43 protein-coding genes, 1 pseudogene and 1 riboswitch (1 of these 45 running past the window's edge) are annotated in these 45,273 nt (G+C 62.1%); of the genes and pseudogenes, 22 read left to right on the top strand and 22 right to left on the bottom strand.

Going from position 1 to position 45,273, the window contains the following annotated elements:
- The 3 genes in view from BM062_RS08020 to BM062_RS08030 are tightly spaced (each overlapping or abutting the next) and all read right to left on the bottom strand, a layout consistent with a single transcriptional unit that may run on beyond the window.
- On the bottom strand, positions 1-386 hold the start of the coding sequence (locus BM062_RS08020; protein ID WP_092395579.1) for an ATP-binding protein. The gene continues 3,235 nt to the left of window position 1, outside the view; 386 of the gene's 3,621 nt are visible here — the first part of the coding sequence; its start codon is at positions 384-386; its stop codon lies beyond the left edge, outside the window.
- On the bottom strand, positions 383-1,123 hold the full coding sequence (locus tag BM062_RS08025) for a DUF4194 domain-containing protein (RefSeq protein WP_092395581.1): 741 nt from the start codon (positions 1,121-1,123) through the stop codon (positions 383-385). The genes BM062_RS08020 and BM062_RS08025 overlap by 4 nt, the downstream gene beginning before the upstream one ends.
- Positions 1,110-2,555 (bottom strand): Wadjet anti-phage system protein JetA family protein, encoded by a 1,446-nt coding sequence (locus BM062_RS08030; protein ID WP_092395583.1) that lies wholly within the window; start codon positions 2,553-2,555, stop codon positions 1,110-1,112. Before BM062_RS08030 ends, BM062_RS08025 begins: the two co-directional genes overlap by 14 nt.
- 511 nt (positions 2,556-3,066) lie before the next feature.
- Between BM062_RS08030 and BM062_RS08035 the strand changes: the two genes are divergently transcribed.
- Positions 3,067-4,113: a DUF2804 domain-containing protein gene (locus tag BM062_RS08035; RefSeq protein WP_254784993.1), complete on the top strand. Its 1,047-nt coding sequence runs from the start codon at positions 3,067-3,069 to the stop codon at positions 4,111-4,113.
- A gap of 117 nt (positions 4,114-4,230) precedes the next feature.
- Positions 4,231-5,481 (top strand): Hsp70 family protein, encoded by a 1,251-nt coding sequence (locus tag BM062_RS08040; protein ID WP_092395585.1) that lies wholly within the window; start codon positions 4,231-4,233, stop codon positions 5,479-5,481.
- A gap of 35 nt (positions 5,482-5,516) precedes the next feature.
- On the opposite strand, the gene BM062_RS08045 is transcribed toward BM062_RS08040, so the two are convergent.
- Positions 5,517-6,830 carry a voltage-gated chloride channel family protein gene (locus BM062_RS08045; RefSeq protein WP_092395587.1) on the bottom strand — a complete coding sequence of 438 codons (1,314 nt, stop codon included), beginning with the start codon at positions 6,828-6,830 and terminating at the stop codon, positions 5,517-5,519.
- Between the two features lie 75 nt (positions 6,831-6,905).
- Positions 6,906-7,003: riboswitch (Fluoride riboswitch) on the bottom strand.
- Between the two features lie 44 nt (positions 7,004-7,047).
- Positions 7,048-7,959 (bottom strand): LysR family transcriptional regulator, encoded by a 912-nt coding sequence (locus BM062_RS08050; protein ID WP_092395589.1) that lies wholly within the window; start codon positions 7,957-7,959, stop codon positions 7,048-7,050.
- Between the two features lie 187 nt (positions 7,960-8,146).
- On the opposite strand from BM062_RS08050, the gene BM062_RS08055 reads away from it, so the two are divergent.
- The 3 genes from BM062_RS08055 (at position 8,147) to BM062_RS08065 (ending at position 10,140) form a co-directional block, all read left to right on the top strand.
- Positions 8,147-8,530, top strand: a complete 384-nt coding sequence (locus BM062_RS08055) for a DoxX family protein (protein ID WP_092395591.1) — start codon at positions 8,147-8,149, stop codon at positions 8,528-8,530.
- Positions 8,531-8,553: 23 nt separating this feature from the next.
- Positions 8,554-9,408 carry a pirin family protein gene (locus BM062_RS08060; RefSeq protein WP_092395593.1) on the top strand — a complete coding sequence of 285 codons (855 nt, stop codon included), beginning with the start codon at positions 8,554-8,556 and terminating at the stop codon, positions 9,406-9,408.
- A gap of 81 nt (positions 9,409-9,489) precedes the next feature.
- On the top strand, positions 9,490-10,140 hold the full coding sequence (locus tag BM062_RS08065; RefSeq protein ID WP_092395595.1) for an alanyl-tRNA editing protein: 651 nt from the start codon (positions 9,490-9,492) through the stop codon (positions 10,138-10,140).
- A 1-nt stretch (position 10,141) separates the two neighbouring features.
- Here BM062_RS08065 and BM062_RS08070 read toward each other — a convergent pair whose 3' ends face one another.
- Positions 10,142-11,530, bottom strand: a complete 1,389-nt coding sequence (locus BM062_RS08070; protein ID WP_139220011.1) for an amidohydrolase family protein — start codon at positions 11,528-11,530, stop codon at positions 10,142-10,144.
- A 63-nt stretch (positions 11,531-11,593) separates the two neighbouring features.
- The gene (locus BM062_RS08075) at positions 11,594-12,085 is read right to left on the bottom strand and encodes an Lrp/AsnC ligand binding domain-containing protein (RefSeq protein WP_092395599.1); all 492 of its coding nucleotides are present in this window, start codon (positions 12,083-12,085) and stop codon (positions 11,594-11,596) included.
- Between the two features lie 137 nt (positions 12,086-12,222).
- Here BM062_RS08075 and BM062_RS08080 point away from each other — a divergent pair, with 137 nt between their 5' ends.
- The 6 genes from BM062_RS08080 (at position 12,223) to ettA (ending at position 20,203) form a co-directional block, all read left to right on the top strand.
- Positions 12,223-13,509 (top strand): D-amino acid dehydrogenase, encoded by a 1,287-nt coding sequence (locus BM062_RS08080; RefSeq protein ID WP_092395601.1) that lies wholly within the window; start codon positions 12,223-12,225, stop codon positions 13,507-13,509.
- A gap of 58 nt (positions 13,510-13,567) precedes the next feature.
- Positions 13,568-14,674: an alanine racemase gene (gene alr, locus BM062_RS08085; RefSeq protein ID WP_092395603.1), complete on the top strand. Its 1,107-nt coding sequence runs from the start codon at positions 13,568-13,570 to the stop codon at positions 14,672-14,674.
- A gap of 44 nt (positions 14,675-14,718) precedes the next feature.
- The gene (locus tag BM062_RS08090; RefSeq protein WP_092395605.1) at positions 14,719-15,957 is read left to right on the top strand and encodes an ArgE/DapE family deacylase; all 1,239 of its coding nucleotides are present in this window, start codon (positions 14,719-14,721) and stop codon (positions 15,955-15,957) included.
- Positions 15,958-16,139: 182 nt separating this feature from the next.
- A complete protein-coding gene (locus tag BM062_RS08095; protein ID WP_092395607.1) occupies positions 16,140-17,378 on the top strand; it encodes a Bcr/CflA family multidrug efflux MFS transporter in 1,239 nt (412 codons plus the stop codon).
- 189 nt (positions 17,379-17,567) lie between these two features.
- Positions 17,568-18,458 (top strand): EamA family transporter RarD, encoded by an 891-nt coding sequence (rarD, locus tag BM062_RS08100; protein WP_092395609.1) that lies wholly within the window; start codon positions 17,568-17,570, stop codon positions 18,456-18,458.
- A gap of 77 nt (positions 18,459-18,535) precedes the next feature.
- The gene (gene ettA / locus BM062_RS08105; RefSeq protein ID WP_092395611.1) at positions 18,536-20,203 is read left to right on the top strand and encodes an energy-dependent translational throttle protein EttA; all 1,668 of its coding nucleotides are present in this window, start codon (positions 18,536-18,538) and stop codon (positions 20,201-20,203) included.
- A 61-nt stretch (positions 20,204-20,264) separates the two neighbouring features.
- Here ettA and BM062_RS08110 read toward each other — a convergent pair whose 3' ends face one another.
- The 8 genes from BM062_RS08110 to BM062_RS08145 form a co-directional block, all read right to left on the bottom strand.
- Entirely contained in the window at positions 20,265-20,483 is a 219-nt protein-coding gene (locus BM062_RS08110) for a DUF6500 family protein (RefSeq protein WP_092395613.1), read from the bottom strand.
- Positions 20,484-20,510: 27 nt separating this feature from the next.
- Entirely contained in the window at positions 20,511-21,089 is a 579-nt protein-coding gene (locus BM062_RS08115) for a DUF4337 domain-containing protein (RefSeq protein WP_092395701.1), read from the bottom strand.
- A 66-nt stretch (positions 21,090-21,155) separates the two neighbouring features.
- Entirely contained in the window at positions 21,156-23,315 is a 2,160-nt protein-coding gene (locus BM062_RS08120; RefSeq protein WP_092395615.1) for a DUF6311 domain-containing protein, read from the bottom strand.
- A complete protein-coding gene (locus BM062_RS08125) occupies positions 23,305-23,730 on the bottom strand; it encodes a GtrA family protein (RefSeq protein ID WP_175500927.1) in 426 nt (141 codons plus the stop codon). The genes BM062_RS08120 and BM062_RS08125 overlap by 11 nt, the downstream gene beginning before the upstream one ends.
- Positions 23,731-23,743: 13 nt before the next feature.
- Positions 23,744-24,715, bottom strand: a complete 972-nt coding sequence (locus BM062_RS08130; protein WP_092395619.1) for a glycosyltransferase family 2 protein — start codon at positions 24,713-24,715, stop codon at positions 23,744-23,746.
- Between the two features lie 211 nt (positions 24,716-24,926).
- Positions 24,927-25,979, bottom strand: coding sequence for a type II asparaginase (locus BM062_RS08135; RefSeq protein ID WP_144738392.1), 1,053 nt, complete (start codon positions 25,977-25,979; stop codon positions 24,927-24,929).
- 297 nt (positions 25,980-26,276) lie between these two features.
- Positions 26,277-27,128, bottom strand: coding sequence for a mechanosensitive ion channel family protein (locus tag BM062_RS08140; RefSeq protein ID WP_092395623.1), 852 nt, complete (start codon positions 27,126-27,128; stop codon positions 26,277-26,279).
- Positions 27,129-27,303: 175 nt separating this feature from the next.
- Entirely contained in the window at positions 27,304-27,924 is a 621-nt protein-coding gene (locus BM062_RS08145) for an OmpW/AlkL family protein (RefSeq protein WP_092395625.1), read from the bottom strand.
- A gap of 205 nt (positions 27,925-28,129) precedes the next feature.
- Here BM062_RS08145 and hisC point away from each other — a divergent pair, with 205 nt between their 5' ends.
- From hisC to BM062_RS08180, 7 genes are all read left to right on the top strand, one after another.
- Positions 28,130-29,218: a histidinol-phosphate transaminase gene (gene hisC, locus BM062_RS08150; protein WP_092395627.1), complete on the top strand. Its 1,089-nt coding sequence runs from the start codon at positions 28,130-28,132 to the stop codon at positions 29,216-29,218.
- 97 nt (positions 29,219-29,315) lie between these two features.
- Entirely contained in the window at positions 29,316-30,464 is a 1,149-nt protein-coding gene (locus BM062_RS08155; RefSeq protein WP_092395629.1) for an MFS transporter, read from the top strand.
- 59 nt (positions 30,465-30,523) lie between these two features.
- Positions 30,524-31,264: an META and DUF4377 domain-containing protein gene (locus tag BM062_RS08160; protein ID WP_175500928.1), complete on the top strand. Its 741-nt coding sequence runs from the start codon at positions 30,524-30,526 to the stop codon at positions 31,262-31,264.
- The gene (locus BM062_RS08165; protein ID WP_371326562.1) at positions 31,264-31,992 is read left to right on the top strand and encodes an alpha/beta fold hydrolase; all 729 of its coding nucleotides are present in this window, start codon (positions 31,264-31,266) and stop codon (positions 31,990-31,992) included. Before BM062_RS08160 ends, BM062_RS08165 begins: the two co-directional genes overlap by 1 nt.
- Before the next feature lie 176 nt (positions 31,993-32,168).
- Positions 32,169-33,119: a TAXI family TRAP transporter solute-binding subunit gene (locus tag BM062_RS08170; protein WP_092395633.1), complete on the top strand. Its 951-nt coding sequence runs from the start codon at positions 32,169-32,171 to the stop codon at positions 33,117-33,119.
- A gap of 117 nt (positions 33,120-33,236) precedes the next feature.
- Positions 33,237-35,273: a TRAP transporter permease gene (locus tag BM062_RS08175; protein WP_092395635.1), complete on the top strand. Its 2,037-nt coding sequence runs from the start codon at positions 33,237-33,239 to the stop codon at positions 35,271-35,273.
- Positions 35,274-35,276: 3 nt separating this feature from the next.
- A complete protein-coding gene (locus BM062_RS08180; RefSeq protein ID WP_217647569.1) occupies positions 35,277-35,654 on the top strand; it encodes a DUF1850 domain-containing protein in 378 nt (125 codons plus the stop codon).
- Here BM062_RS08180 and BM062_RS08185 read toward each other — a convergent pair whose 3' ends face one another.
- From BM062_RS08185 to BM062_RS08195, 3 genes are all read right to left on the bottom strand, one after another.
- A complete protein-coding gene (locus tag BM062_RS08185; RefSeq protein WP_092395639.1) occupies positions 35,655-36,614 on the bottom strand; it encodes an NAD(P)H-dependent flavin oxidoreductase in 960 nt (319 codons plus the stop codon).
- A gap of 133 nt (positions 36,615-36,747) precedes the next feature.
- Complete coding sequence (locus BM062_RS08190; protein WP_092395641.1) at positions 36,748-37,665, bottom strand: MBL fold metallo-hydrolase; 918 nt, start codon at positions 37,663-37,665, stop codon at positions 36,748-36,750.
- Positions 37,662-37,886 carry a DUF1289 domain-containing protein gene (locus tag BM062_RS08195; protein ID WP_371326563.1) on the bottom strand — a complete coding sequence of 75 codons (225 nt, stop codon included), beginning with the start codon at positions 37,884-37,886 and terminating at the stop codon, positions 37,662-37,664. The genes BM062_RS08190 and BM062_RS08195 overlap by 4 nt, the downstream gene beginning before the upstream one ends.
- An 82-nt stretch (positions 37,887-37,968) precedes the next feature.
- On the opposite strand from BM062_RS08195, the gene creB reads away from it, so the two are divergent.
- From creB to creD, 3 genes are all read left to right on the top strand, one after another.
- Complete coding sequence (creB, locus tag BM062_RS08200; RefSeq protein WP_254784994.1) at positions 37,969-38,685, top strand: two-component system response regulator CreB; 717 nt, start codon at positions 37,969-37,971, stop codon at positions 38,683-38,685.
- Positions 38,682-40,121: a two-component system sensor histidine kinase CreC gene (gene creC / locus BM062_RS08205; protein WP_092395647.1), complete on the top strand. Its 1,440-nt coding sequence runs from the start codon at positions 38,682-38,684 to the stop codon at positions 40,119-40,121. Before creB ends, creC begins: the two co-directional genes overlap by 4 nt.
- Positions 40,122-40,250: 129 nt before the next feature.
- Positions 40,251-41,582: a cell envelope integrity protein CreD gene (gene creD, locus BM062_RS08210; protein ID WP_254784995.1), complete on the top strand. Its 1,332-nt coding sequence runs from the start codon at positions 40,251-40,253 to the stop codon at positions 41,580-41,582.
- Positions 41,583-41,602: 20 nt separating this feature from the next.
- Here the strand turns inward: creD and BM062_RS08215 are convergent, their stop codons facing one another.
- Genes BM062_RS08215 through BM062_RS08230 form a run of 4 tightly spaced genes read right to left on the bottom strand, consistent with a single transcriptional unit; the run spans position 41,603 to position 44,835 of the window.
- Positions 41,603-42,085 carry a YbaK/EbsC family protein gene (locus tag BM062_RS08215; RefSeq protein ID WP_092395651.1) on the bottom strand — a complete coding sequence of 161 codons (483 nt, stop codon included), beginning with the start codon at positions 42,083-42,085 and terminating at the stop codon, positions 41,603-41,605.
- A 52-nt stretch (positions 42,086-42,137) separates the two neighbouring features.
- Complete coding sequence (locus tag BM062_RS08220) at positions 42,138-42,935, bottom strand: basic amino acid ABC transporter substrate-binding protein (RefSeq protein WP_092395653.1); 798 nt, start codon at positions 42,933-42,935, stop codon at positions 42,138-42,140.
- Between the two features lie 38 nt (positions 42,936-42,973).
- Positions 42,974-43,882, bottom strand: coding sequence for a hydroxymethylglutaryl-CoA lyase (locus BM062_RS08225; RefSeq protein WP_092395655.1), 909 nt, complete (start codon positions 43,880-43,882; stop codon positions 42,974-42,976).
- A gap of 11 nt (positions 43,883-43,893) precedes the next feature.
- Positions 43,894-44,835 carry a 2-hydroxyacid dehydrogenase gene (locus tag BM062_RS08230; RefSeq protein ID WP_254784997.1) on the bottom strand — a complete coding sequence of 314 codons (942 nt, stop codon included), beginning with the start codon at positions 44,833-44,835 and terminating at the stop codon, positions 43,894-43,896.
- Positions 44,836-45,037: 202 nt separating this feature from the next.
- Here BM062_RS08230 and BM062_RS25775 point away from each other — a divergent pair.
- Positions 45,038-45,273, top strand: a pseudogene (locus tag BM062_RS25775) (IS110 family transposase); the annotation flags it as partial.

Genomic DNA, 45,273 nt, shown 5'->3' on the forward strand with positions numbered 1-45,273 from the left:
CGCTCGCCGGCGCCGTCGACACGGGCGGAAGCCGCCACCAGCGCGGTGAATTCGCGCCCTTCCTCGCCCTCGCTCGGCTTGAACACCGCGGCGATGTAGCCGTGCGCGCCGTTGGGACGGGCGAACAGGTTATCCTCGGCCCCGACGATGTAAGACCACAGGGTACGCTTGGTCTTGCCGTTGCGCGCGCCCTGGGTAGTCTCGTCCTGGCCCGGGTTGTAGCTGAAAATATTCTGGTAGACAGCCGTCATCACGGTTTGCAAGGCGTCCAGCATGGTCGATTTGCCGGAGCCGGTGGGGCCGGTCAGCAAAGTCATGTTGCCCATCGGGTATTCCTGCGAGCGCAGGGCGCCCCAGTTAACCAGGATCAGTTTATCCAGCTTCATTCCACGTTTCCTTCTATGCCTTGCGCTGTAAATTCGTCTTCCGCTTCGGCTTCGACTTGCAGGCTCACAGGTTCTGCCTCGCTGCCGGCGCCGGCCGGCAGCGGCTCCGATTCCAGCGCGGCTTCCAGCATGTCGTCGCTGATGATGCCGAGGATGGTCGGCCGGATCGCCAGCAAGGCGTCCTCATCGTCCATCGAAAAATTCGGCGCCAGCCGGATCAGGCGATGGCGCTTGAGATCGTTGAGCAGGCGTTGGCGCTCGATGCTGGTGGGCGGCAGCGCGCGCTTCAATTGCGTCTGCAGGGTCGCCGACAATTCCTCGAAGCGCGTCAGCACCTCGCCGGAATCCGTCAGGCGGTTGCCGCCTTCCGACAAACCCTGCTGGTACTGGAAGCGCAGCGCCAGCGCCGCCGCGACAAAATCCGGCGACAGCCGGGCGCGCAAACCGGGCACCGCTTCCAGTCCGTCTTCCGGCAAACCCGGCACTTCGGCGCCGGGCGCATACAGGCGAAAGAATTCGCCTTTCAGGTTGTGCTCAAGACGGAAGCCGCCGAGCTGGAAATAATCGCCCAGGCAGGTTTCGATGCGGCGCGCATCGTCGTACAAGCGCTGCTCGACGCCGTCTTCCTCGCGCAGCACGATGCCGGCGGCGAACAGGCGTCCGACGATTTCGCGGAAACGCTCCAGCGACAGGTTGTGCAGCGCCAGCTGCTGGTGCAGTGTTTCATTCAGGGTCATGTTTCATCTCGATCTGGTAATCGTCGCCGGCATAAAACTCGTTCCAGAGCTTGCTCGGCAATTTCTGCACGGTGAGCCGGCCGTCGCGCGCGCCGCGCACGGCTTCCACCACCTGCATGTTGTTGAGGACGTCGGTGGTGGTCGCCACCGGCAAGGTCGACAGCCGGATCGGCCGGTCGCGCAAACGCAGCTCAGCGCGGATCCGGTGCACGATGTCGTCGTTGGAGAGGGCGAAGGCGTCGGCCTCGGCGCGGTACATGGCCGCCGCCAGCCGGGCGTCGCGCGTCACTTTCGGCTGTGCCGTCACGGTCAGCGCCTTGCGCCGCTGCGAAGCGCTGCGCAGCTTGAAGCCGGCCGGATCGAGCAGGCGGATTTCGGCCGGCGCGATGGCGGCGCCGATCCGTTCCAGCAAGGCGTCCTGCGCCGCGCCGCTGAGCTTGGCGGTCTTGCTGATAGCCACGCTGTAGGCTTGCCGGGTCTGGCCGCCGCGCAGCATCAGCGCCTGCTGCACGATGCTGGCGGCGCGCTGCATGTAGACGCTCATGGCCTTGATCAGTTCAGGATGCTTGGTGGTGCAAGCCGCTTCCACCATTTCTTCGATGCGGTCCAGCATCCATTCCAGCGTTGACGGCCCTTGCCGTTCCTGGCTGGCCCAGCGCGCGATATCGTTGAGCTGGTCTTCCAGCGCCTGCGACTTGTCATGCTCCAGGCTGTGCAAACGGGCGATCACGTCGCGGATCGCTTGTCGATGGCGTTCGATGCTGTCGGCCGTGAGCTGCTTCTTGAATTCCTTTTCGAAGCGGTCGAGGAATTCCATGAAACCGTCCCATGGCGTTTGCGATGCTTCCAGCATCAGGCGCCGCACCAGCTCCTGGAAATAATCGACGCCTTCCGACAAGTCGCTGATCACTTTTTCGGCGTAGTCGTAGGCGTCGATCAGGTCGTAGGCGTCGACATTGCGCAACGCGGCGTTGAGCGCATTGCGGCAGCTGCGCACGTTACGCTGGCGGGTACGCGCGCTGCGCCGGTCTATGGCCCAGAACGCTTCGGCAAACAGCTTGCCGGCGCGCGTGAAGCGGTAGGCGGTGACCAGGCCGGCGCGGTCGCCGAAGGTCTCCAGCCAGCCGTCCCTGAGCAGGGTGCGCAGCAATGCGCTGCTGCTTTGCTGGTCGTCGGCGCCGGCGGGAATCAGATCGTCGTCGGCCAGCCCTGCATCCGCCGCTGCCTCTTCCTGCGCCAGCATGACCTGGCGCGACTCCTGCACCACCGGCAGCAGCAGGTCGCGCAAGCCGTCGCGCGTCAGGTTCTGGCCATAATCGGCGCTGGGACCGTGCAGCCGCTCATACAGCGCACGCACGCAAGCCACCACCACGCCGCGGTGCTTGCCGGCCAGCGGCCTGAAAAAATTAAGTCGGTCTGGTTCAAAAAACAATCGGGTTGCCTGCCTTAGCTACGGAAATGCGTTACAAAAATGCGTTGCAAAAACGAAAATATATCGGGTATTGGCGCCTGGCGATATTGCCGGCGGCGTAATTGTGTAAATTAAAGCCTAACCCGCCATTGTAAAGGGTCGCGCCGGCGCGCACCGGCTATATCGAGCCGGTATTTTATACAGTGGACAGAAAGCCGGGCCATCCGTAACATCCATTGCTAGTGGACTGTAACAGCCGATTCGGGAGTGAAGGGCACGTATCCGACGTGCAGGGCAAGGCGCACAGCGGAGCAATAGCGAGACTATTGCGAGCATGGGCAACGCCGCCATGCGCGTCGGATACGTGACAAGCACTTCTGAATTGGCTGTTACAGTCCACTAGAATGCCGCCAGACATTCCCCGCCTATCCGCCAGGAGACACCGTGCCATCGAGCCGCCCCACCAGCCATCCCAGCATGACGATCCAGCGCAAACCGGGCGCCAGCGGCCTGGCAGCCTTGGCAACACCGCTTGGCGCGCACTGATGCGCCGCCGCCGCCCATGATCCCCTTGTCCCTGCCCGCGGCTCCGGCCAATGTCATCGCTGCCGACGGCCAGCCATGCATGGGGCGCTATGCCGGCCAGACCGGGACCATCGACTGGTCGACCCTGGCTCCGCCCTATGCGCGCGGCAAGCTGTGGCGGCGCTTCCATCACAAACGCTGGCAATACGTGGCGCTGTCGACGCCGCGGCTGTTGTGCGGGATCGCGATTGTCGACGTCGGCTGGACCAATACCGCTTTCGCCTACGTCTTCGACCGCCAGCTGGGCAAGCAGATCGCCGGTTTTTCGCAAGACGGCATACCTGGCCTGAGCGCCAGGGTCAGCGACCGGCCGGACGGCGCCAGCCGTTTCCACTGTTTCGGCAACCGCATCGATTACCAGCCGCCGCTCGCCGGCGCCGAGGATGGCGGCAAATACCAGCTCAGCGTGCAATGCGAGCAGTTCGAGCTCGAGGCTCAATTCGACGCCAGCCAGGCCGCTCCCCTGTTCCTGGCAGTGGGCCCGATTGTGCACGGCTCGGTGCACGCCACCCAGAAATCGCCGGGCATGCCGCTGACCGGCGAAGTGCGCGCGGGCGACGAGCGTTATGAGCTGGACGGCGGCGTCGCCAGCTTCGACTATTCGAACGGCCTGCTGGCGCGCAATACAGAGTGGCGCTGGGCCTCCGCCCATGGCCTGGATATCGGCTTCAACCTGCAGGCCGGTTATTTCGGCAAGCAGGAAAACGTGCTGTGGCTGGACGGCCAGCTGCATGCGCTCGGCCACGTGCGGTTCGAGTACGACCTGGCGGCGCCGCTGGCGCCGTGGCATATCTATACCGACGACGGCCTGCTCGACTTGCAGTTCATGCCGGAAGGCGCGCGCCACGAAAACAAGAACCTGCTGGTCGCCGCCACCCGCTATATCCAGCCGATAGGAAGTTTCAGCGGCTGGGTCAAGCCGGAGCGCAATGCCGCGCCGCGTCCGGTGGAGCACCTGGTGGGCGTGACCGAGGAACACTTCTCGCGCTGGTGACGTTGCCCCGCACCAACACAGCGATTTGCAATTTTCCAACACCTGCCGCATTTCCCCTGCATCGCCAATATGTTTGGTATACCATTGCCGACCAATTTTTCATTTGTGAGGCGAGGCATGTCAAACGCTTGCGGCGTGGATTTCGGCACGTCTAATTCCACCGTCGGCTGGAGCAGGCCCGGACAAAGCGCCTTGCTGCCGCTGGAAGACGGCAAGGTCACCTTGCCTTCGGTGGTGTTCTTCAACGCCGAGGATGACGCCTTCAGTTTCGGCCGCGCCGCGCTGAGCGCTTACCTGGCCGGCTACGAGGGGCGTTTGATGCGCTCCCTGAAGAGCCTGCTCGGCTCCAGCCTGATCGACGCCCAGACCGAGGTCGGCGGCCGCGCGCTGCCGTTCCGCGCCCTGCTGAGCCATTTCATCGCGGAATTGAAAACCCGCGCCGAACAGGCTGCCGGCAAGGATTTCCAGAGCGTGGTGCTGGGCCGCCCGGTGTTTTTTGTCGACGACAACCCGGCCGCCGACCAGCGCGCCGAAGATACGCTGGCGGAAATCGCCCGCGCCGTCGGTTTCCAGCACATCGCCTTCCAGTACGAACCTATCGCCGCCGCCTTCGACTATGAATCCAGCATAGAGCGCGAGGAACTGGTGCTGATCGCCGACATCGGCGGCGGCACCTCCGACTTTTCGCTGGTGCGCCTGTCGCCGCAGCGCGCCGGCAACAGCGAACGGCGCGACGACATCCTGGCTACCGGCGGCGTGCACATCGGCGGCACCGATTTCGATAAATACCTGAGCCTGTCCAGCGTGATGCCGATGCTGGGACTGGGCAGCCGCCTGGTGAACAACAGCGAAGTGCCGTCCAGCTATTACTTCAACCTGGCGACCTGGCACACCATCAACCAGATCTATACCCGCAAGGCGTGGCTGCAGCTGAAAGACGTGCAGCGCGAAACGGTCGAGCGCGAGAAATTCAGCCGGCTGCTGGACCTGGTGGAGCAACGCGCCGGGCACTGGCTGGCGCTGCAGGTGGAGCAAGGCAAGATCGGCTTGTCCGACGCCGAAACGGTGCAGCTCAGCCTAGACCGTATCGCTCCCGGCCAGGCCCTGAGCCTGACGCGCCGGCAGTTCAACGATAGCATCGCGCACCTGGTGGGCACGGTGGAAGACACCGTGGGCAACCTGCTGCGCGATGCCGGCGTAACGCCGGCGCAAGTCGATACGGTATTCTTTACCGGCGGCTCCAGCGGCGTACAGCTGCTGCGCCACAAGATCGCAGCCCTGGTGCCGGCGGCAAAAGCCGTCGAAGGCGACCTGTTCGGCAGCATCGGCGCCGGCCTGGCGCTGGATGCGGTGCGCAAGTTCGGCTGAACCTGGCAGCCTGTCGGACTTAGGATGATCGGCTGCTAGCCGGCGCTGTCGTCGGTTTTATCCGCCTTGCCGCCGCGCTTGCGCAAGCCGGCAAGCTCCGACAGGCGCATGCCTTCGGGGATCGCCAGGCGTTTGCCGTGGCCGATCCGCTGCGCGTGGTAAATCCCGGTATGGCCGGAAAACAGATAGCTGACGACGCAGGCAATGCCGGCCAGCACGCCGATCTCCGGTCCGAACAATTCGATCGCCATGATGGTCGACGCAATCGGCGTATTGGCGGCGCCGGCGAATACCGCCACGAATCCCAAACCGGCCAGCACCGGAACCGGCATCGACAGCAGCTGCGCCAGGGCGTTGCCCAGCGTCGCACCGATATAGAACAGCGGCGTCACCTCGCCGCCCTTGAAGCCGGACGCCAGGGTCGTCACCGTGAACACGATCTTGCCGGCGAAGTCGTACGGCGGCAGCGGTTTCTCGAATGCCTCGACGATGGTCGGAATCCCCAGCCCCAGGTATTTGTCGGTGCCCGGCAGCAAAGCCAGCAGCAGCACGGCCACGCCGCCGGCGAACGGCCGCAGCGGCGGGAACTTGATGAGGCGCTTGACCAGGCGCGACAAGCCGTGGGTCGCTTGCGCGAACAGCATGCCGACCAGGCCGAACACGATGCCGGCGGCCAGCGTCGCGGCGAAGATCGCGATGCTGAAATGCGGCACGAAAGGGATCGCATAGTGGGTGTGGTGCACCCCGAGCAATGCCGGCACCTGGTCGCTGACGATGGCGGCGATGAAGCACGGCAGGATGGCGTCGTAGCGCAAGCGGCCGATGGCCAGCACTTCCCGCCCGAACACCGCGCCGGCCAGCGGCGTGCCGAACACCGAAGCGAAACCGGCGCTGATGCCGGCCATCAGCAGGATACGGCGCTCGTCCGGCCCGAGCCGGCCGATGCGGGTCACCATGTCGGCCAGGGCGCCGCCCATCTGCACCGCCGTTCCCTCGCGGCCGGCCGAGCCGCCGAACAGGTGGGTGATCACGGTGCCCAGCAAGATCAGCGGCGCCATGCGTTTCGGCACGATGCGCCGGGGATCGTGGATTTCGTCGATCAGCAGGTTGTTGCCGCCTTCCACCGACTTGCCCAGCAAGTGATACGCCAGGCCGACCGCAAACCCCGCCAGCGGCAACAGCCACAACAGCCAGCGATGCGCGTTGCGGGTATCCGTGGCCCACTCCAGCGATAGCAGCAGCGCTGCCGACGCCAGGCCGGCCAGGGCGCCGACCACCGACGCCAGCACCAGCCAGCGCGCGAGATACACCAGCATCAGCAGCTGTTCAGGATAATTTGTTTTTTTCATGGATAAAGGTGCGAGATTTGAAGGACTCAAACCTGGATGGCAAGGAAAGCGCGCACGCCTGCAGATCCCGTCCAGGAACTTGCAGGCATCATCAGCTGCGTTTGGCTGGAGAGTTTGCGAAGGCTCAAGTCAAAAGCGGCGGTTCAGGGAGGAATGCCATCTCCGAAATACTACGCCAGCATTGTGCCGGACACTGATATCCGGCGCAAGCCTCACCTCAGGCCGGGTCGAAACTGGTCAGCTTCGCCAGCGCGTCCAGCCACCAGGCAAGCGCAGGCCCGACTTCGCGGTCCGGCCGGTACACGCATTGCATCGGCAGCGCCGCTCCCTCCGGCGGATGTCCGGCAGTCTGGATAAGCACCAGCCGGCCGCTCGCCAGGTCGTCCGCCACCACGTGCCGCGGCATGTAGCCCCAGCCCATGCCGGCCCGCAGCAAGGCGTGCTTGGTGCCAAGATCGCTCATGCGCCAGGACAGCGAGGAATGCACCGAAAAATCCTGGTTGGCGGTGAGCGCGCTGCGGTCGCTCAGCACCAGCTGCACCTGCTGCTCCAGCACATGGCCGGGGATGCGGCCGCTGAACTGCGCCAGCGCATGGGCCGGCGCCACGACACCGACCAGCAGCACCGTCGGCAAGCTGATGCGCAGCAGATTGGGGGGAACGATAGGCAAGGTGCCCAGCACGCCAAGCATCGCCACGCCGTCGAGCACGCGCTCGGCGACCGAACCCAGCGCTTCGATCTCCAGCCGCACTGTAACGCCGGGAAACGCCTGCCGAAAATCGCCCAGCAACATCACCAGCGCCGCGGTCGGGAAAAACACATCGAGCGCCAGGGTGATTTCCAGTTCCTGCCCGTGCGCATAGGCGGCCGCGCGCGCCTGCAGGGCATCGACCTGGTCCAGCACCTGGCGCGCATCGCGCAGCAGCTCGATGCCGGCGGCCGTCAGTTGCGGCCGGTAGCTGCTGCGGTCGAACAAGGGCAATCCAAGCTGGTTTTCCAGCGTGCCGATGGCATAGCTGACTGCCGACTGGGCCCGCTTCAGCGCCTTCGCCGCGGCCAGGAAACTGCCGCTGTCGGCCACCTGGGCGAACACCCGCAACTGATCCAGCGATAGCCGTTCGATATTCATGGCGATCCAACAATATCCAATAATTAGATATTGATTATCTCAAGATTATCAATATCCGGCCAGGAATAAGGGGCATAAGATGGTTTCGTCCGCTGCACCAGATACGCAATCATCACTCGATACAGCGGCTTGCAAACGCTTACTCACATCGAAACCCTTTAAAACCCTTTTATAGACTGGAACCATCATGCAAACTTCACCAACACTGTATCGTATCGGCCGGGTCCTGCTGGCCTCCCTGTTCGTCATTTCGGGCCTCCTGAAAATCACCGCGTTTTCCGGCGTGGTCGGCTACATGAGCAGCCTCGGCATCCCATTCGCGACTTTCGCCGTGCTTGTCACCATCCTGGTCGAAGTCGGCGGCGGCCTGGCGATCATGACCGGCTGGAATGCGCGTCCCGCAGCGCTCGTGGTAGCGCTGTTCACGGTCGGCGCCACCCTGGCGGCGCATCGTTTCTGGCAGGCCGATCCAGCCGGCGTGCAAAACCAGCTGAATCATTTCCTGAAAAACATCTCGATCATCGGCGCCCTGCTCATGCTGGCGGCGGTCGATACGGATGCGAAAAAATAAGCGCGACCTGCCCGGAGAAATTTATGAACAAACCTCTTTTCAACCGCCAGCTCGAACGCCTGGTCACCGGCATCAACACCCAGGACGGCGCCGGCGTCAGCCTGGTGCGGGTCCTCACCAACGACCTGCAGCGCCGGCTCGATCCGTTCCTGATGCTCGACAATTTCCATTCGGACAAACCGGAAGACTATCTCGCCGGTTTCCCCGACCATCCGCACCGCGGCTTTGAAACCGTCACCTACATGCTGGCCGGCCGCATGCGCCATCGCGACAATGCCGGCAACGAAGGCTTGCTGCAGGCCGGCGGCGTGCAGTGGATGACGGCCGGCAGCGGCCTGGTGCACTCGGAACTGCCGGAACAGGAAGACGGCCTGATGAGCGGATTCCAGCTGTGGCTCAACCTGGCGTCCGGCGACAAGATGGTCGCCCCCAGCTACCGCGACCTGCAGGCCGACCAGATTCCGCAGGTTTCGCCGCAGCCCGGCGTCAAGGTGAAGGTGATTGCAGGCGCCGCTTTCGGCACCGCCGGCGCGGTGCAAAGGCCGCACACCGAGCCGCTGTACCTGGACGTGCAGCTGGAGGGCGGCCAGCAGCTGGAATTGCCGATCCCGGCCAGGCACAACGCCTTCCTGTATGTGTTCGAGGGCGCGCTGCGCATCGGCGAAGACGGCCGCAGCGCACCGGCCGGCCGCATGGCGATCCTGAGCAACAGCGCCGATGCCGCCGGCGTCAGCCTGCAGGCGCAAGGCAACAGCCGCTTCCTGCTGATTGCCGGCAAGCCGCTCAACGAGCCGATTGCGCAGTGGGGGCCGTTCGTGATGAACACCCGCGAACAGGTAGAGCAGGCGATCCAGGATTTCCGCGACGGCAAGATCTGAGAGCGTGAAAAGAGAAAGGGGCGAGCAATCCACTCGCCCCTTTTGTTATGCTTACCGGACATTTCATTATTCCGGCCGGCCATGACACGCAAGCTCTTCTGGCAAGATCCTTACCGCACCACGCTTGACACCAAGGTCGTGGCCGTCGACAGCGACCGCATCCGCCTCGCGGAAACCATTTTCTTCGCCTTTTCCGGCGGCCAGGAAAGCGACCACGGCACCGTGGCCGGGCATCCCGTGCTGTCCGCGGAAAAAGACGGCCTGGACATTCTCTACACGCTGGCTCCGGGACATGGCCTGCAGGCCGGCAGCGCCGTCGAGGTGGCGATCGACTGGGACCGCCGCTATCGCCTGATGCGGCTGCACTTCGCCGCCGAGATGGTGCTGCAGCTGGTGTACAAGCTGCGGCCCGGCATCGAACGCATCGGCGCCCATATCTCGGCCGACAAAGGGCGCATCGACTTTGCCCACGAAGGCAGCATCGCCGTGCTGCTGCCGCAGATCGAAAGCGAGGTGGCCGCCCTGCTCCAGGCCGACCTGCCTATCGTCACCGCCTTCACCGATGAAGCGGCGCAGCGGCGCTATTGGGAAGTCGCCGGATTCGCCAGGATGGCCTGCGGCGGCACCCATCCGCGCTCGACCGCCGAGGTCGGCGCGCTCAGGCTGAAACGCAAGAATATCGGCAAGGGCAAGGAGCGCATCGAAATCAGCTTGCTGGAGAGCGCCGCCTGAATCAGGGCTTGAAGGCGCGCTCGTACTTGCCCGCGACCTGCTCCAGCAGCGCGCGCAGCTCGGGCTCAGGATGCCAGTTGCCATTGGCCATGACGCCAAGCGGGGTCCGCAAGGTCGAGAGATCGTCCAGCGGATTTTTCGCGGAAAGCATCAAGTCGGCGCGGTTGCCCACTGCGATCGTGCCAAACGGCTCAGCGTCGGGCACGGAACGGCGGATCAGTTCACCCGGCGTGCGGGTGGCGGCGGACAGCACCTGGTACCTGCTGAGGCCGGCCTGCTCCAGGGCGCGCAGGTCGTCGTGCAAGGAAAAGCCGGGCGCCAGGCCGGGAATGGCCGGCGCATCGGTGCCTGTCACCAGAGGCACGCCGGCCTGCGCCATCTCTTTGATGAAACGTTTCAGGAATGCGACCCGGGCGTCAAGACTGCCTTGGCGTTCCGCATAATCATCCTCCCGCCAGCGAATCCGCCGCGCCGGCGTCACGTATCGGGTTTCGGGTGCGCGCAGGTAACCCTCGACGACTTCCGGCTTGCCCCACTGCTGCGCAATCGTTGCATAGGTGATGAGGTCGGCCGTGACGAAAGCCTTGTTGCGCTTGATGAAAGCGATCGCCGCCGGAATCTCGGCAGGATCAGGCGCACTGTTCATTTGCCCCGATGCGTCCGCGGTTTTTTTCTCAGGATGGGAGAACGTCGTATAAAAAAATTCTTCGGCATGGGCTACCAGGACCTGTCCCGCGTCGAGCTGGCGTTCCAGCCCGACCCGGGTGACGCCGTGGCCGATGACTGCAATCTGCTGGTTCTTGCCTTCCTCGACGAGCGCCTGGAACACGGCCGGCGACAGGTTGTTGTAGACCTTGATGAATTCGTAGCCGTTGGTTTTGGCGAGGCCGACGATGGCGCGCGCCTGCTCCGGCGTCGTCACCACGAAGTGGCCGTACTGCGGCGTCCCGTCGACCAGGAAACCGGCATAAACATGCGGTCCGGCGAGCTTGCCGCGATTGATCTCAGGCCGCACTTCCGCCATGAAACCGTTAGACGCCTCGCCCATGTTCAGCACCGTGGTGACGCCGTTGGCCAGGTAGACCAGCATGTCGCCGGTGGTGTCCGAGTGGACGTGCATGTCGGCCAGTCCGGGCGAGAGGAACGCGCTGCCGTGGCCGTCGACGATGCGCGCGTCCTTTGGAATCGGCACCGCCGGTCCGATCGCGGCGATCTTGCCGTTCTCGACCAGCACGGTCTGGTTGCGCACGATACGGTCGGTGTCCATGGGCAGCAGGTTGACCGCGACGAATGCGGTAATTGCCGCGGGTTGCGGTTGCGGCGTTTGCGCGAAGGCAGGTGGGCAAAGAAGGAGCGGCGCAGCCGCCGCGATCAAGGCGAGTAGTTTCAATTACGGTCTCCGTTGGCGTTGTAATTTGAATGAGTCCACGAGATGAAACCGAGGAAGACGCCGCTACTTGCTTTCCATCGACAATGCCAGCGTTTCCTTGATTTCCTCCATTACAACATAGCTCTTGGACTGCGCCGCGCCCGGCAGCTGCAGCAGCATGTCGCCCAGCAGTTTGCGGTACTCCGCCATTTCGCGGATGCGGGCTTTGATCAGGTAATCGAAATCGCCGGACACCAGGTGGCATTCCAGCACCTCCGGGATGCGCAGCACTTCGCGCCGGAACTGCTCGAAGGCATGCGCCGATTTCTGATTCAGCGTAATCTCGACAAAAACCAGCAGCTTGGCGCCGACCGCGGCCGGGTTGACGCGGGCGTAATAACCGTCGATGACGCCGTCGCGTTCCATCCGCTTGACGCGCTCGATGCACGGCGTGATCGACAAGCCGACCTGCTCGCCCAGGTCCTTCATCGACATGCGGCCGTCCTGCTGCAGCAAACGCAAGATATGGCGGTCCAGCTTGTCCAGGGTGCGGCTTGATTCCTTGTAGATTCTCATGTCTCGAATTTGCTGGTATTTTTAGTGTTAAATCCTGAATATATCGATTTATACAGTAACAAATGCTGTAAATTAGCTATTAGCATAGCGCTTATTACTGTAAATAAAAACCAATTCAGGCGTTAGGGAGAATCAAGATGCGGGTGCTCATTCTTGGCAGCGGTGTGGTCGGCGTCACCAGCGCCTATTACCTGGCCCGCGCCGGCCACGAAGTAACGGTCATCGACCGCCTGCCGGGTCCGGCGCAAGACACCAGTTTTGCCAACGCCGGCCAGATTTCCCCCGGCTACGCCTCGCCCTGGGCTGCGCCCGGCATCCCGTTGAAAGCACTGAAGTGGATGCTGCAAGAGCACGCGCCGCTCTCGATCACCCCCGACGGCACCCTGTTCCAGCTGCGCTGGATGTGGCAGATGCTGCGCAACTGCAGCGCGGCCCGCTACGCCGTCAACAAGGAACGCATGGTGCGCCTGGCTGAATACAGCCGCGACTGCTTCAAGGTGCTGCGCGCCGATACCGGCATCGCTTACGAAGGCCGCCAGCTCGGCACCATGCAGGTGTTCCGCAGCCAGCAGCAGCTGGACGACGCCGCCAAGGATATCCAGGTCCTGCAAGACACCGGCGTGCCGTTCGAGTTGCTGACGCCGGACCAGCTGGCGCTGGCGGAACCGGCGCTGGAAGCGGTCAAGCACAAGCTGAGCGGCGCCCTGCGCCTGCCGAACGATGAAACCGGCGACTGCCAGATGTTCACTACCCGGCTGGCCAAGATGGCCGAAGAGCTGGGCGTGCGCTTCCGCTACAACCTGCAGATCGATGCGCTGACCCTGGCCAACGGTGAGATCGCCGGCGTCCAGTGCGGCCCCGAGCACCTGCAGGCCGACAGCTACGTGGTGGCGCTGGGCGCCTATTCGACCGGCTTCCTCGGCTCGCTGCTGGATATCCCGGTGTATCCGCTGAAAGGTTATTCGATCACGGTGCCGATCGTCGACGCCGAAGCGGCGCCGGTCTCGACCATCCTCGACGAAACCTACAAGATCGCCATCACCCGTTTCGACAACCGCATCCGGGTCGGCGGCATGGCCGAGATCGTCGGCTTCAACAAGACCCTCAAGCCGAAACGACGCGCCACCCTGGAGATGGTGGTCAACGACCTGTTCCCGGGCGCCGGCAACACCGCCGCCGCCAGTTTCTGGACCGGCTTGCGGCCGATGACGCCGGACGGCACGCCGATCGTCGGCGCCACCCATATCCGCAACCTGTTCCTCAACACCGGCCACGGTACGCTCGGCTGGACCATGTCTTGCGGTTCGGCGCAGCTGCTCTCCGACCTGATCTCCGGCAAGCGGCCGGCGATTGCCGCGGATGACCTGGCGGTCGGCCGCTACAGCAGGCATGGCGCGCAAAGCGAGCACCCCGCTTACGCCTGACGCGGTTGCTGCCGCGGCAGATATCACTGTCACCACCGTTTTCTGAACGATATACATCATGCATCCACAAGCGGCACATGCAGGCGCGATCCTGACCGTCGATCTCGACGCCCTGCGCAGTAACTATCGCCTGCTCCGCAAGCAAGCCGGATCGGCTGCCTGCGGCGCCGCCGTCAAGGCCGACGCCTATGGCCTGGGCGCGGAACGGGTCGGGCCGGCGCTGGCGGCGGAAGGCTGCCGCCACTTCTTTGTCGCCCACCTCGACGAGGGCATTGCACTGCGACCGCATCTGCCGGCAACCGCGCAAGTATTCGTGCTGCATGGGCCGCCGCCCGGCACCGGGCAGGAATTCATCAGCCGCGGCCTGACGCCGGTGCTCAACAGCCTGCAGCAGGTCCAGGACTGGCATGCGCTGGCGCAAGCGCTGCAGCGGCCGCTGCCGGCCATCGTCCAGGTCGACAGCGGCATGTCGCGGATGGGCTTGCCGGCGGCCGAAGCCGAAGCCTGGCTGGCGGACCCGCTGTACCAGCAAACCATCCCGCCGCTGTTCCTGATGAGCCACCTGGCTTGCGCCGAACACCAGGACCATCCGATGAACGCCAGCCAGCTGGCGCGTTTCAAGGCGCTGCGGCAGCGCCTGCCGCAGGTGCCGGCCAGCCTGGCCAACTCTTCCGGGATTTTTCTTGGGGCCGACTATCAGTTCGACCTGGTCCGCCCCGGCGCCGCGCTGTACGGCATCGCGCCGGTGGCCGGCGCCGCCAATCCGCTGCAGCCGGTAGCCGCCCTGCATGGCCGCATCCTGCAAACCCGCACCATCGAACGCGGCGACCATGTCGGCTACGGCATCAGTTATAGCGCCACGGAACAGCGGCAGATCGCTACCGTCGGCGTCGGTTATGCCGACGGCTGGCTGCGCGGCATGAGCAACCGCGGCGTCGTGTTCATCGACGGCAAGGCCGCGCCGATGGTCGGCACCGTCTCCATGGATTCGATCACCATCGATGTCACCGGCATTGCCGCCGAACGGCTGCAGGCGGGCACCCTGGTCGAACTGATCGGTCCCAGCCGCCCGGTCGACGACGTTGCGCGGCTGGCCGGCACCATCGGCTATGAAATCCTGACCGGCTTGGGAATGCGCTACTATCGGGAGTATGTCGGGCAGTGATGCCAGCTCTCGAACCCGCTCCTGCAATCATTTAATTTCACGCCATGTCCAATACAACCTTATCCGACCAGCTGCTCAACTGGATCGACGGCCACTTTGACGAAGAAGTCGGATTCCTGCAAAAGATCGTCCGCACTCCCACCGACACCCCGCCCGGCAATAACGCGCCGCACGCCGACGCCGTGGCCGAGCTGGTCGCCGCCTGGGGCTGGCAGGCCGAGAAGCACCAGGTGCCGGCCGCCGCCGTCAAAGACTACGGCATGGAAAGCATCACCAACCTGATCATCCGCCGCCAGTATGCCGGCGCCGGCCCGGTGCTGGCGCTGAACGCCCACGGCGACGTGGTGCCGCCAGGCGAAGGCTGGACCAAACAGCCGTATGGCGGCGAAATCGAAAACGGCCGCATCTACGGCCGCGCCACCACGGTGTCCAAAGGCGATTTCGCCACCTATATTTTTGCCGTGCGCGCACTGGAAGCGCTCGGCGTGCCGCTCAAGGGCGCGCTCGAACTGCACTTCACCTATGACGAAGAATTCGGCGGCTTGCTGGGGCCGGCCTGGCTGCTGGAAAACCAGCTGACCAAACCGGACCTGGTGATCGGCCCCGGCTTCAGCTACAACGTCGTCACCGCGCACAACGCCTGCCTGCAGTTCGAGGTGACGGTGCATGGCAAGGCGACCCACGGCTCGATGCCGGAAACCGGCCACGACGCATTGCAGGCAGCGACCAAGGTCCTGCAGGCGATCTACGCCAAGCTGCCCGACCTGAAAAAAATCAGTTCGGCCATTCCCGGCATCACCCATCCGACCATGATCGTCGGCCGCATCGACGGCGGCACCAACACCAATGTGGTGCCGGGCAAGGTGGTGCTGAAGATGGACCGCCGCATGATCCCGGAAGAAGACCCGGCGGCTGTCGAAGCCGACGTGCGGGCCATGATCGCTGCCGCTGTCGCCGATCTGCCGGGCATCCGCGTCGACATCAAGCGCCTGCTGCTGGCGCGCGCGCTGCGTCCGCTGCCGGGCCACGAAAAACTGCTGGCCAGCGTGCAAAAGAATGCGCAAGCCGTTTTAGGCGAAGCGATTCCGGCCATTGGCTCGGCGCTCTATACCGATGCCCGCTTGTACGGCGAACACGGCATTCCGGTGGTGCTGTACGGCGCCGGTCCGCGCACGCTGATGGAATCGAACGCCAAGCAGGCCGATGAAAACCTGGCGCTGGACGACCTGCGCAAAGCCACCAAAGTGGTGGCGCTGACTTTGCTCGATTTCCTCGCGCAATAGACCACGATTGCCGGGCGGCCCCGAGCACCTCCCGGCAGACATCCCGATGTTGGTGTAAGATTAGCCATCGCTCGAGCGCACAAGATCATGTCTGTGCCGCATCCCGGCAGTTCCTGCCAGCGCTTTCACCCGCCGTACATATTTAACCCGGCGCCAGCAACTGGCGCTACTCCAAGCATCCCATGACAAACACTTCTGCAACTTCAGCCCCGGAGAAACTGCTCCCGGGCTGGCTTCTTTTACTTGGCGCGCTGACCGCCATCGGTTCGCTGTCGATCGACATGTACCTGCCGAGCTTCCCGACCATCGCGCAGCAGTTCGGGGTCGGCAGCAACCTGGTGCAGCTGACCCTGGCCAGTTTCCTGGTCGGGCTGGCGGTCGGCCAGATGTTTTACGGGCCGCTGAGCGACCGTTTCGGCCGCAAGCCGCCGCTGTATGTCGGCATGACGCTGTACCTGCTGGGTTCGCTCGCCTGCATGGTGTCGCAAGACGTCATTGCACTGATCGTGTTCCGCTTCCTGCAAGGCTTGGGCGGCTGCGCCGGCATGGTGATCGCACGCGCCGTGATCCGCGACCGGCTCGGCACCACCGGCGCCGCCAGGGCGTTTTCGCTGATGATGCTGGTGATGGGCCTGGCGCCTATCCTGGCGCCGCTGATCGGTGGCAGCGTGCTCAAGTTCTGGGGCTGGCGCGTGATTTTCGGCGGCCTGGCCGCCTTCGGCCTGTTTTGCCTGGTGGCGATCCACTACACCATGCAGGAAACGCTGGACCGCCGCCAGGCGGCGCCGCTGCACCTGGGCCGCACCCTGAAACAATACGGCCGGCTGCTGCTGGACCGCCAGTTTGTCGCCTACAGCCTGGTCGGCGGCCTGCTCCAGGGCGGCATGTTTGCCTACATTACCGGTTCCTCTTTTGTACTGATCGAACTGCATGGCATCAAGCCTGAGCATTTCGGCTTCGTGTTCGGCGCCAATGCCTTCGGCCTGATCGCCGCCTCGCAGGTCAACGCCCGCCTGGTCGGCAAATATTCGCTCGACGCCATCCTCGGCCGCGCCCTGTGGCTGCCGGCCCTGCTGAGCCTGTCGATAGCATTGCTGGTGGCTTGCGGCTTCAACAGCCTGCCGCTGCTGCTGGTCGGTTTCTTCGGCTACCTGGCCTGCTACGGTTTCATCAGCCCGAACGCATCGGCGATCGCCTTGTCGCAGCAAGGCAAACAGGCCGGCACCGCGTCGGCGCTGATGGGCACCCTGCAGTTCACGCTCGGCATCACCTCCGGCATCAGCATGAGCTTGTGGCATGACGGCACGGCATTGCCGCTGATGGTGGTGATGGCTAGCTGTGGCGTCGGCGGCCTGCTGCTGCATCGTTTCGTGGCGCGGCCTGAACACCGCCGCCTGCTGCAGGCTGCGGCGCAGCCATGAGCGCGCGGACGGCGGGCGCATTTCCAGGAATTAATGGCTGTCTGACTGGGCGCCCATATGCGCATCTTGAGCGCCGGGCGCGCCGCTTATGCGTAAAATGCTGGATGTTGTTTAAATGCGCCTGAAACAAGTGGCAGAAACATCACTGAAACCCGGCGCCGTTCCCTCACCTTTTTACAGACCCACACCATGCAAGCAGGAATGTTCTATGCGATCGCCTCCTACATCCTGTGGGGCTTGTTCCCGATTTACTTCAAGGCGCTGGAAGCCGAGATTCCGCCGGTCGACATCGTCATGCACCGGATGCTGTGGTCGTTCCTGTTCCTGGCGATCGTGCTGACCGTGCGCAAGCAGTGGGCCTGGGTCGGCCCGGTGCTGCGCCAGCCGCGCGTCATCGGCGGCTTCGCCGCCAGCGCGCTGCTGCTGACCGCCAACTGGACCACCTACATCTGGGCCGTCAACAACAACCACATCGTCGAAGCCAGCCTCGGCTATTTCATCAACCCGATGGTCAGCGTGGCGCTCGGTTTCATCTTCCTGCGCGAACGGCCGCGCCTGCTGCAATGGCTGGCGATCGCCCTGGCCGCCGCCGCCGTGCTGTGGCTGACCTGGCAAGCCGGCCACCCGCCATGGATCGCGCTGACCCTGGCCGTGACGTTCGGCAGCTACGGCCTGCTGCGCAAGACCGCCAGCCTCGGCGCGCTGCCCGGCCTGGCGCTGGAGACGGCGCTGGCGCTGCCTCTGGCCCTGGCTTACCTGGCGTATACTACGGTGCAGGACCACAATACCTTCGCCAGCGCCTCGATATCGACCAGGTGGCTGCTGGTCGCCGCCGGCCCGATCACCTCGATTCCGCTGCTGATGTTCGCCGCCGGCGCCCGCCGCATCCCGCTGTCGCTGGTCGGCGTGCTGCAATACATCACGCCGTCGCTGCAGCTGCTGCTGGGCGTGTGGCTGTATAACGAGGAACTGGACGGCGCCAGGCTGACAGGGTTCATCGTCATCTGGGTGGCTTTGGCCCTGTATTCGGTCGAAGGCCTGTGGCGGACATTTGCAGCGCGCCCCGCCGCTTCGACTTAAGCATCCACATCGGTTATTCTTGGCAGTCCAGATAGCTCTTTACTGCTTGTCTATTCACTTAATCATCATTGCTCCCCATGGCCCAATACGTCTACACAATGAACAAGGTCGGCAAGATCGTGCCGCCCAAACGTCAAATCCTGAAAGATATCTCGCTGTCGTTTTTCCCCGGCGCCAAGATCGGCGTGCTCGGCCTGAACGGTTCCGGCAAGTCGACCCTGCTGAAAATCATGGCCGGCATCGACAAGGATATCCAGGGCGAAGCGGTGCCCATGCCGGGCTTGAACATCGGCTACCTGCCGCAGGAACCGCAGCTCGACCCGGAACAGACCGTACGCCAGGCCGTCGAAGGCGGGCTGGGCGAAGCGTTTGAAGCGCAAGCCAAGCTGGATGCGGTGTACGCTGCCTATGCCGAAGAAGGCGCCGATTTCGACGCGCTGGCGGCGGAACAGGCGCGGCTGGAAGATATCCTGGCCACCGCCGGCGACGGCAACCTCGACCTGCAGCTGGAAATGGCGGCCGACGCCTTGCGCCTGCCGCCCTGGGACGCCAAGATCGGCGTCCTGTCCGGCGGTGAAAAGCGCCGCGTGGCGCTGTGCCGCCTGCTGCTGTCGAAACCCGACATGCTGCTGCTGGACGAACCGACCAACCATCTGGACGCCGAATCGGTGGACTGGCTGGAGCAATTCCTGCAGCGCTTCCCCGGCACCGTGGTCGGCATCACCCATGACCGCTACTTCCTCGACAACGCCGCCGAATGGATCCTGGAGCTAGACCGCGGCCACGGCATCCCGTGGAAGGGCAATTACAGTTCGTGGCTGGAGCAAAAGGGCAACCGCCTGAAGCAGGAAGAAGCAACCGAATCGTCGCGCCAGAAAACCATCGCCAAGGAACTGGAATGGGTCCGGCAAAACCCGAAAGGCCGCCAGGCCAAGAGCAAGGCCCGCCTGGCGCGCTTCAATGAACTGAGCGAACACGAATACCAGAAGCGCAACGAGACCCAGGAAATCTTCATCCCGGTAGCCGAGCGCCTGGGCAATGAAGTGATCGAATTCAAGAACGTGTCGAAATCGTTCGGCGACCGCATGCTGATCGACAACCTCAGCTTCCGCATCCCGGCCGGCGCCATCGTGGGTATCATCGGCCCCAACGGCGCCGGTAAATCAACCCTGTTCAAGATGATCACCGGCAAGGAACAGCCGGACAGCGGCGAAGTGGTGATTGGGACTACCGCCCGGGTATCGATCGTCGACCAGTCGCGCGATTCCCTATCGGACCAGAAGACCGTATTTGAAGACGTCTCGGGCGGCGCCGACATCCTCACCGTCGGCCGTTTTGAAATGCCTTCGCGCGCTTACCTGGGTCGCTTCAACTTCAAGGGCGGCGACCAGCAAAAGATCGTCGGCAACCTGTCCGGCGGCGAACGCGGCCGGCTGCACCTGGCCAAGACCCTGCTGCAAGGCGGCAACGTGCTGCTGCTCGATGAACCGTCCAACGACCTCGACGTCGAAACCTTGCGCGCGCTGGAAGACGCCTTGCTGGAATTCGCCGGCAGCGTGATGGTGATCAGCCATGACCGCTGGTTCCTGGACCGCATCGCCACCCACATCCTGGCGTTTGAAGGCGAATCGCAGGTGTCGTTCTTCGACGGCAATTACCAGGAATATGAAGCCGACAAGCGCAAGCGCCTGGGCGAAGAAGGCGCCAAGCCTAAGCGGATCCGCTACAAGCCGGTGACGCGCTGATTGATTTGATGTGACGGAACAGAAGGCGCGCTGCGCTTTCTGTTTTTCTGACGTGGATGGCTTAAGCCATTTCCTCGACCATTTTTTTGATCTTTACCGCTTTTTCAAAATGGTCCAGCTGATGTGTCATGATCCACCATTCGGCAGCTTCCATGAGTAACGCTGGATTATCATTCTTGTTCGCGAAGAATGCATAAAACGACAATCCTACATCCAAGCCCTTGTCATTGATTTTCTTGTTGCATATATCAATTATTTTCTCTTTTAAGCTTGCCCTCATCGGATTTCCTTCTTTACCCAACCGCAGTTAAATATGCAGCCAGGCCAGCGTGCCCAGCACCACGCTGAGCGCTCCGGCGCCGTACGCCATCTTTTTCAGCCACTCCTTGCGCGTCAGCAAAGTAATCGCCGCCAGTGAAATCGCAATCTGGATCGCCGTCATCGCCTGCGCCCAGCGGTGATGCTGGTGCAGCGCCAGCTCCGATTTTTCATCCCACTCGCTGGCCTCGGCTTCGAGCGCTTCCGCCTTTTTCTGCACGACTTCTTTTTCGCTCTTGTAGCGCGCTGCTTCAGCGCTGTAGTGCGCGGCGTCGACGCCCGGAATATGGGTCGCCAGCTCAGCCAGGTTCTGGCGGCTGGACTTGGCCTGGTAGTAATTCCACTGGTTGGCCGCTTCGGTTTTCTTGATGGCGGCGTTGTTCTTGTTCATCGCCGCCGCACTCTCGGTGGAACCGGCCTGGTAGCTGAACAAGGCGCCGACGGTCGCCATGATTGCCGTCATCACCGCGATCTTGCCGGCGAAATTGTCGCCGCTGCCGTGGGCGTGCTCGGTGACGTGCTCGATATGGTGTTCATGCGGACTGGGAACTTCGAATTCTTCGGACATGGCTGTGGTCTCGGCAAACAGGTTAAACGGCAATTGTAAATGCAATGATCGTGGCCGGAGCCGAAATCAGCGGACCACCATCGATATGGCGCCCAGGCCGAGGCCCCGCATGTCCTTGTTTTCCATCACCTGCAACGGCGAAACCGTTTCCGCCACGGTGAACAAGAGCAGCAGCCTGCCATGGTTTTTCTCAAGCAGCCCCGCCGGAATCCGCAGGCTTTGCTTGCCGCGGTTGATTTTTGTAGTGTAATGCAGCTCGCCCAGGGCCTGGCCGTTGGCGGAAACCTGGATGGTCTGCTGCGGGTGCTTGGCCATGACGTAGGCTTGGCCGAGCACTTCCAGCGTCAGGTCGGCGGCAATCGCTTGCCCTGGCACGCCAGGTACGTTCAGCCACACCGCTGCCGCATTGCTGTTGGTCCAGGTGCCCCAGGTTTCCGCTGCCGACCAGCCGCCGGTGAGATAGGAGCCGGCATTGCCGCCAGTACGGAAATCGATGGCCGTACCGAGCGTGTAGTCAGCCGGCGGCGCTGGCGCCGCCGCGGCTTGGGCCGGATTCGAACGCTGGCACTCGCTGCAGTGTTTCCAGCCTGGCGCCAGTATCCGGTAGCCGTCAAGTTCGGCAACCAGGTCATTCGGGCCGGCGGTGATTTTCGCCTGCTCCCAGAGCGAGAGAGAAAGCGCATCGCCGAGGAACACATACAAGGTTTGCGGATCGTAGCGGCCGGTAAATACGGCCTCGGTAGCCTTGCGCTGCTCTGTCACCAGCCGGCTCTGGTCGATCCGGGCGAAATAGCCGTGGTTGATGGTCAGGCGCTGCTCCGAAGCAAACAGGGCGATCGGGAAATAGTCGGGCGAATACACTGCCGGCATGGTGATTGCAATCCGCCGGTAGCCTGGCGGGAGCTGTTTCCAGAAAGCGGACTGCAGAGGCGAAGTCCATCGGTATTCGCGCATGCTTTTGCGGATATTCAGCGCGGCGTCATTGCTGTCGGCCAGCTGCAGCACCAGCAGCGCGCCCAGCAGATATGGCAGCCAGCGCTTGTCGAGCAGCTTGAAGGCAGCGTAAAACACGCCAACGTAGATCAGGTAAAACACCGGCCAGAACATGCGGCCCGACGCCCTGAATATGCCCAGGATCTTTTGCAGGAAAGCCGGCAGCGGGTATACCAGCACATCATGGTTGGCCCAGCCGATATAAGAACTCAGCGCCTGCAAGGTCAACCCCGAGGCGACGATGAGCAACGGCAGCAATGTCGCCCAGCGCCAGGCCGGCGCCGGACGCTGGGCGGCATTGCTGCGCACCGACCGCGACACCGATAAAACGACCACAACGGCCAGCAAGGCCAGCATCCCCACTCCCAGGAAACTGAAGCCGTCGAACTCGCCGCCGCCGCGAGGCTGGTCCGGCAACACTGTCGACCACCAGGCGATGGGGTCGATCAGTCCCAGCAGGCTCATGCGGTAATAACTCAAGCCGACCGGCTGGCTCAGGCCATCGCGCAGCATGAAGTAGCCGGTGCTCCACATGAGCAATCCCAGGCAAACGGCGGTCGACAGGGCAAGGCCTGCCAGCGCCCACGGCGAAACCTGCTTTTTCAGCCAGCGCTGCAGGAGGTCGGCGATCCAGATCGCCAGCACCATGGCCAGCAGGTAGGCGTGCGCCAGCGATGCCGCGCCGAGCAAGAGCAGCCAGCCGCGCCAGCGAAATCTTGCGCCGAAATACAGGTACAGGCCGGCCAGGATAAGCCAGTGCGCCGACAAGGATTCCGCTTCAAGGTAAATGCGCCACCATAACGGCGGTGCGATGACGAAAAACGCGGTCGCCAGAAACAGCGTCAGGCGTTCGGCGGAAAACAGGGACAGCAGCTTGTAGGCAAAAACCGCTTGCAGCACGACGGTCAGGGCAAGCCAGATGCCGATATATTGGAACGGTTGCGGCAGGAGCGCCGCGAAGGGCTTGAAAAAGAATGCGAACAACGGCGTCGAATCCGTAAACACGATCGAACTGCCGAGCAGTTCGCCGTAGGCCAGGTTGGCGCCAAGGGGAAATTGCAGCATCGGCGTATTCCGGAAGAAATTCCAGCCGAGGAAATGCTGGCCGAAATCGCCGCGCATCAGCCACTCGGTGGAAGTCGGCCAGACGATGGCGCCGCCGGTATAGAACACAAAAGCGGCAAGGCCGATCAGCGCCGCCAGCAGTACGGGAGGAAATTTTCTAGTCATCATGTCGGGAACGATGGGAGACGTCCTTGTCGCGCGGACGTTTCGATCCGAAGGTCCAAAGCGTATTGGCGGAATAAGTCAGCACCAGCACGGCCGCTGAAGAGAATATCTGCGCCAGCAGGTAATTGAGCGTCAGCTGCACGGTCAGCAGGTGCATTAGGCCGGTATTCAGGGCGATGCCGGCGGCGGCGATCAGGCCGAAACGGCTGGCGGTTTGCAGGTGGCCGGCCTGGCTCTTGAAGGTGATCCAGTAATTCAGCCCGTAGTTGACGATCGCGCCGGCCAGGGCGCCCGCCGCCGAAGCCGGCACCGGTCCCGACAGGCCGCCCTGCACCAGCAGGATCAGGACGGCGTACTGGCATGCCGTGCCCACGCCGCCGGCGGCGGCATAGATCAGGAACCGCCTGAAGCGATGCATAACCATCCTGCTGCTAGTCTTCGGTTTTCTGGTAGCGGCGGCGAATCAGGTAAATCGGGCGGCCTTTTGATTCCAGGTAGGTCCTGCCCATATATTCACCGAGGACGCCGATGCCGATCAGCTGGATCCCGCCGAGGAACAGCACCACCGTCAGGATGGATGCATAACCCGGCATGTCGATGCCGTGGATCAGCGTCTTGAAAATGATCACCAGGCCGTAGATAAAGGCGAACAGTGAAATCGCCGAACCAAAATAAGTCCACCAGCGCAAAGGCACGGTACTGAAACTGGTGATGCCTTCCAGCGCAAAATTCCACAGGCGCCAGCCGGAAAATTTCGACTCTCCGGCGCTGCGCGCTTCGCGCGCGTATTCCACCGTGACGGTCTTGAAGCCGACCCAGGCAAACAGCCCTTTCATGAAGCGCCGGTTTTCCGGCAGCTGCTTGAGCGCATCCAGCACTTGCCGGTCGACCAGGCGGAAATCCCCAACGTTCTCAGGCAGCTTGATGTCCGAGACCGCATTGTACAAACGGTAAAACATGCCGGCGGTCTTGCGCTTCATGTAGGAATCGCTATCGCGGTTGGCGCGTTTGGCCAGCACCACTTCGTAGCCGTTGCGCCATTGTTCGACCAGCAGCGGAATCACTTCGGGCGGATCCTGCAGGTCGGCATCGATGGGAATCACGGCGTCGCCCAATGCTTCGTTCAAGCCTGCGGTCAGGGCCGCTTCCTTGCCGAAATTGCGCGACAGGTCGATCACCCGTACCCGGCTGTCGCGGTCGGCGATGGCGATCAGCTGCGCCAAGGTATCGTCGGCGCTGCCGTCGTTGATGCAGACGATCTCGTAATCGAGCGTGTCGAGGGCGGCCAGTATGGGGGTTATCCGCTGGAAGAAACAGGCAACGGCAGCGCTCTCGTTGTAAAAGGGGACCACCAGCGATAGCAGTGGCTTGTGTGGCGCTTGGTCTGGGGAGTTAACGTGCATTGCCTGGTCTGGGATTATCACTTGTACGTCTGCTCATATTAGCATCATTCTGCCCGGAAACAGCGCAAAACCCTTGCTGCAAGCGCTGTTGCAGGCGAGCAGCGCGGTAAACGCAAAAGCCGGCCAAATCGTCAATCCGATTCAGCCGGCTTTTACTTGCCTGGGCCTGCAGCCGGGACGGCCAGCGCCGCCTCGGCTTGCAACACGACAATCAGTAAGTGTAGAACATGCGCTGGATTTCTTTGGTGTTGCTGGTCTTGGTCAGCGCCAGCATCAGCAGGATGCGTGCTTTTTGCGCATTCAGCGTGTCAGCCACCACAAAATCGAGTTCATCATCGTTGGCTTCGCCGTTGCGCGCCACGATGCCCTGGCCGACGCGGCTGGCGCGGACAATGATCACACCCTTCTTGCGCGCTTCAACCAGCGGCGTTTTCATTTGCGCGGCAATGCTGCCGTCGCCGACGCCGGCCTGGATGATGCCCTTGGCGCCGGAGGCGACCTGGGCGTCGAGCGCGGCGCGGGTCATGTTGGCGTAGCCGTAGATGATGTCAACCTGCGGCAGCACGTCCAGCTTGCTGACGTCGAACTCGGTGTCGACTGTGTTCTTGCGGGTCGATTGCCGGTAGAAATACGCCTTGTTGCCCTGGATATAACCCAGCATGCCGAGTTCGGTCGACTTGAAGGTGTCGGTCGTCGACGTGTTGGTCTTGCTCACTTCGCGCGCGGAGTTGATCTGGTCGTTGAGCGAAACCAGCACGCCCTTGCCGATGGCATCCTTGCTGCCGGCCAGCAGCACGGCGTTGTACAGGTTGATCGGGCCGTCGGCGGAAATCGCGGTCGATGGACGCATGGCGCCGACCACCACTACCGGCTTGCGGCTCTTGACGGTCAGGTCGAGGAAATAAGCGGTTTCTTCGATGGTGTCAGTGCCGTGGGTGATGACGATGCCGTCCACGTCCGGTTGCGCCAGCAAGGCGTTGACGCGCTTGGCCAGCTTCAGCCAGTGGTCGTTGGTCATGCTTTCGCTGGCGATCTGGAATACCTGCTCGCCTTTGACATTGGCGACTTTCTTCAGCTCAGGAACCGCTGCGATCAGTTTTTCAACGCCGACGGTGGCCGAGGTATAGCCGACCGTGGTGGTGCTGTCGGCGCCGGTGCCGGCAATGGTGCCGCCGGTAGCCAGGATCATCACGTTAGGCAGTTTGGCCTGGCTGTCCTGCGCATGCGCCACGGAAGTGGACAGCAACAAGGCGCCGAACATCATCAATGCGTAGGAATTGAGGGTACGCAGTGTAAGTTTGCGGGTAGACATAAATCTCCTGATCTGTTGATTGTTGTGGACCGCCGGCTGAGCCGAAAGCGGTCACGCGGCATTTCAACGTTCTGCAACGCGCTGCCGCGCCGCGGAACTGTAGCTAAAGTCGGCAAAGCGATCTAATGCCATTTATGCATAGGATTATGCATAAATATTATATGCAATCATTTCAATAAGAAAAGGCTTAACCGGATCGGTTTCCTGCCAAAAAATCAACTAGCAATCAACGAGCAAGAAGCACGCCCGTCACGCGGCAAGCTTGGCTTCCGCTTCACGCGTGATATGCAGTTCGCGCATCGGGAACGGGATCGTGCAGTTCACCGCCGCCAGCGCGGCCTGGACTTTTTGTGCGAGCGACCAGCGCACATCCCAGTATTGGGAAGTCGTGGTCCATGCCCGCAGATTGAGCATGACCGCACTGTCGGCGTGGTCGGTGACCACCACGAACGGCGCCGGCGTCGCCAGGATGCGCTCGTCCGCCAGCAGCAGTTCCTTCAGGGCCTGGATCGCGACCGCCGGATTGTCCTTGTAGCTGATGCCGACCGGCATGTCGATGCGGCGCGTGTTGTTACGGCTGAAGTTGGTCAGCGCGCTGTTCCATAGCTGGTTGTTCGGCGCGAACAGGCAGATGCCGTCGGCCTTGGTCAGCTTGGTGGCAAACAGGCCGATTTCATCGACGGTGCCCTCGATGCTGCCGTTGGAGATGTATTCGCCGACCTGGAACGGCCGCAGGAACAGCAGCATCATGCCGGCGGCTATGTTTTGCAACGTCCCCTGCAATGCCAGGCCGATCGCCAGGCCGGCGGCGCCAAGGACGGCGATGATACTGGCGGTCTGCACACCGAACTGGCCAAGTACGGCGACCAGCGTGATCAGGCGTACCAGCCACAGCAACACGCTGCGCAGCACCGGACGCAAGGTGGCGTCCAGGCTGGCGCGGGTCATTACCCGGTCAAGCGCATTGGCGAAACGCGACGACAGCCACCAGCCGACCGCCAGCGTGACGATAGCCAGCACGGCGTTGAGGCCATAGTGCAAGCCCGATTCAAGAAGAAAATCCCAGATCGAAGAGAGGTGATTGGCGGCGGATATGTTCAAAGTTAGCTCCTGTTGCTTGAATAAAATAACGCGAACCGGGTCCGCGCATTGAGCCCTCTATGTTACCAGTAGCCTCAAAAAAAACGCGCCAGGCAGTGTCGTGCCCGACGCGCAACAACCTGTTTAAGGGCTGAGGAAACAATCGACTTTTAAACAACAAACACACAAATCCTGCTTAGAAACGGTAACCGACACCCACGCCGATCAACCACGGATCGATCTTGACGCGACTGATTTTATCGCCCCCCGCGTAGACATCGCTGCGAATCTGCAGTTTTTTCACATCCAGGTTCAGCGACCAGTTTTGATCCAGCTTGTAATCAAGACCAGCCTGCAATGCCAAACCCCAGCTGCTGTTATCCAGACGGCCCGCACCATTCAGCAGATCGACGCTGGAAATACGTGTGTAGTTAAGCCCGGCGCCAAGGTAGGGACTGAACTGCGCTTGCGGCAGGAAGTGGTACTGCATCGTCAGCGTCGGCGGCAAATGCTTGAATGTGCCGATCTTTTTTCCATCCAGCGAAACATCCTGCTTCTGCGGATAGGTCAAGACCAGTTCGGCCGCCCAGTTCGGAGTGAAGAAGTAAGAAATATCGACTTCCGGTATGGTCTTGTCATTGACATGCAAACGATCGGACGCACCAACGCCCCCGATCGAATCCGATTTGTCCGCAGGCTTCAGGTAATCGGCGCGCACGCGTACCTGCCAGGGACTTTCTTGTGCCACGGCTTCCTCAACGGCAAAACCCAGTGTCAATAAGGTTACCAAGGTTGCCAGCAATGCTGATTTTTTCATTTTCCATTCCTATGTCGTCCATGTCGACAAGCACTCTAAGAGGATTTACCTGAATTTACTTTGATGTAAATCAAGTCACGGTCATTGCACCGGCATGCAGGCAATTTCACCGGTAGCAGCCAGACCGCGCCGGGTTTGCTACCATATGGCTGATTCACCTTGTCTGATCCGCCTAGCTGTAGCCCTTACCTTCTTTAGCGACACAATGAGCAAATTCTGGAGTCCCGTCGTCAGCCGCCTGACGCCTTACACCCCCGGCGAACAACCGAAGCTGAGCAAGCTGGTCAAGCTCAATACCAACGAAAACCCGTATGGTCCTTCGCCGCTGGCGCTGGCGGCCATGAGCGCCGAACTGGGCGACAACCTGCGGCTGTATCCGAACCCGGACGCCGAGCCGCTGAAGCTGGCGCTGGCCGAGCAGAACGCCGCGCACGGCATCACGCCGGCCCACGTGTTCGTCGGCAACGGTTCCGACGAAGTGCTGGCCCATGCCTTCCAGGCTTTGATGCAGCATGAGCAGGCGATCCTGTTCCCGGACATCAGCTACAGTTTTTATCCGACCTATTGCGGCTTGTACCAGATCGCCCATCGGATGGTGCCGCTAGCCGAGGACTTTACGCTGCGGGTCGACGATTATCTGAACACGCCCGCCGGCGGTATCATTTTCCCGAATCCGAACGCCCCTACCGGCTGCCTGCTGCTGCTGGACGAAGTGGAAAGGCTGGTCGCCGGCCAGCCCGACTGCGTGGTGATTGTCGATGAAGCCTATGTCGATTTCGGCGGCGACAGCGCTATCCCGCTGGTGGCGCGCTATCCCAACCTGCTGGTGGTGCAGACCTTGTCCAAGTCGCGTTCGCTGGCCGGCTTGCGGGTCGGCTTTGCAATCGGCCACCCGGACCTGATCACGGCGCTGGAACGGGTCAAGAACAGTTTCAATTCCTATCCGCTGGACCGCATGGCGATCGTCGGCGCCACGGCGGCGATCAAGGACCAGGCGCATTTCGACAAAACCCGGCAGGCCGTCATCGCCAGCCGCGAGCACCTGGTCGGCGGCCTGGCCGCGCTCGGCTTCGACGTGCTGCCGTCGGCCGCCAACTTCGTGTTCGCCCGCCATCCGCGCCACGACGGCGCCAAGCTTGCCGCCCGCCTGCGCGCCGACGGCATCATCGTGCGTCATTTCGGCAGCGCCCGCATCGCGCAGTTCCTGCGCATCACCGTGGGCACGGATGAAGCTTGCCAGGCGCTGCTGGATGCCTTGCAGGCGCACCTGGAAGACATGCCGGTCGACTTCTGATCCTCGCCGTGGATGGCGGTGCACCGCCATCCATCGCCATTTCGCTGTTATTTCGCGGTTATTTCGCTGTTTCCACCGGCTTCCAACTCCTTCCGCAATGTCCAACCCAATAGCGCCGCCCGCCGTCGACACCCGCATGCGTCAGGCCGCCTTGCCGCTGCTGTTCCTGCTGCTGGGCGTGATCTACGCCAGCTGGGTGTCGCGCATCCCGGCGCTGCGCGACAACCTGCAGCTCGATCCCGCCAGCCTCAGCCTGTTCCTGCTGGGCGGCGGCATCGGCGCAGTCGGCTCTTTTCCGCTGGCGGCCTGGCTGGTAGGCCATTACGGCGCGCGCCGCGCCTGCTGGTACGCCGGCCTGGCGCTGCTGGCGACCATCCCTTGCCTGGCTCTGGCGCCGTCGCTGCCATGGCTGATGCTGGCGATGCTGTGCCTGGGGGTCTGTTCCAGCTGCTTCAATGTGGCGATCAATGCGCTCGGCGCCGAAGCGGAAAGGCTTGCCGGACGCTCGATCATGTCGCAGCTGCATGCCTGGTTTTGCGTCGGCACGCTGTCCGGCGCCCTGCTCGGCAGCGCCATCGCCGGCATGGAAATCAGGCCGCTGCTGCACTTCGGCCTGGTTGCTCTGTGTGTGCTGGTTCCGATGCGCCTGTGCTATCGCGCCTTGCCGAATGACCGGCCGCAATTCATCGCCGGCAAAAAACACTTCGCGCTGCCGCACGGCCCGCTGATTGCGCTCGGCGTGGTCGCCTTCGGCGGCGCGATCGTCGAAGGTTCGGTGGCCGACTGGAGCGGGGTCTACATGAAAGACCGCCTGTCTGCCAGCGACGGCGTGGCGCCGCTGGCGTTTGCCTGCTTCGCCGCCATGATGCTGCTGACGCGCATAATCGGCGACAAGCTGAAGGAATCGTTCGGCGCCCGCCGTGTGGTCGCCGGCGGCGCCTTGACCGCGGGCCTCGGCATGCTGGTCGCCCTGCTCGCCAGCCAGGCGCCGCTCGCCATCGCCGGTTTTGCCCTGACCGGCGCCGGCGTTGCCACCATCTTCCCGTTCATCTTCAGCGCCGCCGGCCGCCACGGCCCGACCGCGCTGGCCGGCGTCACCACCATGGGCTACACCGGCGGCCTGATCGGACCGCCGATCATCGGCTTCCTGGCGCATGGCTTCGGCCTGCCTGCGGCCTTGTCGCTGGTAGGCGTGCTCTGCATTGCGGTGGCACTGGCGGCCGGCCGCGCCAGATGGCTCGAATGATGTCGTTACGTTAAAATATCCGCTCGCGTATGTACGCCAACCTACTGCATGGAGTCCACATGACGCTTGCCTCGTTTCCCCGTTCCCTGGTCCGCTGCCTGGCGCTTGGCGCCGCTGCCGGCCTTGCCCTGGCGGCCTGCGCCAGCACCCAGTCCACGGCCGCCGGCGATGCAGCGCTGGCGGCGTCGCGCTGGGAGCTGACCAGCTGGACCGGGCATACCGTGCCGCACGGCGACAACGGCGAGCCGGTGATCCTCAATTTCAGCCAGGAAAACGGCAAGGGACGCGTCAGCGGCCGCGCCGGCTGCAACCAGTTCTCGGCGCCCTACTCGGTGCGCGGGCCAGGCCAGCTGACGATCGTCGAGGCAGTCACCACCCGCATGGCTTGCCCTGAACCGGCGATGCAGTTCGAGGCCGATTTCCTCGACAAGCTGCAGGCAGTCAACCAATACGCGATCACCGGCCAGCAGATGGAAATGAAAACCCTGGATGGCCAGGTCATGCGTTTCCATGCGCGCGAAAAACCGGGCGCCGCGGCCAAGATCAAATTCGTTTACGTCGCATCGCAGAAGGTCGCTTGCAGCGCCGGCGTCATGCGCACCACCTGCCTGCAGGTCCGCGAACGCAAGGAAGATCCATGGCAGCTCTGGTACGGCAATATCCAGGGCTTCAATTTTGAACCCGGCATCGCTTACCGCCTGCGCATCCTCGAAGAGCAGGTCGCCAATCCGCCGGCCGACGCCAGCTCCGTCAAGTGGACCCTCGACATGGTAGTGGAACAGGAAGTGGTCAAGAAATAATGGCGCTGCCTGATAACCACGACCACGGCTTGCCGCAGCTGTTGCTGCTGCCCGGTTTCATGCTGGACCAGACCCTGTGGGACGACATGCGCGACGGCCTGGCGCAGCTGGGCCAGCTGCATTTCGGCGATCTCGGCCAGGATGATTCGATCAGCGCCATGGCTGCGCGCGTCTTGCAAAACGCGCCGCCGCGTTTCGTGCTGGTCGGTTTTTCGATGGGCGGTTACGTGGCGCAGGCCATCATGCAGCAGGCGCCGCAACGGGTGATTGCGCTGGCCTTGCTGAATACTTCGGCGCGCCAGCAGGATCCGCGCGAAATCGCCGGCAACCGGATGCAGCTGGAACTGGCCAGGCAAGTGCCGTTCAAGGGCTTGACCAGCCGCGCGCTGGCGTCGTCGCTGCACCCGGACCGGGCGCATGACCGGGTATTGCTGGACCGCCTGCAGGCGATGGCCCTGCGCAACGGCAAGGAAGTCTTCATCCGGCAGTTGTCGGCGCTGCGCAGCGATGGTTACGCCGAACTGGAGAACATCCGCTGCCCGACGCTGGTTGTCGCCAGCAGCAACGACCAGCTCAGCAGCATCGCCGAAGCGGAGCTGATGGCGGCCCGGATTCCTGCCGCCAGCATGGTGGTGATCGAGGATTGCGGCCATATGACGCCGCTGGAGAAACCCGAAGAATTGTTGCTGATCCTGTCCGGCTGGCTATCGCAGTCAGTCAATCGCTGATATCCAAGCTACAGGACAGGTCACATCAGGTGCGTAGCCATAAGCTGCCGTAGCACAATATTGTATTTTAGAAAATGGATAATCTTTCGATAATATAAATGTCCTGAGATGGTAAAAAGACCACTTTTTGATGGTAGGGTATTAACCTTGTTTTTTTAATAACCAAGGAGACCGTCATGAAATTGGCCCACACTCTCATTTTCGCCGCAAGCCTCGGCGTTTCTGCCACGGCAGTCCATGCGCAGCAGCAATTCGTCAATGTGTTGACCGGCGGTTCCAGCGGTGTCTATTACCCGCTCGGCGTCGCCATGTCGCAGCTATATGGCAAAGCCCTGCCCGAAGCCAAAATCCAGGTGCAAGCCACCAAGGCATCGGTAGAAAATCTCAATCTGCTCGAACGCGGCCGCGGTGAAATCGGCTTTGCCCTGGCCGACAGCGTCAACGATGCCTGGACCGGCGTGGCCGATGCCGGCTTTCCCAAGCCATTGAAGAAAATCCGCGCGATTGGCGCAATTTATCCCAACTACATCCACATCGTTGCCCGCGCCGACAGCGGCATCCGCACCTTGGCCGATTTAAAAGGCAAACGCATTTCCGTCGGCGCGCCGAAATCCGGCACCGAACTCAATGCCCGCGCGGTGTTTGCCGCCGCCGGCTTGAAATACGCAGATTTTGCAAAGACTGAATTCCTGCCGTATTCCGAATCGGTCGAGCTGATGAAGAATCGCCAGCTGGACGCCACGCTGCAATCGTCCGGCCTGGGCATGGCTGCTTTCCGCGATCTGTCGACCACAATTCCCGTGGTCTTCATCCCTGTGCCGGCAGAGGTCGTCGCCAGAATCGGCAATCCGGCCTACCAGGCATCCAGCCTGCCGGCAAAAACCTACACCGGCCAGGATGCGGCCGTGCCAACCGTGGCGATCAACAATATTCTGGTAACCCATGACAAGGTGACGGCGGCTACGGCGTATGAAATGACCCGGCAGCTTTACGACAATATCGATCAGTTGGGCAATGCGCATAACGCAGCCAAAGCGATCGCCTTGGCCAATGCAGCCAGCGGCTTGCCGATTCCTTTGCATCCTGGCGCGGAACGCTATTTCCGTGAAAAAGGCTTGATCGAATAAAACATTTCGCGGCTGCACGACAAAGCCGCAAGCCAAGGCTGCAACACAGGAGCCTGCCGGGCGCATGCGATCTGCTTTTTCCATACGCCCGGCGCGAAAACAATTCAGGAGTCTCGCATGGAACAATCCCCGTCACGCCTATTCTGGCTGCTGTTTTACGGCGCTTTGGCGTTTTCCGCATTTCAGCTGGTCACGGCAGCGTTCAGCCCCGTTTCCACTACCGTGGTGCGCGCACTGCACGTCGGCTTTTTATTTCTGCTGATTTACTGCCAGTACGATTTGCGCGGCGTGAAACGGGAACGGCCCGGCTGGCTGGGCATCGCGCTTGGCCTGTGCGGCCTGGGCCTGGCGTTTTACCACTGGATATACGAAGGCGAGCTGGTTTTGCGCGCCGGCGAGCTCAATCAATGGGACTGGATCGTCGGTATCGCTACGCTGATACTGGTATTCGATGCTTCGCGCCGCATGATGGGCTGGGCATTGCCAGGCATCTGCCTGGCATTTCTAGCCTATGCCTTGTTTGGCGAATACCTGCCCGGCAGCTTCCAGCATCGCGGCTACAGCCTGGAACAAGTGATTTCACAGCTGGCTTTTGGTACAGAGGGTTTGTATGGGACGCCGACTTATGTGTCGTCAGGCTACATCTTCTTGTTCATTCTGTTCGGCGCCTTCCTGGAACAGGCAGGCATGCTGAAATTGTTTAACGACCTGGCGCTTGGCCTGGTCGGCAGCTCACGCGGCGGACCGGGAAAAGTGTCGGTGATTTCCTCCGGCCTGATGGGCACCATCAACGGCTCCGGCGTTGCAAACGTGGTCAGCACCGGCCAGTTCACGATTCCGCTGATGAAACGCTTCGGCTATCGCAGCGAGTTTGCCGGCGCGGTGGAGGCCACCAGTTCGATGGGCGGGCAGATCATGCCGCCAGTCATGGGAGCAGTGGCGTTCATCATGGCGGAAACGATCAATGTTCCCTATCTGGATATCACCAAGGCAGCCCTGATACCTGCCTTGCTGTATTTCTTCACGGTATTCTGGATGGTGCACCTGGAAGCCGGCCGCGCGGGCTTGATGGGCCTGGCAAAAGAAGATTGCCCCAATCCCCTGGCCGCGCTGCGCGCACGCTGGTATTTATTGTTGCCGCTTGCGGTCTTGGTCGCGCTATTGTTCTCAGGCTTCACGCCGCTGTTTTCCGGCATGGTGGGCCTGGCTTTGACGGTGGTGCTGATCCTCGGCAGCGGGCTGGCTGCGCGGATCAGTGCAACGCTGTGGCGCGTGATGTTCTGGCTCGCTCTGGGCGTGGCTTGCGCGACGTTCAACCAATACGGCATTACGGCGATTTTTGCCGTGGTGACCGTGCTGGTCGTGCTGATTTTCCTGGGCCGCGACCGCGGCGTCCTCAACACCGCGGTGGATGCCTTGTATCACGGCGCTTTGCACGCTCTGCCTGTCGGCATCGCTTGCGCCCTGGTCGGCGTGATCATTGGCGTCATTTCCCTGACCGGCGTTGCCACCACGGTTGCCGGCCACATCATCGACCTCGGCGAGCATAGCTTGATGCTGTCGCTGCTGCTGACGATGCTGACATGCCTGGTGCTGGGCATGGGGATCCCCACCATTCCCAACTACATCATCACCAGCTCCATTGCCGCACCTGCATTGCTGGATTTGGGCGTGCCTTTAATCGTGTCCCACATGTTTGTCTTTTACTTCGGCATCATGGCCGACCTGACGCCGCCGGTCGCGCTCGCCGCTTTTGCCGCATCGCCCATTGCACGCGCTTCCGGCATGGCGATCGGCATGAAGGCATTGCAAATTGCGATTGCCGGGTTCCTCGTGCCTTTCATGGCGGTATACGACCCGGCGTTGATGCTGCAAGGCGACCCGACCTGGGGCGCGATTGCTTACATCAGCGTCAAAGCCTTGCTGGCAGTGGCTTTATGGGGCATGGGAACGATTGGTTTTTGGCGCGGACGCCTGGCCTGGTGGGAACGCATCGCAATGATTGCCGCCGCCTGCGCGCTGGTGGTGAAGCTGCCGTTTAGCGATGAATCGGGTTTTGCCTTCGCCCTGGTTTTATTGGTGCAGCATTGGTGGCGTTGGCGCAATGCTGCGCCCGTCAGCGCTGTCCCTATGTCCGCGCAAAGCCGGCCATGAATCATGCTCTGCCTGGCCAGCGGCGGCGCTAAAGCCGTGCTCGCCATTGCCAGCTTTACGCTGGCTTGGCAGCACTCGGTGGAAAAAATCCGCTGGGAAGAGAGTTATCGCGTGGAAGCCGGCGCACTGGTGCTGGAAGAAGCTCGCGTGCAAGGCAGCGGCGCGGGCATTGAGCCGCCGCTTGCGAGCGTGTTGAAAGACGGGTTCTGGCGTTGGCAACCCCGGCAAGCCATGCCGGAATTGCTGCTGACGCGTTCGGAATTCACGCCTGACTATCAATTCTGCACCCGGGATCGCTGCCAGCCATTGGCTGAGATCGTGCCGCCGGCGGCGGCAGTTACGAGATTATGGGCCTGCGATAAAAACATGCAGGCGAACTGATTACAGCGCCAAGCGCTGGCGCGCAGCTTGATATTCAGTCTGCAAACGATCCACCATCTGCGCCACGCTAGGCACGTCGTCCATCAGGCCCACGCCCTGGCCGGCGCCCCAGATATCGCGCCAGGCTTTGGCGCCGGTGCCGCCCGAGCCGAAATTCATCTTCGATTTATCCGCTTCCGGCAGGTTGTCCGGATCGAGCCCGGCGTTGACGATCGACTTTTTCAGGTAGTTGCCATGGACGCCGGTGAACAAGTTGGTGTACACCACGTCGGCTGCTGTCGATTCCACGATCGCCTGGCGATAGGCGTCGTCGACATGGGCTTCCTTGGTCGCCAGCCAGCGCGAGCCGATGTAGGCGAAATCGGCGCCCATCGCCTGCGCTGCCAGGATCGCATCGCCGGTGGCGATGGCGCCCGACAGAGCGATCGGTCCTTTGAAGAATTTACGCACCTCGCCCACCAGCGCAAACGGCGACAAAGGCCCGGCATGGCCGCCGGCCCCGGCCGCCACCAGGATCAGGCCGTCGACGCCGGCTTCCAGCGCCTTTTGCGCATGGCGGATCGAAATCACGTCATGCAGCACGATGCCGCCGTAGCCGTGGATCGCATCCATCATTTCCGGCGGCGGTGCGCGCAGGCTGGAGATGATGATCGGCACCCGGTGCTTGACGCAGACGGCGACGTCGTGCGCCAGGCGGTCGTTCGATTGATGGACGATCTGGTTGACCGCGATCGGCCCCACTTTTGCATTCGGATGTTCAGCCTGGTAGGCCGCCAGTTCGGCCTGCAGGTCGGTCAGCCAGGTGTCCAGCAGTTCCGCCGGCCGGGCGTTCAGCGCCGGGAACGAGCCGACGATGCCCGCCTTGCATTGGGCGGCCACCAGGGCTGGGCCGCTGGCGATGAACATCGGCGAGCCGATGACGGGTAAGCTCAGGTTTTGCAACGCTGCTGGCAATGCCATGACGACCTCTGGTAGTAGATATCAAGAGTTTTTATTATAGGGAGAAAACGCGGACAAAAAGTACGATCGTGCTAGATTTTGTCCTCTAAAACCCAGGCCCGGCCTGCCCTCCCGGTTACCGCTGCAAGGCGGTTCAATGTCGATTGCACAAAAAACCGTCGCGTATTTCAGCCGCGCCGGCGCGCACCAGCTGCGCCACCGTCCATGCGCCCAGGTCGGCTTCATTGAGTTGCAGGTAACGCCGGTTGGCGGCCGCCACCAGCGGCAAGGCAGTCAGCATCGGCTGCACCTCGGCCAATTTGATCTGCTGCCGCTCCAGCAGCAGGAATTTCAGCAAGACCTTGATGGCGTTCTGCGCATTGCGCTGCGGATCCGCGGCCAGGTAGTCCAGGCGCGAAAACGCCGTATCCAGCGCGGCGGCAACGCCGCTGAACGGACTGCCATGGCCGGGAATCACCAGCTTCACGTCCAGGGTGGCGATCAACTCCAGCGTCGCCCGCTCTTCAGCAAAACCCGATTCACCGTCCAGTTCCGGAAAGATCACGCCGAAACCGTTTTCCCACAAGGCGTCGGCGGAAATCAGGATGCCATGCTCCTGGCAATAAAAAATCAGCGAATGCGGATCATGCCCGGCTGCCGCCAGCACCTGCCATTGCAGATCGCCCAGCGTCAGCAGGTCGCCCGCCTGCAGGGTGGCGTCGAAACTGAAACGCGCGCACTGCTGGCCGGTGCCGCTGTAGCTCAGCGCGTCCTGGTCCCAGCTGCGCACCTGTTCGGCTTGCCCGGCCGGGATCGCGGTGTGGCAGCGGTAAGCCAGTTGCAAGGCGGCATTGCCGCCGCAATGGTCGGAATGCAGATGGGTGTTCAGCAAACGGTCCAGCGGCCGCCCCTGCAAGCCGTGCGCCACCAGCGCCACGGTTTGCGCCGCATGGCTCAGGTAACCGCTGTCGACCAGTGCCGTCTGTTCGCGTCCCAGGAACAGGATGTTATTGGAGGACAGCCAGCCGCGCTCCAGCACGCGCATGGTCGGCGGCAATTGCAGCGCCGTCATGCCGCCGCCCGCCGCTGCCTGATCTGCAGCCAGATGCGGCGTTTCTGTTCATCGCTGGCGCAGCTCCAGGCGGCAATTTCATCCAAGGTGCGCAGGCAGCCGTCGCACAGGCCGCTGGCCGCGTTCATCACGCACACGTTGATGCAGGGCGATGCGCTGTAATCCGGGCCGTGATCCTGGCTGAGTGCGCCGCCGGCCGGCTTGATTTGCTTGTTTTCCACGCTGTCTCGAAATATCCTGATGGTTGTCCGTTGCTTATTCCTATAATACGCGACACCACAGCTCTCCATGGCGACCACCTGCATGCTCAATATTCTACTGGCTGAAGACGAAAGCGCGATTGCCGACACGGTGATCTATGCCCTCAGCAGCGAAGGCTTCCAGGTGCAGCACTGCCTGCTCGGCAGCGCCGCCCTGCAACAGGCGCGCAGCGGCCGCTTTGACCTGGCGGTGCTGGACGTCGGCCTGCCCGACATGAGCGGCTTCGACGTCTGCCGCGAGCTGCGCAAGTTTTCTTCGCTGCCGGTGATTTTCCTGACCGCGCGCGGCAGTGAAATCGACCGTTTGATCGGCCTCGAAATCGGCGCCGACGATTACATGGTCAAGCCATTCTCGCCGCGCGAACTGGCGGCCCGCATCCGGGTCGTGCTGCGCCGCCTGAACCCCGCGCCGGCTGCGGAAGCAAATGCATCGCCGCCAGCCTTGCTGGGAGAATTCGAGCTTGACCAGGCCGGCATGCGCATCCGCTACGGCGGCCACGCCTTGCAGCTGACGCGCTACGAATACCTGCTGCTGAACATGCTGCTGAGCCGGCCGGGCGGCATCTTTACCCGCCAGCAGCTGATGGACTCGATCTGGCGCGATGCCCCCGACAGCACCGACCGCACCGTCGACACCCACGTCAAGACCTTGCGCATCAAACTGAAAGCCGTGGCGCCGGCCGCGGATCCTATCCACACCCATCGCGGCCTCGGTTATTCGATAGAGCTGGCGCCGAACGGCAAGCAGGCCAGCACGTGAAACTCGGCATCCGCATCCTGCTTGGCTATTTCCTGATCGTCGGGCTGGCCGGCGTGTTCATCCAGCGCGTGTTCCTGGCCGAGGTCAAGCCGGCGGTGCGGCAGGCGATGGAGGACACGCTGGTCGACACTGCCAACATCCTGGCCGAGCTGGCCGCCGACGACATGAAACAGAACCGCATCGCCGACGGCAACTTCGCCAGCCGGGTGCGCGAATACGCCCATCGCGACATCAACGCCAAGATCTGGAGCTTCCGCAAGACCACGCTGGATTACCGCATCTACGTTACCGACCTGAAAGGGATCGTGCAGTTCGATTCGACCGGACGCGCCATCGGCCAGGACTACTCGCGCCGCAATGACGTCTACCTGACCCTGCGCGGCAATTACGGCGTGCGCTCGACGCGCGATGTCGACAACGACGACAGCAGCACCGTCATGCACGTGGCCGCGCCCATCATCGACCAGGGCAAGATGATAGGCGTGCTCACCGTCGCCAAGCCGAACAACACCCTGCAGCCGGCGATCTCGCAAAGCGAACGGACCATCCTGCGCTGGGGCGCCCTGCTGCTGGTGCTGTCGCTGGCGGTGGGATTGGCGGTCACCTTGTGGATCAGCCGCTCGCTGGGCGCCTTGCAGCGCTACGCCCGCGCCGTCACCGCCGGCGAACGGGCGCAGCCGCCGGCCAGGGGCGCCAGCGAAATCGTCGAACTGGGACGGGCGCTGGAGTCAATGCGGCAAAGGCTGGAGGGCAAGCAATACGTCGAACACTACATCCACAGCCTGACGCATGAGATGAAAAGCCCGCTGGCGGCGATCCGCGGCGCGGCGGAGCTGCTGGATGAAGACCTGCCCGCAGCGGAGCAGCGGCGCTTTGCCCATAATATCCGCGGCCAATCGCAACGGCTGTCGGAGCTGATCGAAAAGATGCTGGCATTGGCAGCGATCGAACACCGGCAGGCGCTGGAAAACATCGTCGCCGTCAATCTCGGGCAATTGCTGGCAGATGTCATTGCGCTGCTGGAGCCGCGCTTGCAGCAGGCTAAAGTGACGGTGCAGGTCGCCAATACGGCCGGACTTCCGCAAATCCGCGGCGAGCTATTCCTGCTGCGCCAGGCCCTGCTCAATCTGCTTGAGAACGCCATCGATTTTTCACCGCCAGGCAGCGTCATCACCGTACAAGCCGACACCGGCGTTGCCGGCGTGGTCACGCTGGCCGTAATGGACAGCGGTCCCGGCATCCCGGACTATGCGCTGGAGCGTGTATTCGAACGTTTTTATTCTTTGCCACGCCCCGCCAGCAATGAAAAAAGCACCGGCCTCGGGCTCTGCTTCGTGCAGCAGGTGGCGCAGCTGCATCACGGCCAGATCACCTTGCGCAACCGCAGCACGGGCGGCGCCGAGGCGCGGCTGACGTTGCCGTTCCAGGCGGCCTAGACCAACTTCACGCTCGCTTCACAATACCCTCCGATTGACGCCGCACAGCCGCCGTCATCGATTCACACGCTCTGCTTACACTCGGATTTACCGTGACGCCCTGTCACTTTGCCCAGACCGAGAGAGACCATGAACCGACCCCTGATATTCAAACTGCTGGCCATTGCTTTCCTGACCTTGCTGATCCTGATCCCGCTCGGCCTGATCCACGATACCGTGCAGGACCGGCTGCGCTATCGCCAGGAAGCGGTGGCGTCAATTGCCGCCAGCTATGCCGGCAACCAGACCGTCACCGGACCGGTCCTGGTGGTGCCATACAAAATCAAGATTGATGAATTGACCGGCCAGGATGGCAATGGGAAAAAAACCTATAGCAGCCGTATCGAGGACCGGGAATACCTGTTTTTCCCGAAAGATCTGCAGATGCAAGGCAAGCTGCTGCCGACCGAACGCTATCGCGGTTTGCACAAGGTGCTGGTGTACGAATTGCAAGGCCATTTCGGCGGCCGCATCGATTATCAGCTGCCGTCGGCCGAACAGCTGGCTTCCGACAAGATAACCTTGCTGCCACCCTACCTGGCAATCGGCATCAGCGATGTGCGCGGGCTGATCGGTTCGCCGTCAATAAAAATGGGAACGCAGCAGCTGGCGCTGGAACAGGGCGCCGGCAGCTTCGGCAAGGGCATGCATGCGGCTTTGTCGCCAACCAGCCTTGCCGGTAGCGACGGCCTGGATTTTTCACTCGACCTGACCCTGGCCGGCACCGAAAGCCTGGCGGTCACACCAGTTGGCGATAACAACCGCATCGAACTGACATCCAGCTGGCCGCATCCGCAATTCGGCGGCAGCTTTTTGCCACGTGTCCGCAATATCTCTGAAAAGGGATTTCACGCCATCTGGGAAGTCTCATCGCTAGCCTCCAACGCACAACGTGAGCTGCGTACCGGCCGCGACGGCAAAACCGCGATAGAAAGCCTGCAGATCCAGCTGGCCGAACCGGTGAATATCTATTCCCAGGCGGATCGGGCGACCAAATACGGCCTGCTGTTCGTGCTGCTGACCTTTGTCGGTTTCTTCATTTTTGAAACGATAAAGCAACTGCCGATCCATCCGATCCAGTACCTGCTGGTCGGCTTGGGACTGGCGATATTCTTCCTGCTGCTGGTCAGCCTGTCCGAGCACATTGCCTTTTGGATCGCCTACCTGGTCGCCAGCGCCGCCTGTATCGGCCTGCTAGGATTTTATCTGGCCCAGGTCCTGCGCAGTTTCCGCCGCGGCCTCGGTTTCGGCGCCATGCTGACGCTGCTGTACGGCACGCTGTATGGCCTGCTGATCTCGGAAGACAATGCGCTGTTGCTGGGCAGCCTGATGCTGTTCGCAATCCTGGCGATCATCATGATCGTGACGCGCAAGATCGACTGGTATCAGACATCCGCGCTGAAAATCGCACAAAGCAACTAAGTACGCCCGGGCCTGTCCGATCAGGCCCGCAACGCCACATCCGCCACCGGCGCCGCTGTCATCGTCACCAGCTGCTGCGGCGTCAGGTTGAACACCGCGTGCGGATGCCCTGCCGCCGCCCAGACGCTGTTCAACTCCAGCAAGTCCTGATCGATCAGCATCACCGTCTTGCCGACATGGCCGATAGGACAGACGCCGCCGATGGCGTAGCCGATACGCTCCTTGACGAAACGCGCATCGGCCTTTCCCAGCGGGCCGACCAGCGCCGCCACCTTGGCTTCATCGACGCGGTTGCTGCCGCTGGCCACCACCATCACGGCAGCGTCGTCGGTCAAGCGCCGGAACACGATCGACTTGGCGATCTCGGCGACGCTGCAGCCCAATCCCGCGGCGGCCTCGGCTGAAGTCTTGCCGGTTTCCGGCAGCATCACGACTTGCTTGTCATGTCCGATTGCCGCCAGCAGGTCGGCGACGCGTTGCGCGCTGTCGGGAAGTGTAGTCATTCGCTTTTCATTTCATTGAAAATTTTCAGGCTGACAAGCCACCGCAGCCGGTTTATTTGGATTTGGCCGTGTCGAAATATTGCGCGTGCAGCTTGTCGTAGGTGCCGTCAGCCTTGATCGCGGCCAGGCCCTGGTTGATTTTCGCCAGCAATGCCGCATCGCCCTTTTTCACCGCGATGCCGAAAAACTCTTTCGGGAAATTCTCGTCCATCACCATGCGGATGCCCTTTACCTGGTTGTTGGCCAGGTAATGCACTACGGCGCCCTTGTCGGCAATGACGGCGCTGACACCGCCGGTTTCAAGTTCTTTCAAGGCCAGCGGGCTGGACTCAAAACGCTTGATATTGGCATTGTTGTCGCCCGACAGCTTCTGCATCATTTCGTCGCCGGTCGAACCTTGCAGGACGCCGACCGTCAGCGGCTTGAGATCGGTGATCTTCTGGATTTTCGAATCGAGCGGCACGACGATGACCTGGCCCGCTTCAAAATACGGATCTGAAAAATCGACCGTCAGCTTGCGCTTCTCGGTAATCGTCAGGCCGGACATGATGATGTCGCGGTCGCCCTGCGCCAGCGCGGTGAAAATGCCGTCGAACGGCGTATTGATGAACTTGACCTTCATGCCTTCTTTCGCCGCCAGCGCCTTCATGACGTCGATATCGAAGCCAACCAGCTCCTTGTTCTCGTTTTCATATTCGAAAGGCGCGTAAGTAGCGCCGGTGCCGACCACATATTCCTTCACCGCCGCGCCGGCCGCCGGCTTGTCTTCATGCTTGCCGCATGCGCTTAGTCCGCTCAGGGCCAGTACGGCGAGCATGAGGGAGGCTGTCTTGATTACGGTGCGTTTCATAAAATTTCCATTTCCTGTTGATGAGTCGACGATATTTTTTAAGCGATGCGCTTGGCGGCGATGGCGTTGCCGGCGCGGCTGACAGCCTTGCGGCCCAGGTGCGCCGAAATGAACTGGCCGGCGTCGACTACCGCATCGAGATCGATGCCGGTCTCGATGCCGAGCCCCTGCATCAGGTACAGCACGTCTTCCGACGACACGTTGCCGGTCGCACCCTTGGCATACGGGCAGCCGCCCAGGCCGGCGACGGACGAGTGGTAGATCGAAATACCGACTTCCAGGCTGGCGTAGATATTCGCCAGCGCCTGGCCGTAGGTATCGTGGAAATGGCCGGACAGGCGTTCGATCGGAAATTCCTGCACCAGCCTTTGCATCACCGCATGGACCTTGTTCGGGGTAGCGACGCCGATGGTGTCGGCAATATCTATCTCGTCGCATCCGAGGTCGCGCAAGCGATGCAGCACGTCGACCACCGAATCGATGCCGACTTCGCCCTGGTACGGACAGCCGAAAGCGCAGCTGATGCTGCCGCGCAGGCGCTTGCCTTCCTGCTTGGCGACTTGCGCCACTTCGCGGAAGCGCTCAATCGATTCGGCGATGGAGCAATTGATGTTCTTTTGCGAGAACGCTTCCGAAGCCGCGCCGAAGATCACCATCTCGTCGGCGCCGGCCGCCAGTGCGGCTTCCAGGCCCTTCATGTTCGGCACCAGGGCCGAATAGATGACGCCCGGCTTGCGCTGGATGGCGGCCATCACTTCGCTCGATGTCGCCATTTGCGGCACCCATTTCGGCGAGACGAAGGACGCGGCTTCGATGTTGACGAAACCGGCTTTGGTGAGCTGGTCGACCAGTGCGATCTTGACGTCGGCCGGGATGGTTTCCTTTTCGTTCTGCAAGCCGTCGCGCGGGCCGACTTCAACGATCTTTACCTTGCTGGGGAATGTCATGTCATCACCTCTCAATAACCTTTGCTGCGGTCAACTACGCCGTTCACGCTGTTGCCCTGTTCCAGTGCATGGATCTTGTCTCGGACCTGCAGGATGGTGTCCTGGTGCAGCGACAATGCCGAGATATGCGGCGTGATGCTGATGCGCGGTTCTTGCCAGAACGGATGGTCGGACGCCAGCGGCTCATGTTCGAACACATCCAGCGTTGCTCCCGCGACCTGCCCTTCCCGCACCGCCGCCAGCAGGTCGGCTTCGACCACGTGGCCGCCGCGGGCAACGTTGACCAGGTAAGCGCCGTCCTTGCCCGTTTGCAGTTTCTGCAGGTTCTGGCGATTGACGATGCCGCGCGTCGAATCTGTCAGAGGCAAGATACATACCAGCACCCGCGATGCACGCAGGAAAGCATCGAGGCCGTCATCGCCGGCGTAGCAAGAGATTCCAGGCAAGTCTTTTGGACTGCGGCTCCAGCCGTTCAGGGGAAAGCCGAAATGCGCCAGCGATTCTGCAATGCGCGAGCCGAGCACACCCAGGCCGAGGATGCCGACGCTGAAATCGCGCTTGTCGGGAGCCGGCAGCTGCTTCCATTCACCGCGTGCGGCTTGTTCCCGGTATTTATCGAAGCGGCGGAAATAGCCCAGGACTGCATGCGTCACGTATTCGGCCATCTGGATCGCCATGCCGCCGTCGTCGATGCGGATCAGCGGCACGCTGGCCGGGATGGCGTCGCCTAGCTGCAGGATGGCGTCGACGCCGGCGCCGAGGTTGAAGATGGCTTTCAGGTCGCTGCGGCCGCGCAGCATGGCTGCCGGCGGGCGCCAGACCAGGGCGTAGTCGGCCGGGGCGTTGTCGCCTTCCTGCCAGAAACGGATTTCGGCTTGCGGCAGGGCGGTGCTGAAATCGGCCATCCAGCTTTCCAGGCCGCTGCCGGGGGGGACGTAGAACAGGAGTTTCACTATTTGGTCCTCAAACTATCTTGATGCTTGTGCAAAACGAATGCGACGGTTTGTACTCCGTGGGCCGTTAATTAGGGTCAGAGTAATTTACGACGATGAAACTGTCGTAAAAAAACTCTGATAATCATCTAGCCGTCCTCCCCTTGGCAAACGCCAAGCGATAAAGTAACGGTGCGAACCCAACTTTATCAAGGAGAACGGCATGTTATTTTGCGGCATAGACCTCCATTCGAACAACAATTTTATTGTCATTTCCGATGACACGGACAAAGTCGTGTATTCCAGGCGATTACCGAATAATCTGGACGAGATTTGTGCGGCCTTGGAACCGTATCGGTCAGAGCTCTCTGGCGTTGTTGTGGAATCGACCTATAACTGGTACTGGCTTGTCGACAGTCTCATCGAGGCTGGTTATTCTCTGCACCTGGCCAATACCAC

It is taken from the genome of Collimonas sp. OK412, from assembly GCF_900112135.1.
Lineage (GTDB): Bacteria > Pseudomonadota > Gammaproteobacteria > Burkholderiales > Burkholderiaceae_D > Collimonas > Collimonas rhizosphaerae.

What these genes read in the sequence shown, in the direction of transcription:
- BM062_RS08040 (WP_092395585.1), top strand. Translation starts at nt 4,231, where the DNA reads ATGTCAAACGCTTGCGGCGTGGATTTCGGCACGTCTAATTCCACCGTC.
- BM062_RS08180 (WP_217647569.1), top strand. Translation starts at nt 35,277, where the DNA reads ATGCTCTGCCTGGCCAGCGGCGGCGCTAAAGCCGTGCTCGCCATTGCC.
- BM062_RS08155 (WP_092395629.1), top strand. Translation starts at nt 29,316, where the DNA reads ATGTCCAACCCAATAGCGCCGCCCGCCGTCGACACCCGCATGCGTCAG.
- creD (WP_254784995.1), top strand. Translation starts at nt 40,251, where the DNA reads ATGAACCGACCCCTGATATTCAAACTGCTGGCCATTGCTTTCCTGACC.
- BM062_RS08225 (WP_092395655.1), bottom strand. Translation starts at nt 43,882, where the DNA reads ATGACATTCCCCAGCAAGGTAAAGATCGTTGAAGTCGGCCCGCGCGAC.
- BM062_RS08115 (WP_092395701.1), bottom strand. Translation starts at nt 21,089, where the DNA reads ATGTCCGAAGAATTCGAAGTTCCCAGTCCGCATGAACACCATATCGAG.
- BM062_RS08065 (WP_092395595.1), top strand. Translation starts at nt 9,490, where the DNA reads ATGACACGCAAGCTCTTCTGGCAAGATCCTTACCGCACCACGCTTGAC.
- BM062_RS08075 (WP_092395599.1), bottom strand. Translation starts at nt 12,085, where the DNA reads ATGAGAATCTACAAGGAATCAAGCCGCACCCTGGACAAGCTGGACCGC.
- BM062_RS08025 (WP_092395581.1), bottom strand. Translation starts at nt 1,123, where the DNA reads ATGACCCTGAATGAAACACTGCACCAGCAGCTGGCGCTGCACAACCTG.
- BM062_RS08220 (WP_092395653.1), bottom strand. Translation starts at nt 42,935, where the DNA reads ATGAAACGCACCGTAATCAAGACAGCCTCCCTCATGCTCGCCGTACTG.
- BM062_RS08125 (WP_175500927.1), bottom strand. Translation starts at nt 23,730, where the DNA reads ATGCATCGCTTCAGGCGGTTCCTGATCTATGCCGCCGCCGGCGGCGTG.
- BM062_RS08160 (WP_175500928.1), top strand. Translation starts at nt 30,524, where the DNA reads ATGACGCTTGCCTCGTTTCCCCGTTCCCTGGTCCGCTGCCTGGCGCTT.
- BM062_RS08090 (WP_092395605.1), top strand. Translation starts at nt 14,719, where the DNA reads ATGTCCAATACAACCTTATCCGACCAGCTGCTCAACTGGATCGACGGC.
- BM062_RS08170 (WP_092395633.1), top strand. Translation starts at nt 32,169, where the DNA reads ATGAAATTGGCCCACACTCTCATTTTCGCCGCAAGCCTCGGCGTTTCT.
- BM062_RS08165 (WP_371326562.1), top strand. Translation starts at nt 31,264, where the DNA reads ATGGCGCTGCCTGATAACCACGACCACGGCTTGCCGCAGCTGTTGCTG.
- BM062_RS08045 (WP_092395587.1), bottom strand. Translation starts at nt 6,830, where the DNA reads ATGAAAAAAACAAATTATCCTGAACAGCTGCTGATGCTGGTGTATCTC.
- BM062_RS08080 (WP_092395601.1), top strand. Translation starts at nt 12,223, where the DNA reads ATGCGGGTGCTCATTCTTGGCAGCGGTGTGGTCGGCGTCACCAGCGCC.
- hisC (WP_092395627.1), top strand. Translation starts at nt 28,130, where the DNA reads ATGAGCAAATTCTGGAGTCCCGTCGTCAGCCGCCTGACGCCTTACACC.
- BM062_RS08190 (WP_092395641.1), bottom strand. Translation starts at nt 37,665, where the DNA reads ATGACGGCGCTGCAATTGCCGCCGACCATGCGCGTGCTGGAGCGCGGC.
- BM062_RS08135 (WP_144738392.1), bottom strand. Translation starts at nt 25,979, where the DNA reads ATGATGTTCGGCGCCTTGTTGCTGTCCACTTCCGTGGCGCATGCGCAG.
- BM062_RS08130 (WP_092395619.1), bottom strand. Translation starts at nt 24,715, where the DNA reads ATGCACGTTAACTCCCCAGACCAAGCGCCACACAAGCCACTGCTATCG.
- alr (WP_092395603.1), top strand. Translation starts at nt 13,568, where the DNA reads ATGCATCCACAAGCGGCACATGCAGGCGCGATCCTGACCGTCGATCTC.
- BM062_RS08060 (WP_092395593.1), top strand. Translation starts at nt 8,554, where the DNA reads ATGAACAAACCTCTTTTCAACCGCCAGCTCGAACGCCTGGTCACCGGC.
- rarD (WP_092395609.1), top strand. Translation starts at nt 17,568, where the DNA reads ATGCAAGCAGGAATGTTCTATGCGATCGCCTCCTACATCCTGTGGGGC.
- BM062_RS08120 (WP_092395615.1), bottom strand. Translation starts at nt 23,315, where the DNA reads ATGATGACTAGAAAATTTCCTCCCGTACTGCTGGCGGCGCTGATCGGC.
- BM062_RS08110 (WP_092395613.1), bottom strand. Translation starts at nt 20,483, where the DNA reads ATGAGGGCAAGCTTAAAAGAGAAAATAATTGATATATGCAACAAGAAA.
- ettA (WP_092395611.1), top strand. Translation starts at nt 18,536, where the DNA reads ATGGCCCAATACGTCTACACAATGAACAAGGTCGGCAAGATCGTGCCG.
- BM062_RS08175 (WP_092395635.1), top strand. Translation starts at nt 33,237, where the DNA reads ATGGAACAATCCCCGTCACGCCTATTCTGGCTGCTGTTTTACGGCGCT.
- creB (WP_254784994.1), top strand. Translation starts at nt 37,969, where the DNA reads ATGCTCAATATTCTACTGGCTGAAGACGAAAGCGCGATTGCCGACACG.
- BM062_RS08095 (WP_092395607.1), top strand. Translation starts at nt 16,140, where the DNA reads ATGACAAACACTTCTGCAACTTCAGCCCCGGAGAAACTGCTCCCGGGC.
- BM062_RS08145 (WP_092395625.1), bottom strand. Translation starts at nt 27,924, where the DNA reads ATGAAAAAATCAGCATTGCTGGCAACCTTGGTAACCTTATTGACACTG.
- BM062_RS08055 (WP_092395591.1), top strand. Translation starts at nt 8,147, where the DNA reads ATGCAAACTTCACCAACACTGTATCGTATCGGCCGGGTCCTGCTGGCC.
- BM062_RS08185 (WP_092395639.1), bottom strand. Translation starts at nt 36,614, where the DNA reads ATGGCATTGCCAGCAGCGTTGCAAAACCTGAGCTTACCCGTCATCGGC.
- BM062_RS08215 (WP_092395651.1), bottom strand. Translation starts at nt 42,085, where the DNA reads ATGACTACACTTCCCGACAGCGCGCAACGCGTCGCCGACCTGCTGGCG.
- BM062_RS08050 (WP_092395589.1), bottom strand. Translation starts at nt 7,959, where the DNA reads ATGAATATCGAACGGCTATCGCTGGATCAGTTGCGGGTGTTCGCCCAG.